Annotated in this window: 54 protein-coding genes (1 of these 54 running past the window's edge); 16 read left to right on the top strand and 38 right to left on the bottom strand. The window is 39.6% G+C overall.

The genetic code is table 11. The features are described from left to right. Together ACO1QW_RS15250 and ACO1QW_RS15245 are read left to right on the top strand one after the other, a co-directional pair. Positions 1-738, top strand: the 3' portion of a protein-coding gene (locus ACO1QW_RS15250) for an oxidoreductase (RefSeq protein WP_486259974.1). Its footprint begins 99 nt before the window's first position; only the last 738 of its 837 coding nucleotides appear in the window; its start codon lies beyond the left edge, outside the window; the stop codon is at positions 736-738. Between the two features lie 273 nt (positions 739-1,011). Next, the gene (locus tag ACO1QW_RS15245; protein ID WP_486259972.1) at positions 1,012-1,779 is read left to right on the top strand and encodes a tetratricopeptide repeat protein; all 768 of its coding nucleotides are present in this window, start codon (positions 1,012-1,014) and stop codon (positions 1,777-1,779) included. 75 nt (positions 1,780-1,854) lie between these two features. Here the strand turns inward: ACO1QW_RS15245 and ACO1QW_RS15240 are convergent, their stop codons facing one another. Next, positions 1,855-2,694 carry a sulfite exporter TauE/SafE family protein gene (locus tag ACO1QW_RS15240; RefSeq protein ID WP_486259970.1) on the bottom strand — a complete coding sequence of 280 codons (840 nt, stop codon included), beginning with the start codon at positions 2,692-2,694 and terminating at the stop codon, positions 1,855-1,857. Positions 2,695-2,912: 218 nt separating this feature from the next. Between ACO1QW_RS15240 and ACO1QW_RS15235 the strand changes: the two genes are divergently transcribed. Both ACO1QW_RS15235 and ACO1QW_RS15230 read left to right on the top strand, forming a co-directional pair. Further along, positions 2,913-4,625: a hypothetical protein gene (locus ACO1QW_RS15235; RefSeq protein ID WP_486259968.1), complete on the top strand. Its 1,713-nt coding sequence runs from the start codon at positions 2,913-2,915 to the stop codon at positions 4,623-4,625. A gap of 118 nt (positions 4,626-4,743) precedes the next feature. Further along, a complete protein-coding gene (locus tag ACO1QW_RS15230; RefSeq protein ID WP_486259966.1) occupies positions 4,744-5,238 on the top strand; it encodes a COG3650 family protein in 495 nt (164 codons plus the stop codon). A gap of 68 nt (positions 5,239-5,306) precedes the next feature. Here ACO1QW_RS15230 and ACO1QW_RS15225 read toward each other — a convergent pair whose 3' ends face one another. From ACO1QW_RS15225 to ACO1QW_RS15215, 3 genes are all read right to left on the bottom strand, one after another. Further along, positions 5,307-5,717, bottom strand: coding sequence for an SWIB/MDM2 domain-containing protein (locus tag ACO1QW_RS15225; RefSeq protein WP_486259964.1), 411 nt, complete (start codon positions 5,715-5,717; stop codon positions 5,307-5,309). A 160-nt stretch (positions 5,718-5,877) separates the two neighbouring features. Further along, positions 5,878-6,726 (bottom strand): fructosamine kinase family protein, encoded by an 849-nt coding sequence (locus ACO1QW_RS15220; RefSeq protein ID WP_486259962.1) that lies wholly within the window; start codon positions 6,724-6,726, stop codon positions 5,878-5,880. 172 nt (positions 6,727-6,898) lie between these two features. Then, entirely contained in the window at positions 6,899-7,357 is a 459-nt protein-coding gene (locus tag ACO1QW_RS15215) for a hypothetical protein (protein ID WP_486259961.1), read from the bottom strand. 261 nt (positions 7,358-7,618) lie between these two features. On the opposite strand from ACO1QW_RS15215, the gene htpG reads away from it, so the two are divergent. Beyond that, positions 7,619-9,508 carry a molecular chaperone HtpG gene (htpG, locus tag ACO1QW_RS15210; RefSeq protein ID WP_486259959.1) on the top strand — a complete coding sequence of 630 codons (1,890 nt, stop codon included), beginning with the start codon at positions 7,619-7,621 and terminating at the stop codon, positions 9,506-9,508. Positions 9,509-9,746: 238 nt separating this feature from the next. Here the strand turns inward: htpG and ACO1QW_RS15205 are convergent, their stop codons facing one another. From ACO1QW_RS15205 to ACO1QW_RS15190, 4 genes are all read right to left on the bottom strand, one after another. After that, on the bottom strand, positions 9,747-12,929 hold the full coding sequence (locus ACO1QW_RS15205) for a M16 family metallopeptidase (RefSeq protein WP_486259957.1): 3,183 nt from the start codon (positions 12,927-12,929) through the stop codon (positions 9,747-9,749). A 126-nt stretch (positions 12,930-13,055) separates the two neighbouring features. Further along, positions 13,056-13,637 carry a porin family protein gene (locus ACO1QW_RS15200; RefSeq protein WP_486259955.1) on the bottom strand — a complete coding sequence of 194 codons (582 nt, stop codon included), beginning with the start codon at positions 13,635-13,637 and terminating at the stop codon, positions 13,056-13,058. A gap of 96 nt (positions 13,638-13,733) precedes the next feature. Further along, positions 13,734-14,738: a hypothetical protein gene (locus ACO1QW_RS15195; RefSeq protein ID WP_486259953.1), complete on the bottom strand. Its 1,005-nt coding sequence runs from the start codon at positions 14,736-14,738 to the stop codon at positions 13,734-13,736. A gap of 70 nt (positions 14,739-14,808) precedes the next feature. Then, positions 14,809-16,065 (bottom strand): metallophosphoesterase, encoded by a 1,257-nt coding sequence (locus ACO1QW_RS15190; protein WP_486259951.1) that lies wholly within the window; start codon positions 16,063-16,065, stop codon positions 14,809-14,811. A 194-nt stretch (positions 16,066-16,259) separates the two neighbouring features. Here ACO1QW_RS15190 and ACO1QW_RS15185 point away from each other — a divergent pair, with 194 nt between their 5' ends. The 3 genes from ACO1QW_RS15185 to fmt all read left to right on the top strand — a co-directional run bounded on the left by ACO1QW_RS15185 (position 16,260) and on the right by fmt (position 18,855). Beyond that, a complete protein-coding gene (locus ACO1QW_RS15185) occupies positions 16,260-16,937 on the top strand; it encodes a metal-dependent hydrolase (protein ID WP_486259949.1) in 678 nt (225 codons plus the stop codon). A gap of 24 nt (positions 16,938-16,961) precedes the next feature. Then, on the top strand, positions 16,962-17,786 hold the full coding sequence (locus tag ACO1QW_RS15180) for a ParA family protein (RefSeq protein ID WP_486259948.1): 825 nt from the start codon (positions 16,962-16,964) through the stop codon (positions 17,784-17,786). A gap of 115 nt (positions 17,787-17,901) precedes the next feature. Then, positions 17,902-18,855: a methionyl-tRNA formyltransferase gene (fmt, locus tag ACO1QW_RS15175; protein WP_486259946.1), complete on the top strand. Its 954-nt coding sequence runs from the start codon at positions 17,902-17,904 to the stop codon at positions 18,853-18,855. 90 nt (positions 18,856-18,945) lie between these two features. On the opposite strand, the gene ACO1QW_RS15170 is transcribed toward fmt, so the two are convergent. After that, positions 18,946-19,935: a LysM peptidoglycan-binding domain-containing protein gene (locus ACO1QW_RS15170; RefSeq protein ID WP_486259944.1), complete on the bottom strand. Its 990-nt coding sequence runs from the start codon at positions 19,933-19,935 to the stop codon at positions 18,946-18,948. Between the two features lie 96 nt (positions 19,936-20,031). Here ACO1QW_RS15170 and ACO1QW_RS15165 point away from each other — a divergent pair, with 96 nt between their 5' ends. The 3 genes from ACO1QW_RS15165 to ACO1QW_RS15155 all read left to right on the top strand — a co-directional run bounded on the left by ACO1QW_RS15165 (position 20,032) and on the right by ACO1QW_RS15155 (position 22,921). Continuing rightward, entirely contained in the window at positions 20,032-20,667 is a 636-nt protein-coding gene (locus ACO1QW_RS15165) for a ribonuclease H1 domain-containing protein (RefSeq protein ID WP_486259942.1), read from the top strand. A 218-nt stretch (positions 20,668-20,885) separates the two neighbouring features. Then, on the top strand, positions 20,886-21,173 hold the full coding sequence (locus ACO1QW_RS15160; protein ID WP_486259940.1) for a YtxH domain-containing protein: 288 nt from the start codon (positions 20,886-20,888) through the stop codon (positions 21,171-21,173). Between the two features lie 104 nt (positions 21,174-21,277). Then, positions 21,278-22,921 (top strand): ABC1 kinase family protein, encoded by a 1,644-nt coding sequence (locus ACO1QW_RS15155; protein ID WP_486259938.1) that lies wholly within the window; start codon positions 21,278-21,280, stop codon positions 22,919-22,921. Positions 22,922-23,023: 102 nt separating this feature from the next. On the opposite strand, the gene ACO1QW_RS15150 is transcribed toward ACO1QW_RS15155, so the two are convergent. From ACO1QW_RS15150 to ACO1QW_RS15090, 13 genes are all read right to left on the bottom strand, one after another. Continuing rightward, positions 23,024-24,406: a methyltransferase RsmF C-terminal domain-like protein gene (locus ACO1QW_RS15150; protein WP_486259937.1), complete on the bottom strand. Its 1,383-nt coding sequence runs from the start codon at positions 24,404-24,406 to the stop codon at positions 23,024-23,026. Beyond that, on the bottom strand, positions 24,387-24,911 hold the full coding sequence (locus ACO1QW_RS15145; RefSeq protein ID WP_486259936.1) for a hypothetical protein: 525 nt from the start codon (positions 24,909-24,911) through the stop codon (positions 24,387-24,389). Before ACO1QW_RS15145 ends, ACO1QW_RS15150 begins: the two co-directional genes overlap by 20 nt. Positions 24,912-24,913: 2 nt before the next feature. After that, positions 24,914-25,714 carry an O-methyltransferase gene (locus tag ACO1QW_RS15140; RefSeq protein WP_486259935.1) on the bottom strand — a complete coding sequence of 267 codons (801 nt, stop codon included), beginning with the start codon at positions 25,712-25,714 and terminating at the stop codon, positions 24,914-24,916. Between the two features lie 76 nt (positions 25,715-25,790). Beyond that, positions 25,791-26,300: a dihydrofolate reductase gene (locus ACO1QW_RS15135; protein ID WP_486259933.1), complete on the bottom strand. Its 510-nt coding sequence runs from the start codon at positions 26,298-26,300 to the stop codon at positions 25,791-25,793. A gap of 153 nt (positions 26,301-26,453) precedes the next feature. Beyond that, positions 26,454-26,687 carry a four helix bundle protein gene (locus ACO1QW_RS15130; RefSeq protein WP_486259931.1) on the bottom strand — a complete coding sequence of 78 codons (234 nt, stop codon included), beginning with the start codon at positions 26,685-26,687 and terminating at the stop codon, positions 26,454-26,456. 75 nt (positions 26,688-26,762) lie between these two features. Further along, positions 26,763-27,581, bottom strand: a complete 819-nt coding sequence (locus ACO1QW_RS15125; protein ID WP_486259929.1) for a thymidylate synthase — start codon at positions 27,579-27,581, stop codon at positions 26,763-26,765. A gap of 60 nt (positions 27,582-27,641) precedes the next feature. Then, positions 27,642-28,874 (bottom strand): proline dehydrogenase family protein, encoded by a 1,233-nt coding sequence (locus ACO1QW_RS15120; RefSeq protein WP_486259927.1) that lies wholly within the window; start codon positions 28,872-28,874, stop codon positions 27,642-27,644. Between the two features lie 49 nt (positions 28,875-28,923). Further along, entirely contained in the window at positions 28,924-29,766 is an 843-nt protein-coding gene (locus tag ACO1QW_RS15115; RefSeq protein WP_486259926.1) for a hypothetical protein, read from the bottom strand. An 82-nt stretch (positions 29,767-29,848) separates the two neighbouring features. Then, complete coding sequence (locus tag ACO1QW_RS15110) at positions 29,849-30,703, bottom strand: hypothetical protein (protein WP_486259924.1); 855 nt, start codon at positions 30,701-30,703, stop codon at positions 29,849-29,851. A 58-nt stretch (positions 30,704-30,761) separates the two neighbouring features. Next, entirely contained in the window at positions 30,762-32,084 is a 1,323-nt protein-coding gene (locus tag ACO1QW_RS15105; protein ID WP_486259923.1) for an aspartate kinase, read from the bottom strand. 257 nt (positions 32,085-32,341) lie between these two features. Then, positions 32,342-33,418, bottom strand: coding sequence for an Ldh family oxidoreductase (locus ACO1QW_RS15100; RefSeq protein ID WP_486259921.1), 1,077 nt, complete (start codon positions 33,416-33,418; stop codon positions 32,342-32,344). A 70-nt stretch (positions 33,419-33,488) separates the two neighbouring features. Next, a complete protein-coding gene (locus ACO1QW_RS15095; RefSeq protein WP_486259919.1) occupies positions 33,489-33,803 on the bottom strand; it encodes a DUF3467 domain-containing protein in 315 nt (104 codons plus the stop codon). A 62-nt stretch (positions 33,804-33,865) separates the two neighbouring features. Beyond that, positions 33,866-34,978 carry a formylglycine-generating enzyme family protein gene (locus ACO1QW_RS15090; RefSeq protein WP_486259917.1) on the bottom strand — a complete coding sequence of 371 codons (1,113 nt, stop codon included), beginning with the start codon at positions 34,976-34,978 and terminating at the stop codon, positions 33,866-33,868. Positions 34,979-35,459: 481 nt separating this feature from the next. Here ACO1QW_RS15090 and ACO1QW_RS15085 point away from each other — a divergent pair, with 481 nt between their 5' ends. Further along, the gene (locus ACO1QW_RS15085) at positions 35,460-36,485 is read left to right on the top strand and encodes a chymotrypsin family serine protease (RefSeq protein ID WP_486259915.1); all 1,026 of its coding nucleotides are present in this window, start codon (positions 35,460-35,462) and stop codon (positions 36,483-36,485) included. Between the two features lie 12 nt (positions 36,486-36,497). After that, the gene (locus tag ACO1QW_RS15080; protein ID WP_486259913.1) at positions 36,498-37,679 is read left to right on the top strand and encodes a lipid A-modifier LpxR family protein; all 1,182 of its coding nucleotides are present in this window, start codon (positions 36,498-36,500) and stop codon (positions 37,677-37,679) included. Between the two features lies 1 nt (position 37,680). Here ACO1QW_RS15080 and ACO1QW_RS15075 read toward each other — a convergent pair whose 3' ends face one another. Further along, positions 37,681-38,676, bottom strand: a complete 996-nt coding sequence (locus tag ACO1QW_RS15075; RefSeq protein WP_486259911.1) for a helix-turn-helix domain-containing protein — start codon at positions 38,674-38,676, stop codon at positions 37,681-37,683. 87 nt (positions 38,677-38,763) lie between these two features. Here ACO1QW_RS15075 and ACO1QW_RS15070 point away from each other — a divergent pair, with 87 nt between their 5' ends. The 3 genes from ACO1QW_RS15070 to ACO1QW_RS15060 are packed head-to-tail and all read left to right on the top strand — an operon-like array spanning position 38,764 to position 41,688. Beyond that, positions 38,764-39,366, top strand: coding sequence for a GNAT family N-acetyltransferase (locus tag ACO1QW_RS15070; protein WP_486259909.1), 603 nt, complete (start codon positions 38,764-38,766; stop codon positions 39,364-39,366). Next, a complete protein-coding gene (locus ACO1QW_RS15065; protein WP_486259907.1) occupies positions 39,363-40,400 on the top strand; it encodes a heparan-alpha-glucosaminide N-acetyltransferase domain-containing protein in 1,038 nt (345 codons plus the stop codon). Before ACO1QW_RS15070 ends, ACO1QW_RS15065 begins: the two co-directional genes overlap by 4 nt. Then, complete coding sequence (locus tag ACO1QW_RS15060; RefSeq protein WP_486259905.1) at positions 40,390-41,688, top strand: lysine N(6)-hydroxylase/L-ornithine N(5)-oxygenase family protein; 1,299 nt, start codon at positions 40,390-40,392, stop codon at positions 41,686-41,688. Before ACO1QW_RS15065 ends, ACO1QW_RS15060 begins: the two co-directional genes overlap by 11 nt. A 293-nt stretch (positions 41,689-41,981) precedes the next feature. Here ACO1QW_RS15060 and ACO1QW_RS15055 read toward each other — a convergent pair whose 3' ends face one another. The 15 genes from ACO1QW_RS15055 to ACO1QW_RS14985 form a co-directional block, all read right to left on the bottom strand. Continuing rightward, positions 41,982-42,536: an RteC domain-containing protein gene (locus tag ACO1QW_RS15055; protein WP_486259903.1), complete on the bottom strand. Its 555-nt coding sequence runs from the start codon at positions 42,534-42,536 to the stop codon at positions 41,982-41,984. Positions 42,537-42,594: 58 nt separating this feature from the next. Continuing rightward, positions 42,595-43,563 carry an NAD-dependent epimerase/dehydratase family protein gene (locus tag ACO1QW_RS15050; RefSeq protein WP_486259901.1) on the bottom strand — a complete coding sequence of 323 codons (969 nt, stop codon included), beginning with the start codon at positions 43,561-43,563 and terminating at the stop codon, positions 42,595-42,597. 427 nt (positions 43,564-43,990) lie between these two features. Further along, positions 43,991-44,164, bottom strand: a complete 174-nt coding sequence (locus tag ACO1QW_RS15045; RefSeq protein ID WP_486259900.1) for a hypothetical protein — start codon at positions 44,162-44,164, stop codon at positions 43,991-43,993. Between the two features lie 567 nt (positions 44,165-44,731). Further along, positions 44,732-45,769 carry a PLP-dependent cysteine synthase family protein gene (locus ACO1QW_RS15040; RefSeq protein ID WP_486259899.1) on the bottom strand — a complete coding sequence of 346 codons (1,038 nt, stop codon included), beginning with the start codon at positions 45,767-45,769 and terminating at the stop codon, positions 44,732-44,734. Positions 45,770-45,777: 8 nt separating this feature from the next. Further along, positions 45,778-46,206: a GNAT family N-acetyltransferase gene (locus ACO1QW_RS15035; RefSeq protein WP_486259897.1), complete on the bottom strand. Its 429-nt coding sequence runs from the start codon at positions 46,204-46,206 to the stop codon at positions 45,778-45,780. A 40-nt stretch (positions 46,207-46,246) separates the two neighbouring features. Next, positions 46,247-48,211 carry a protein-disulfide reductase DsbD family protein gene (locus ACO1QW_RS15030; protein ID WP_486259895.1) on the bottom strand — a complete coding sequence of 655 codons (1,965 nt, stop codon included), beginning with the start codon at positions 48,209-48,211 and terminating at the stop codon, positions 46,247-46,249. Positions 48,212-48,828: 617 nt separating this feature from the next. Further along, positions 48,829-49,893, bottom strand: a complete 1,065-nt coding sequence (locus ACO1QW_RS15025) for a hypothetical protein (RefSeq protein ID WP_486259893.1) — start codon at positions 49,891-49,893, stop codon at positions 48,829-48,831. A gap of 23 nt (positions 49,894-49,916) precedes the next feature. Then, positions 49,917-50,354 (bottom strand): MauE/DoxX family redox-associated membrane protein, encoded by a 438-nt coding sequence (locus tag ACO1QW_RS15020; protein WP_486259892.1) that lies wholly within the window; start codon positions 50,352-50,354, stop codon positions 49,917-49,919. An 87-nt stretch (positions 50,355-50,441) separates the two neighbouring features. Continuing rightward, positions 50,442-50,732 carry a DUF6520 family protein gene (locus tag ACO1QW_RS15015; RefSeq protein ID WP_486259891.1) on the bottom strand — a complete coding sequence of 97 codons (291 nt, stop codon included), beginning with the start codon at positions 50,730-50,732 and terminating at the stop codon, positions 50,442-50,444. Between the two features lie 417 nt (positions 50,733-51,149). Further along, entirely contained in the window at positions 51,150-53,528 is a 2,379-nt protein-coding gene (locus ACO1QW_RS15010; protein ID WP_486260172.1) for a glycoside hydrolase family 2 protein, read from the bottom strand. 504 nt (positions 53,529-54,032) lie between these two features. Then, complete coding sequence (locus ACO1QW_RS15005; RefSeq protein ID WP_486259889.1) at positions 54,033-54,809, bottom strand: hypothetical protein; 777 nt, start codon at positions 54,807-54,809, stop codon at positions 54,033-54,035. A 37-nt stretch (positions 54,810-54,846) separates the two neighbouring features. Next, positions 54,847-55,338: a hypothetical protein gene (locus ACO1QW_RS15000; protein ID WP_486259887.1), complete on the bottom strand. Its 492-nt coding sequence runs from the start codon at positions 55,336-55,338 to the stop codon at positions 54,847-54,849. 28 nt (positions 55,339-55,366) lie between these two features. Next, complete coding sequence (locus ACO1QW_RS14995) at positions 55,367-55,819, bottom strand: protein-disulfide reductase DsbD domain-containing protein (protein WP_486259886.1); 453 nt, start codon at positions 55,817-55,819, stop codon at positions 55,367-55,369. Between the two features lie 126 nt (positions 55,820-55,945). After that, positions 55,946-57,001, bottom strand: coding sequence for a fibrobacter succinogenes major paralogous domain-containing protein (locus ACO1QW_RS14990; protein ID WP_486259884.1), 1,056 nt, complete (start codon positions 56,999-57,001; stop codon positions 55,946-55,948). Between the two features lie 144 nt (positions 57,002-57,145). Further along, a partial coding sequence (locus tag ACO1QW_RS14985) for a fibrobacter succinogenes major paralogous domain-containing protein (protein ID WP_486259883.1) occupies positions 57,146-57,671 on the bottom strand: 526 nt, incomplete at its 5' end.

Raw genomic sequence — 57,671 nt, 5'->3', positions numbered from 1 at the left:
CGTAAAACAGAAGATGTACAGGATATTGTTTCTGCTTATCCCGATACTGCTATTGCAGTGAAGCTGGATGTTACTGATGCAGAACAGATCAGGACAGCAGTTACTGCAACACTGGAAAAGTTTAAGCAAATCGATGTATTGGTAAACAATGCGGGCATTGGTTATTTTGCCGCCATTGAAGAAAGTGAAGAAGCTGAAGTGCGTCGCATGTTCGATATTAATTTCTTTGGTCTTGCACGTATGACGAATGAAGTATTACCACATATGCGCAGGCAAAAAAGTGGCCACATCCTCAACATTTCTTCAATTGGTGGTTTGCGTGCTTTCCCCGGCATCGGCTTTTACAATGCAAGCAAATTTGCAGTGGACGGGTTGAGCGAATCGCTGAGTAAAGAGGTAGCACCGTTGGGTATTAAAGTCACTATCATTGCTCCAAGTGGTTTCAGAACCGATTGGGCAGGCCGTTCTGCAAAAGATACGACGGTGAAAATTAATGACTATGCGGAAACAGCCGGACAAAATCAATCGACTATACGTGCATACAGTGGTAACCAGCCCGGCGATCCTGTGCGTGCTGCAAAAGCAATGATTGAGGTAACAGAAACAGAACATCCTCCTTTACGTTTGTTATTGGGAGCAGCAGCATTAAAAGGCGCACGTGCAAAAGTGGAAGAATTAAAACAGGATTTTGATACCTGGGCAACGGTAAGTGAAGGAGCCGATTTTCCCAAAGAATAATTGACCATATTTTTAGGAAAGAACCCATCCACCAAAGAGGATGGGTTCTTTTTTATCATTAATTCTTACTTGCATTATTCGCAAAACCATTTTCAATAAATTACCTGTAAACTATTTACACATGCAAAAAATATAATCCTGATTACAATCAGTTTTATCGCTTGCAAATAGTTGTACCTTCTGCTACTTTCCCATCAACCATATCTCCGGCTCTTCCAGACTGCTTTTTATTTCATACCCCGTTATTTCATTCCAACACAAAAACATTATTGTATGAAACAAGCATTCCACAAATGGGCAGCCGTCCTGTTCTTTTTACTACTCGCTTCTACCGGTATAGCTCAGAAAAAAACAATGACATGGACAACTTCTTCTAAAGAAGCAAAAGAATTTGCAACGAAAGGCGCCGATTATATGATGAACATTGAATTGGCACAGGCCTACACACAATTTGAAAGAGCACTGGAACTTGATCCTGACTTTACCATCGTGTTAGCCTGTATGGCAAACCTTAGTACCGGCGAAGCAAAGAAAAAATATATCGAACGTGCATTTGCCAGTGCTAAAAACAAAACAGCAGGAGAGCAACTGTTTGTAAAACTTGTAACACCGGAAAATAAACAGGCAGAAGATCAAAAAATATGGGCCGACTTGCATACCATGTTCCCGGATGGAGCTTTCATCGGATTTTATTATGTGCTTACACGGCCCACTCCTGCCGAACAATTAGTGGCTGCAGAAGAATATCTCAAACAATTTCCTGATGCTGCTCCTATTCATAACATACTCGGTTACCTGTACCTGCAGGAGAAGAAAGATAATGTTACAGCTAAAAAGCATTTTGAAAAATATGTAGAACTCTACCCTACCGGTTGCAATCCTTATGATTCATTTGGTGAGTACTATTTCATCACCGGTGATATGGATAATGCGGAAAAATATTATCGCCTGGCGTTGGAAAAATACCCCTTCAATAACAGCTCTATTGAAAAGCTGAACGAAATAAAAATGGCGAAATCAAAAGCAAAAGCAGATAAATGATTTGTAGCATAGCTGGCCTGTAAAATACCTTGTAGCTAATCTCCAAAGGCCCTGATCTCATGCAGGGCTTTTGTTTTAATTATTCCATGATAGAATAACATCTCTTCCCAGGCGAATGATAAGAATGCTGATCACGAAAAGAAAAATATAACGGATAAATACATTTCCTTTTAAGATGGCTGTTTTACTTCCAATATAAGCGCCCAGCATATTAAAGGCCATCATGGGCAATGCAATTTTAAACACAACTGCGCCATTCATTAAAAAGCCGATAAGCGAAGCCACATCGGCAATTGCATTTACAATCTTGGAGGAAGCAGATGCATGTAAGAAGTTTAAACCTGCCACGCTTACAAAGGCGAACACTAAAAGACTTCCTGTGCCCGGACCGATAAAGCCATTATAAAAACCAATTACTGCACCAATAGCCGCACATACAAGTAGAAATTTATTTCCACTGTATTTCACTGCATGTATATGTCCAAAATCTTTTTTGATAAACGTGTAAATGGCTAGCACAATAATGATGCACAATAAAAGCGGTTTAAATACTTCGGGCTTTATCAACTCCATTACAAAAGTTCCGCTGAACGATGCAATAGCTGCAGTGGTGCCGGTTGCAAGCACAACACTTGTATCAACGCCAATTGTTTTAATATATTGAAAAGCTGCAACGCTTGTGCCCGCCAGCGAAGCAAACCTGTTGCTGGCAATAACCTGCACATGCGATAGCTCGGGAAAGAGGATCATTAGCAAGGGAACCTGCACAAGACCACCTCCGCCAACAACAGCGTCGATAAAGCCGGCAAACAATGCACCGGTACAAACAAGAAGATAGATCCACCACTCCATTATGTTTGCAAAGTAAAGAAGAAAGAACTGATCACTTAAGATCAACATGAAGCTACTGCTCATTGGTTTTAAAGGACAGCCTACACTTACTATCACCATTCATCAACATTAAATGAAACAAGAAACTAAGTGAAAACATGTATTATTTTTTGCTAACGGCATCGCATGGTTGCAAACATTCACCCTAAGGGGGTATTGTGGCGCATATGCCACGCCGTTACTTTTGCCCCCGTTCCGGCACATGCCGGATTATTACCCAGTCAATCATCAAACCCGATTCTATGTATTACAAATCATGTATCCGCCTGGTTGCATTACTGCTATTCGCTGTATGTGGCAGTACTTCTTTAAAGGCGCAACGAAAAGAAGTTTCCGTTTCTCAATTTGATCCACGGTTTACTGTTAGTGTTCAACGTTACTGGTCTTCACTGGGTGGCAGTGAAGAATATTTCTTTTATGTACAGAACAACACCAGTGAAGAGTACAACTTTGTTATGAATGTAACTCTCAACCTTGCGTGTGTGGGCACAAAGAATTTCACCATTGGTGTAAACAAAATTGTAGCGCTGAAGCCAAATGGCCGTTTTACTCCGGAAAGTGATTGGTCGCACATTTATACAAGTGGTGCCGACAATTTTAAAAACTGTCGCCTTGCCGATGGTAATTCGTTTACGTTACTGCAGGGCATCAGCTACACTGTTAGCAATGTTGTTAACGTAACTCAACAAAAAGCGGCGGAAGAAAAAAAGAAAGCAGATGCAAAACTTGCAGCAGATAAGAAAGCGGCCGATGAAAAAAAGGAACGTGACGATAAAATAGCTGCCGATAAAAAAGCGGCGGACGATAAGAAACAGAAAGACGCACAGGCGAAAGCTGAAGAAGAGAAAAAACAAAAGGAAAAGGAAACAACAACTGGCGGCACGGTTTCAAAAGAAACTGAAACAGGAAACAGCAATACTGCTGGTTCAACTACAACAGGTGAATCGCCGGCGCAACAGCAATACAATGCGAAAGAAACAGCAAAACAACAGGAAGAAGCAAGGTTAAAAGCTGAGCAGGAAGCAAAAGATAAACGGCAAAGCGATTATGATGCATGGAAACAAAATGCAAATGAACAACGTCGCCAGGCTGAAGCAACTGCGGCTACTGCAAGTGTAAGTATTCTGTTTATCGTTGGTACCTGGATCTACAATGATAAGATGGGGCGTGTTAACCCCGACTTTGTATACAACAAGCCAACAAACAAAGGAAAGCTGAAACTGAACATGTCGGTTGAATGGGGTTACTCCATGAGTTATGCGCCTGTTTTGTTTGCAAGCGACAGAACAACTATGATTGGCGGTAACGATGTGTCTTCAAAATCACTGGAGAACAAACAGATTTATACACTCAACTTTGATGTGAATTTAAAAGTTGGTGCCGAGCACGATAATTTTGGCGGTTATGCATTTCTTGCACCTAAGGCTGGTTTTAGCCCCATATTCGACGGTTATCAATTATCATTACTCAATTACGGCGCAAGATTATATGCCGGCGCAAAAGGCATTAAAGCGTATGGTGAATACATGGCTGGTGAACGGGTGTTTTCTAAATCGGATAACGATGCGGAGGAACATGGTAAAGGAAAACTGGAAATGAATTTTGAAAAGCTCGAATACGGTGTACGTTTTACCACCAAACCAAATGCTGATTATAAACGCAGTCATATTTCGCTGGGCATGATCATGGAAAGATTGATACCGGGTGGTTTGGGAACCTATATTCATCCTGAAAACGGAGCAATGATCAACAATGGTAAATCGCCATGGATACAGGGTTATGCATTTCAATGGAAGAAAGATCACACGTTTAATTTCTATGCAAACTATTATCCTGAATATCTTGTTGCAGGAAATGTATCCTATACAAATGGTGCACCCAGTTCAGAATTAAAAAGCACACCTACGGGCAATTTCTTTGAATTAGGTTTTATCCGTTCAATTGATTTCTGGTAAACAATTTAAATCCCTTATACCTCTTTGTAGCCACATAGCTGCCCTCATGGGGCAGCTTTTTTTCGACATTGCATGGTCATGGTTTTGTTAACTTGCTTTCTCATTCAAAAAGTTAACCATGAAAAGAGTTTACAGTTTTGCGTTGCTTTTATTGTTGGTATCATGTAATTCAACTGACAGTTCAAGTGCTGAGCATCATGAGCATGATTCAACAGCAGATGATACAATGTCGGTAATAGATACCAGCAACACGCTCTCCCCTATTCCCGAAGGCTGGAAACAAAAGGCTGCAGCAGGTATTGATTTTATTGCAACAGGTAATGAGCCCTTTTGGAGCATTGAAATAGATGAAGAACAATTTATACGTTATACCACACCTGAAGGAGTTGAACTTACAACCGCACCCGTGAAAGCAATTAATGTAGACGCTGTTACAAAACTTTACAAAGCTGAAACAGATACGGGTAAACTTGAAATGCGGGTTATGAAGAAGGTTTGTATCAATGATATGTCGGGCGATAGTTTAGCGTATACTGTGCATCTCACAATCAAACTTAAAAAGGATGAAAAACCAAGAGAGCTTCATGGATGCGGTACATCATTGAAACCATAATCTTTGTGATACATAAAATAAAAAGAGGGCGTCAAATGACGCCCTCTTTATTTTCTTTGGCAAGAATATTATTTCAAATGCTTTGATAAATGTTTTGCCATATCAAACATTGATACCTGGCCTTTGCCACCAAATACAGGCTTCAGTTTAGCATCCGCATTGATCATGCGTTTGTTTTTAGCATCCTGTAATTTATTGGCTTTAATGTAAACCCAGATTTTCTTTACAGCTTCGGTGCGTGGCACTGGTTTGTTGCCAATTACTGCAGCGAGTTCTCCACTTGGAGTAAGCGCTTTCATGAACGCAGCATTAGGCTTACGTGCTGATTTCTTTTTAGCAGCTTTTTTAGGAGCGGCTTTCTTTGGTGCAGCTTTCTTAGGAGCAGCTTTCTTAGCAGCTTTTTTAGGAGCAGCTTTCTTAGGAGCGGCTTTCTTAGCAGCTTTTTTAGGAGCAGCTTTTTTTGCTTTTTTTGTTGCCATTTGTTTTAAGTTTTAGAATTTAAAATGGATAATAGTAATTATTAACAGAATGAATTTAGGATAAATTCTAATACCCAGCAAGGTTTATACACAACTCATTTTCAGAATGTGAATAAGAGGGGTTTTCATTGGGGAAATCCTCGTTTTTATGCGTGCATTTTTAAGCGCAAAATCTTGCTAAAATAGATGCTGATTGTGATACATAATGTCCGGCAAATAACACTGCATGCACTAATAACGGATATAGCTGCGTGAGCTGTAACCGTTGCTGCCAGCCACTTTCAAGCGAATAGTGATAATTATAAGCATCATAAAACGCACGATCAAATCCACCAAACAAAGCCGTCATACCAATATCCATTTCCCTGTGCCCATAGTAAACAGCAGGATCAATCAGCACCGGAAGCCCTTTTTCATTGGAGAAATGGTTACCTCCCCACAAATCGCCATGGAGAAAAGCATATTTTTCATTGGGAAAATACTGTGGCAGCATGGTATATAAACGTTCTGCATATTGCTGTTCCTTACTTCCGAACGCACCTGCATCACGCAATAATTTTACCAATGGCGCTATGCGATATTTGGCATAAAAGCTACACCAGTTATTGCTAAATGTGTTTATCTGCGGCAAACTGCCGATGTAATTATCAACTCCCCAACCTGCTTGCCCTGCAGTTTGCTGGTGCATTGCAGCAAGTGATTTTCCCAATGAAGAATAGTAATCAGCAGCAGGTGCGCCTCTTTCGATCCATTGCAATAAAAGATATTGCTGTCCATCGGCGACACCTGTTTTCAACACATTCGGCACAATGCAATCGCTGTTCTTTCTTAACGCAACCAGGCCATCTGCTTCCCGGTCAAACATGTTTTGATAAGCATCTGCATCATTTACTTTGAGAAAAAATACATCATGCTTATGCACTACTTTATAAGCTCGGTTAATATCGCCACCAGTTACTGCATGCAACTGTGCATCTTCAAATCCACATTGCTGTAATATGTTTTGCAAACCAATATTCACCAGTTTATTTATTATTGTTCTTTTCAGTATATGAAAATCGACAGGCATTTATTCCCATGGGCGGAAGAATGATCAGGACAAATTTAATTGCATAAAAATAAAGCCCTTCCGTTTGCACGGGAGGGCTTTTTAAACCACCACTTCTGAAACCACCTGTAAACTATAAATTCTTGTTTTTCCCTTTGCCTTTACCGCTGTTTCCTTTTGCTTTCACTACGCCGGTTTTATTGCCACCTGCGTTTCCGTTATTGTATTTGATTGACTTTTGTTTTCCGTTAGAGCCTTTGTATTTCGCATACTTTACTTTGTACGTAGCATGTTGTAAATAAGGTTTGGGCTCATTTACTACTACCTTATATCCGTTGTATAGATTGTACGTACGGTATTGCGATGGCAGCCCAGCCGAATAAACCCATTTACCATTATTGAGATAAATGAATTGTTTGCTCGGTACGTAATAATAGGTTTCAATATCGGGCATATAGTAATAATCTACATAATTGTAGCCGGATGGGCCCCATGCAGGTTGTAATCCGATATTGACATTCAGCTGGGCATCTGCTTTTTCAGTCATCATAAAGCTGCTGATAAGAAGCATAGCAAATAATATCTTCTTCATGTGCTCTTTTTTATTTTTTTATTTGGCCACATAGTATCCAGGCAAAAATGATTATCGCAGTCAGATAAATTGCTCAATAATTTTTTACCGGGATTTCCTAAAATTCTTTTTTACAGGCATACATTCCCAAAGTCAGTGCCAAAAATCCCTTTGCATATGGTGAGGATCGGTTTTATTGCTGTCAATCTGGCAAACAAACCGCATTTGGAACAGCAATTGAGCAAGGAGTACCGTTGTAAATAATCGAAAAATCAAACCAATATGATACAGGAAAAAGGAACCATTTCAATTAACACGGAGAATATCTTCCCCATTATTAAAAAGTTTTTATACTCCGATCATGAAATCTTCCTGCGTGAATTAGTGAGTAATGCAGTGGATGCTTCCCAGAAAATGAAACGTTTGGCCAGCCTTGGTCATTACAGCAAAGAAACCGGCGATTTAAAAGTAACAGTGGCAGTGGATGCTGCAGCAAAAACCCTCACCATTTCGGATAATGGAATTGGGATGACGGCCGACGAGATCAAAAAATATATTAACCAGGTGGCTTTTTCGGGCGCTACTGAGTTCATGGAGAAATTTAAAGAGGCGAAAGATGCCAATGAAATTATTGGTCGTTTCGGTTTAGGTTTTTACTCCGCATTTATGGTGGCAGAGAAAGTAGAAATTCAAACTCTTTCGTACCAGGATGGGGCAACGCCGGCAAAATGGACTTGTGATGGCAGCACTGAATTTGAAATAAGTGAGGGCAGTCGCACAGAACGTGGTACTGATGTGATCCTTTACATCAACGGCGATTCAGAAGAATTTTTGGAAGAACATCGCATCAGTGCTATTCTAGATAAATATGCTAAATTCTTACCTGTGCCCGTGCAGTTTGGTACCAAGGAAGAAAGTGTTGAAGATGGTGTTGATGAAGAAGGCAAAACAAAATATAAATCTGTTACGGTTGATAATATCATCAACAATACTACTCCTATCTGGACAAAAGCACCCAGTGATCTGAAAGATGAGGATTACCTTGATTTCTATCGTGAGCTTTATCCGTTCAGTGAAGAACCTTTATTCTGGATCCATTTGAATGTTGATTATCCATTCAATCTTACTGGTGTATTATATTTCCCAAAACTGAAAAATGATTTTGAAGTACAAAAGAACAAAATCAAATTGTTCAGTCGCCAGGTATTTATTACCGATGAAGTAAAGGATATTGTTCCTGAATTTTTATTGCTGCTGCATGGCGTGATCGATTCACCGGATATTCCATTGAACGTAAGTCGTTCTTTCCTGCAGGCCGATAGCAATGTAAAAAAGATCAATAGTTATATCAGTCGCAAAGTGGCGGACAAACTCAGCGAACTCTTTAAGAAAGACCGTAAGAGTTATGAAGAAAAATGGAACGACATTGGTTTGTTTGTGAAGTATGGTGCTATTTCTGACGAAAAGTTTTATGAAAAAGCAAAAGACTTTTTGTTGTTCACAAACACCAACAAAGAGCATTATACATTAGACGAGTACAGTGCCAAGGTGAAAGATTTTCAAACCGATAAAGAAGGTAAACTTGTTTATCTCTACACCATCGACGCAGAACATCAACATAGTTTTGTTCAGGCAGCGCAGAAAAAGAATTATGATGTGTTGCTGATGAACTCTCCAATTGACACGCATTTTATTCAGCATCTTGAAATGAAGCTGGAGAAAACAACAATGAAGCGTGTAGATGCAGATGTTCCTGATAAGCTTATTGTGAAAGAAGATGCTCCGCAACACCAGTTGAGTGAAGAAGATCGCAACAAGGTGAAGGCCGTGTTTGAAAAAGCGATCAACAACAACAATATGAAGGTTGAGCTTGAAAGTTTACCAGCAGAAGCAATGCCGGTGACCATTACCATGGAAGAATGGATGCGCCGCATGAAAGATATGAGCAAGCTCGGTGGCGGCGGTATGATGGGTTTTTATGGCAACATGCCTGATACATACAATGTATCGATCAACGCCAATCATAAACTCATCAGCAAATTATTGAGTGCCGATGAAGCGCAGCAAACATCTATTGCCAAGCAAGCATTTGATCTGGCATTATTAGCGCAAGGTTTATTGAAAGGTGCTGATCTTACAGCGTTTGTTGAGAGAAATGTGGAGGTGATATAGTCCTGAGCGAGGTCGAGTCCTGAGCGGAGTCGAAGGACGGACTGGAAGAATCGAGCGGAGTCGAGATTCGACTTTTCAAACTCTACCCGATAAAAAAGAATAAGGCCGATGCATTGCATCGGCCTTATTCTTTACCCCCCCCTTTCATTCACGTTAATAGTGCTATATTTCACTACCCCTCCATGGAGGGGATGAACCTTCCTAAACTTATCACTTATCATTCATCACTTATCACTCATCACTCCTTCCACTTAAACACAATAGTTCCGTTTTTCTTTTTATCACTCTCCACGGTTATGTTATAAACCTTACCACCTGCTGTAATACGCATCAAAGCTGTGTTAGGAGGCGTTTTACCGAGGTTCTCTGCAAACATTACCAACGTGTTTTTTCTGCCCTTTAATGCCTTTACATTAAGCATTGTCACTTTAGCGGTTAATAGTTTTTTGCTCAGAACCGGATAACTGTTGAAATAAACCGTTACGCTGTCGCCATCAATTTCACCATTGTCAAACAATTCAATTTTGATCTCAGGTTTATCGATCTCAATGGTTTGAATAATATTGTTATCACGCTCAGCTGTTTTCTTTTCTTCGCCCGGCACATAATTCTCAGGCATCTGGATAGCGGTAAACACATTTGGCCCGTTCAACAATTTAGCTGCAGCCAATTGCACATCTTTCACGGTAAGTTTATCAATATACTTTTCATAGTTCACAAAATAATCGATGTTGTTTCCGGGAAACTTGCTTTCGGTAATAGCAGCTAACCAATCTTCATTTTCTTTGATATCGATCTTGTGCTGCTCACGCCATTGCTGTTTTACTTTCTCAAGATTCTTTTGTAATGGACCTTTAGTGGCAATCTCTTTTATTTCCCTGTTGATTGCTTTCAGCAATGTATCGGCTTTCTCCGGCCCGCATGGCAATTGAACAGCAAACGTGTAATTATCGTAAGGCTCACTTTCAAGTGATCCAAAAATGCCACCGCCATAAATACCGCCAATCTTTTCACGCAACTCTTCAATAATGCGGATATTCAACACTTCTGTTGCAGCCTCCGCTTTCATTTCCATATCCTGGCTGTAAGGCACTTCACCTGAATGAAGCTGAAGAATAAGACTCCGTTCATCTTTGCCCTTCTTCACCACCATTTCTTTTTTCCCTTTTATGGGGCGAACTTTATTATCAACTGCTGCAAACTTTTTTGATGTTGCCGGTAAGCTACCAATATATTGTTCAATCAGCGGAATGATCTCTGCTTCTTTAAAACTTCCCACAAAAACAAACTCCATGCTGCCTGCATCACTGAAACGTTCTTTATAAATTTCAACAGTACGCTTGAGATCGATCTTACTAAAGTTCTCTGCTTTCGGCAAGGCAACAGGTGTGAGTGGATCATTATTATACAGCACACTGTAAAACGTATCAATAAATGCAAACTGCGGATTAGCACTCATCATTGCATACTGCGAACGGTTACGTTGCACGTAAGATTTAAATAACGACGTATCCAATCGTGGACTTGTAATTGTCAACCATGTAAGCTGGAACAGTGTCTCCAGATCTTTCACTGTAGAACTACCACGCACACCTTCACTTGATGAGTTGATATATGGATTTACCTGCACCGTTTTTCCCGCTAACACTTTACGCAGGTCAACAGGTGAAAACTCCCCTACTCCCATGGCCTGTACGACAGCTACTGCATATTCTGCATTGTATTTATCAGCAGCACTGTAATGATTTTTACCGCCGGGACGAACAGACGACATTAATATTTGATCAGCTTTAAAATCAGTTGGCTTCAAGGTTACTTTAATACCGTTACTCAGCGTTAATTCTGTAGTACCGAGTTTAGCATCTTTTTTAGTTGCTGTTACTTTACCCGCCGCAGGTTTCTTTTCAACCAACGAAGAAGCAACCACTTTATCTTCATAAGGTTTTACATCTGCTTTTTCAGCCGCAGGGAAATACGCCAGAATCTCTTCCTCCGTAGGAAGTTTATCACCTGCCTTTGGCTCAGGTTGAGTGATGTAAGTAAACCGATTCTCAACTCCTTTTACATATTTGTTTACCAATGCATTCACTTCATCAATTGTAATACCCGGCAACAATTCTTTTACTTTATTGAATTCATATTCAATTCCGGGTGATGCTTCCTGTTTCAGGAAATAGTTGATATACTCGTCAACATAATTTGCGCTTTCATTTTTATCACGGTTATTGTATGCACGCTCATAATAACTTTCTGTTGATTTTTTACTGCGTTCCAATTCCGAAGCGGTAAATCCAAAACGTTTTACACGCTCCACTTCTTCCAGTAAAGCCTGCAATGTTTTCTTTACATCACTGGTGCCCGCACCTGCATAAATGGAAAATGCATCATAACCTCGTGCGTAGGAACCAAAACCACCTGATGCAAAATTGAAAGGGGGATTTTCTTTTTGTGTTAACTCCTGTAAACGCTGGTTAAACATGCGCAGGAATAAACTACGGATAATGCTGTTGCGATAATCAGCAACCGTAGTCATTGCTTCGAATTTAAACACGGGATAGTTGATGGAAACTTCACTTGAAGGAGCTTCCTTATCAGATAAGATCATTACCTGGTTCGATGCATAAGGTTTTACTTCAGCATATTTTCGTTCACGCAGCGTCGCAGGATTTTTTAATCCTGAAAAATGTTTACGGATAAGAGATTCAGCTTGTTCAACCGTAATATCGCCAACCACTACAACAGCCATCAGATCGGGACGATACCAGTCTTTATAAAAACGACGGATGGCATCATGTTTAAAATTTTTAATGATGCTGTCTTTACCAATAGGCAAACGATCAGCATACAATGAACCTGCAAACAGAGCAGGAAGAATTTTACGAAACATGCGTTCATCAGCACCTTTTCCTAAACGACTTTCTTCCAATATAACTGCACGCTCTCCATCAATATCATCGGCAAGGTTCGATACGTTGTGTGCCCAGTCTTCAATGATCTGGAAACCTTTCTCAAGATTTCCGGGCTTGTCAATCGGAATGGGAAGAATGTACACTGTTTCATCGAAACTGGTGTAAGCATTGAGATCGTTCCCAAAGCCAACACCAATTTCCTGCAGATAGGAAACGATATCATTCTTTTTAAAATTCTTTGTGCCGTTAAACGCCATATGCTCGGTCATATGAGCAAGGCCCAACTGATCATCGTCTTCATTAATAGCACCTGCATTAACAACTAAACGCAGCTCTACTCTTTTCTCAGGTTTCTGATTGGGACGAATGAAATATGTTAACCCGTTTTCCAGTTTTCCTGTTTTCACTTTCGCATCGAAGGGGATTTTTTCAGTGGTTTGTTGTGCAGTGGTTGCAGTGAACACAAACAATAAGAAGGAAAGAAAGAACAGGTGTGATCCTTTACGTTGCATAGATAAGTTTTAAGAATATAAATATAAAAGTTTGCGTTGAACAAGCCTTTTAAAACATGACAAATGGCAAGCAATAAAAAAGCCCTCCTTGAAGGGAGAGCCTTTTCTTTATAGTGAATGTAAGTATTAGAGCGCTAAACCAACACCAAGCTGAAAGCCGGTTGTTTTCCATTTTTCCTGATCGCCAATATCATTAATATTATTTAAACCTATCGCATAACGGCCATACAATCTTATACGCATGATATTAAGTTGTGCACCAAATAACATTGAAAAATCACCGTTCTTGAATGCTTCCTTCCCGTTGTCGATAAAAGTTTTATCCTTATTCAACAAAATTCCGAATTGAGGACCAGCCTGCAACGATAATACTTTTGCTGGCTTATACGTGAGTAACAAAGGAACACTAAGATAATTAAGCTGAGGATTCTTTACGTTTTCATCGAGGTTTTGATAGATGGCTTTAAACCCGGATGCTGTGTCAGAATTGATCTGGTTCCATAACACTTCAGGCTGTAAAGCAAATTTTTTTCCCAACGGAATTTCGGCAAATACACCAAGATGATAACCGAGCTTATATTGTTCATCAAAACCTTTACCCTCAATTTTACCAATGTTTGCACCAAGTTTTGGACCAATACGGAATTGTGCAAAAGAAGTTGCTGATGCGGTGACTGCGACAAGAAGGATAACAAGTGACTTTTTCATTCTATATGATTTTTGTTGTTGTATTAACGGCGAAATAAGTGCCAATCATTTTTTATACGCTGTAAAAATATGTTAAGAAGAACCGTGCCAAACTTTTTAAAACATAAACCCTGTTTGCACACTATACAATGCACTCCATTTGTTTTCTTTACTTAATAAGTAATAATCGAGATATAACTGGGGATTCAAAAAGAATTTACCAATATACCAACTCGCATCTAATTGCAACCCCACCGACTGAAACTGGAAGGCTGCTTTTTGAGAAGATGTTTCGGAATAATTACGGCTACGATCGAGCAGACGCCGCTGACGAATACTTCCTTTTGAATCAATGGTTGCTTTGCTCCTCGAACCTAATATCATTAACGTTGGCTGAATATTAAAGTAATCGTTTTTGCCAATACCATCGAGTACAAGATTATAGCGCACATAAGGAATGAACGACAGATCCCTTATTACTACATCTGAGGTATCATTCACATAATAATATTGCCATACCAACTGATTGGTTAAAGGCATGCGTATTTGCTGCGAATCGAGGTATTGCATGGTTTCACGGTAACGGCCACCCGAAAACCCCAACATCGCTCCATATTGAAACTTGTCTTTGCCAAACTGCAAATAAGCCAGTACATCATTATCATAAGGTGATGATGCATTTAAAAATTCTTTTTTACCGAAGAATCTTGTATATGAAATACCGTAAGATGCTTTTTCGCCTTTCAGGTAATCATAAGAAAGCGTTACGGCATGTTGCAACAATTGTGTTTTTCCTGTTTCCATAAGCAGGTAATTATTGTAGGTGATGCCGAGTCCGCTTTTATGATAATAGCCAATAGTTGGAGTAATATTGAAATTAGTTGCCGATTGCTGCGCATTCAACGCAACGTTACGCACGCTGAATTGTGTGTTACCCACACCCACCGAGAGAAGTAAATAATTCCTGGGAGCCTTTATGGAATCGTAGAGATCAAGAAATGCATCTATCTCCTTCTCAAGAGAATCAACGTTAATAGCTGTTGAATCAGTTTTCGTTTCCTGTGCGGTTACAGAAAACCAAGTACAGCAGATCGTCAGAAACAGAATAAGCGGTTTCAGCATAAAGGAATAGGGCGGTTGGTTGCAAAGCATAGACCAAACTGCTGCAAGATAGTTTAATGGAGCTAAAAAATCAGGAGAGCTCTATCAATGTGATCTCGGGCAATATACCTACACGGCCCGGGTAACCGATAAAGCCGAAGCCACGATTCACATACAATTTCTGTTGCGCCTCTTCATACAAACCGGCCCATTGCTTGTATACATACTTTACAGGGCTCCAGCGGAAACCGGGAATCTCCACACCAAACTGCATACCGTGGGTATGTCCTGCCAATGTGAGCGCAATGTCCTTGTATTGGGATGTTACTTCCGCATTCCAGTGCGAAGGATCGTGGCTCATGAGTATTTTAAACGGAATGTCTTTTGCCTTTGCATGCGTTTCATCCAGTTTACCAAACGATGGGAAGTTAACTTTTGCACTGGTATTATCAACACCAAGAATAGCGATCTGTTCCCCGTCTTTTTCCAATACCACATGATCATTGCTCAGCGTTTTCCAACCTAACTGTTTGTGTACATCCACCACGCCTTTTGCATTTGCCAGCTGCTTTGCAGTTACTTCTTCTTTTGTAGCACCAGTAGGGAACCCATAATCATGATTACCTAATGTAGCATAAACTCCATGCGTCGCTTTCAATTCGGAAAATACATCCATATAATCTTTCATTTCATCGGCACTGTAGTTTACAAGATCACCGGTAAACAACACCACATCTGCATTCTGTTCATTGATCTTTTCAACGCCCCGACGCACCGCTTCTTTATCGGTGAAACTTCCGCTATGTATATCGCTTACATGAATAATTTTGAATCCTTTGAATGCAGCAGGCAAATGCTGAAAACTCAAAGCCATTTTTTGAAGGTGATATTTGTATTTATTGCCGAAACCATAAACCAGTGAAGTAAACAATCCACCGCCTACTGCCAGGCCTGCCCAACTTAAAAACATGGAACGGGTAATGCCTGTGCCCGTACCTGCTGTTTTGGAATTCCAGCTTGGGAAAATAAAACTGCCTGCCCACTGCAGCACCCTACGCACATCATCAATCAAAAAGAAAGCGCTGGCCAGCAGTTTGGCTAAAAACAAACCAATTACAACCGCAAAAGCATACGTTCGCAAGAGCTTATGCCATGCTTCGTAGTTAGTGAAAGTGAGACTTAGCATTAATGCAAAAGATAGAATGCTGATGCCCCAGTAAATACCAAAAACGATCAGTCGTGTTCGAGGCGCCCAGGTATCGGCCACTGCACGGAGTGCCTGGAATACATAAATGTCGATCAGGAGAAAAATGATAAGGAAGATCCATGAACCAGCTAAACGTCGCATAAGTATCAAAATTGAGAAATAAATCAAACACCCACTTGTTAAATTTCAAACAGTTAGGCAGGTTTAGTATAACATGCGGGGGATAAGTATTGTTCCCGAATATTGGCCTGAACCCTTATTTTTGTCAGGATGGCTTTGCTTGTGTTTTCAGCACAAGTTTTTGTTTATCAAGCTTCATCAAACCCATTTACGAGATGACGTTCACTTATTACGGCCATTCCTGTTTTAGCATAGACGTGAAAGGAAAGAAATTACTTTTCGATCCGTTTATTTCGCCTAATGACCTGGCGAAAGGGGTGCATGTAGACGCTATTGAAGCTGATTTTATTTTGGTAAGCCATGGTCATGAAGATCATGTGGCCGATCTTGTTTCCATTGCCAAACGAACCGGCGCATTGGTGATTTGTAACTGGGAGATTTATGTGTGGCTCCAAAAACAGGGAGTGGAAAATGTTCACCCCATGAACACAGGCGGCAAAAAAGCATTTGATTTTGGAGCGGTGAAATGTGTTACCGCACAACATTCATCATCGCTGCCCGATGGAACTTACGCCGGCAACCCGATGGGCTTTGTGGTGAGTTGTGAAAAGAATTTTTATTACAGCGGCGATACTGCTCTTACCCTCGATATGCAATTGGTACCACAAGGTTCACCACTTGCTTTTTGCATTTTGCCCATTGGTGATAATTTTACGATGGGATATGAAGATGCAGCAAGAGCAGCACATATGATGAGCTGTCATACCGTAATTGGCGTGCATTATAATACCTTTCCGTACATTGTTATTGATGAAGAAAAGGTGAAAGATCATTTTCAACATAACGGACTTGATCTGAAGCTGCCGGGTATTGGAGAAACCATCACAATTTGAAATTGAAAACTGAGTGTTGATATTATGGGTCGAATAATTGGAATAGCGAATCAGAAAGGCGGTGTGGGAAAAACCACTACCGCTATAAATCTTGCCGCAAGTTTTGCTGTGCTCGAATACAAAACATTATTGGTGGATGCAGATCCGCAGGCGAACAGCACTACCGGTGTTGGGTTCGATCTGCACAATGTGCAGCAAAGCCTATACGATTGTTTTGTAAATGGTGCCAATGCAAAAGATGTGGTGCTGAAAAGCGAAATTCCTAATCTCGATCTTATTCCTTCGCATATTGACCTTGTAGGTGCTGAAATTGAAATGATCAACCAGCCCAACCGTGAATCAGTGATGAAGCAATTGCTGCAACCATTGAAAGAAGAATATGATTTCATCATCATAGACTGTTCTCCGTCGCTTGGGTTAATAACAGTAAATGCATTAACTGCAGCCGACGCAGTGGTAGTTCCTGTGCAGACCGAATTTTTTGCGTTGGAAGGTTTGGGTAAATTACTCAACACCATTAAGATCGTACAAAGCCGTTTGAATCCTCAACTTGTTATTGAAGGTATTTTGATGACGATGTATGACGGACGTTTGCGTTTATGTAACCAGGTGGTAAGCGAAGTACGCAGGCACTTTGAAGGAATTGTTTTTGATTCAATTATTCATCGTAATACCCGTTTAAGTGAAGCCCCCAGCTTTGGTAAACCAGTTATTTTATACGACAGTGAAAGTAAAGGTGCTGTCAACTATCTCAACCTTGCTAAAGAAATTCTGCAACGTAATAATCTCACCAAAATTAACCAGGAAGATAAGGTGATTGAGATGGACGAAGAAGAAACAGCTAATTGAGGAATTTCAAACTGCTCGCAAATACATTATCGTTTTTTATTTTTTCCCGGCACACTTCATTCGCTGGCTTGAAGCTTGCAACTAATAGCTAAAAGCTTTCCTATATTTTTGCTTTATGGTTACAAAAGAATCTCCACGAATTGTTTTTATGGGCACACCTGAATTTGCAGTTGCATCGCTTGATGCATTAGTGAAAGCAGGATACAATGTGGTGGGTGTTATTACAGCACCTGATAAACCTGCTGGTCGGGGAATGAAATTGACAGAAAGTGCAGTAAAAAAATATGCATCAGAACATGGCTTGTTTGTATTGCAACCGGAAAAACTGAAGAATCCTGTTTTTTTAAAAGAACTGATTGCATTGCGTGCCGATCTGCAAATTGTTGTTGCATTCCGTATGTTGCCGGAAGCCGTATGGAAGATGCCTGTAATGGGCACCGTGAATGTTCACGGAAGTTTATTACCTCAATATCGTGGTGCCGCTCCTATTAACTGGGCAGTGATCAATGGCGAAGATGAAACAGGTGTTACCACTTTTAAACTGAAGCATGAAATTGATACAGGTGATATTTTATTGCAGGAATCATTTTCTATTGGCGAAGATGAAACAGCTGGCGAAGTACATGATCGCATGAAAGAGATCGGCGCACAGTTGCTGGTAAAAACAGTGGATGGATTGGTAAATGGAACGCTCGAAGAAAAGCCGCAATTGTCAATGGTGAATGGTGAATTGTCAATTAAACATGCACCAAAAATTTTCACAGAAACATGCCGCATAGATTTTAATAAGACGGCGGAAGAAGTGCATAATCTTATTCGTGGCCTCTCTCCTTTTCCCGGTGCGTTTACCACGTTTAATGAAAAGACGATGAAGATCTATCTGTCGAAGAAAGAAGTAACAGCAAGTCGGCCCGCTGAAAGCGACCTGACAGACAACAGCTTTGCTACAGATGGAAAAACCTTTTTAAAGTTCGCCTGCAGCAATGGTTTCATCCATGTAATAGAATTGCAACTGGAAGGAAAGAAAAGAATGTTGGTAGAAGATTTTTTGAGAGGGTATAGAAGCTAAGAGTTTGAAAGACGAAAAGAAGTTATAAAAAGAGAAAGGCAACATAATTACATGTTGCCTTTCTCTTTATCTCTTTCACTTTTTTATCTCTTAGCTCTTCCCCCACACCAATTCTGCATTAAACTTCTCTGCACTAATACCCAACTGTGCTGCAGCTGAATTACTCAGGCGGAATAACAAACCACTACCGGGGCTAGTTTCTTCCACGCTGCCCAGCACTTTTGCATACACCGATTTTCCATTAGCAGGATTGCGTACCATGATGATGGTACCTTTTTCAACATTATCCATCAATACATAATATTTTCCATCGCTCCAGCCACTGGTGCTTTTAAATACTGAACCTGCACCATTATTACGATCCGTACGACGACCATTATTCGACTGGCGGTTAAACTCATCTTTAAAAAATCCATTACCACCATAGCTGGCAGTACTTACTTCCATCTTTGGTTCTTCCTTTTTTGGTTCAGGTTTTGGTTCTTCCTTCTTCACCACCACTTCCTGCTTTGGCTCCTCTTTTTTCACAACCACATCCTGCTTTTTGGGCTCTTCAACTTTCGGCTGTTGTTTTACCACGTTTGGTTCGCTTCGCACATTCATACCTTTTGCTGCAAGTGGCGATAATGTTTTATCAACTTTTAAGAATCCAACGATCACTTTATTACCGGCACTTACTGCTTCAACATTATTCCATGATTTGATGGAAGCATTATCTGTTCCAAACAACTGGCTCAGCTTGGTAAGATTTTCACCTCCCTTTACAGTATGATAAACAGGGACCACTGTTTCATTTTCTTTACGGGTACCTGTTTGCCAGAAATTCACTTCATTCAACGGTATTTTGATCTGTTGACCAATGCTTAAAGCCGAAGTCAATTCAAGTCCGTTATAAGGCGCAAACACTCTTGGACTGATATTGTAAATACGACCAATGCTGTAAAAGTTTTCTTTGGGCCCAATGCTATGCACAAGGTAGGGTTTGCCCTGGTTATCTAACTGCACCTGCAACGGCGTAGTTTGTGCAATTGCCATTACAACCGTTAACAACATTGAAATAAATAAAGAGGCTCTCTTCATGGGATCATAATTAGTTTCACTGCAAAGATGCAGAATTCCGTGAAAGTATTGTGTCAAACTAAAGCTTAACGTTTCTTTTGCTAACATTGCATTCACATGAGCAACAGCAAGCAGAAATATTACGTGGTGTGGAAAGGGAAAGAACCCGGCATTTATACCAACTGGAACGATTGCAAGTTACAAGTGGAAGGTTTTACCGGTGCTGCTTATAAATCATTCACTTCAAAAGACCAAGCGGAACAGGCATACAAAGAACATTTCGCAAAACATATATACAAAAAAGAAAAAACAGAAAGCACCAAAGATATTTCAACTGTTGGCACGCCAATACATGAAAGTATTGTGGTGGATGCTGCATGGAACAGTGTACAGAAGGATATGGAATACCAGGGCATTCTCTATAAAACAAACACACGCATTTTCCATATGGGCCCGCTTGCAAACGGCACAAACAATATTGGTGAATTTTTAGCCATTGTACATGCGTTGGGTTATTGCAAAAAACATGAATTGCATAAAATGCCCATCTACAGCGACAGCCGCAATGCCATTGGCTGGGTAAAAGCAAAAAAATGCAAAACCAACCTCGAACAATCTGCAAAAACGCAGCACATCTTTGATTTGATCAACCGTGCAGAAAACTGGTTGCAGCAAAATAAATACAGCAATAATATCCTGAAATGGGAAACAACAGCCTGGGGCGAAAACCCTGCTGATTTTGGAAGAAAATAATAGGTTTATAGTTTTTTGTTTATGGTTTAGGGATTGGCGGGTTTAAGGTGAGCACTGAATTAACTGTACAAGAGTGCGACGCCAATGCTGCCCCGCATTATTCCACAGTTGGTAACGAAAAACTATAAACCACAAACAATAACCTTACTCCCTGTCCTTTTTTTGGCAAGGTTCTTGAAAATTCATGTTTATTATTCACCTCTTAAAAACACAGCAAAATGAGTATGAAATTAATTTTTGCCTGCGTAGCGGCAGGGGCGGCTGTTGGTATGCTGATGGCACCTGAAAGTGGAAGTTCAATTCGTAATATGATCACTGATAAATACAATGATCTCAGGGAACGCTTGTATAAAGTAAAGAGCAGTAGTGCAGATGTTGCAGAACTAAAAGAAGTTTTTAAACACGAAATTGCAGGTTTGAAAGAAGATACGAGGAAGCGTGTGCTTGAAATATTACAAGCCACGAGAAACACCGGTAATCATATAAAAGAACAACTGGTTTCTTAAATTATTAATGGATGTAAATAAAGGGAGTCGGTTACCGACTCCTTTTGTATTTTACCATGTATTACTAATGCTCAGCCCATTCATCAACGGTTAAAAATCATTCTATGTGGATTTTCAGGGTCAATCGTTTATTCAGGAACAGCTTCAGGCTTATCAGTATTTTATTTATCATCAGTAAGCATGCTATCCGTAACTGGATTAACAATAACCGTTTCCTCAGGAGAATATTCGATCCACGTGGCAATAATCTAACCACACGTGCAGAGCGTTTGCGTTTAATGATCGAAGACCTGGGGCCCACCTTTGTAAAGTTTGGACAGATCGTTGCCGACCGTCCTGATCTTGTGAGTGAACAATTAAGAAATGAGCTGAAGAAACTGCAAACATCAGCAAAGCCCTTCGACAATGAACATGCCTTTCGTATTATGGAAGAAGAGCTCGGCGATCCCGTTCACGAAGTCTTTGAATCGATCGATCAAACCCCTATTGCTTCTGCATCCATTGCCCAGGTGTACAGAGGAAAACTTCGTAATGGTGATATGGTTGCGGTGAAAGTGCAACGTCCGCATATCAAACAAAAAATTACAATTGATCTTGTGTTAATGAAAGTGCTGGCTGAACAGGTGGTAAAATCATACCCTGAGTTAGCCAGTTTTAATGTGATTGAATTTGTGGAAGACTTTGGCACCATCATGAAAAAAGAACTTGACTTCGCCAATGAAGCATCGAACATGATGCGTTTTTCCGAAATGTTTAAATACGATGATTACTGTTACATTCCAAAAGTGTATACACGATACACAACGCAGAAAATGCTGGTGATGGAATTTGTAATGGGCACGGAGCCCGATGCGAAAGAAGAACTTCTTGCCAAAGGTTATGATACCAAACAAATTGCAATGAACGGTACACAGATCATTTTAAAAATGATTTTGAAGCATGGATTTTTTCATGCCGATCCGCATGCAGGCAATTTGCTCATTCGTGATAACAACCAGGTGGTATTGCTTGATCATGGCATGACAGCAAGTTTAAAACCTGCGCAGATACAGGCGCTCATTAATTTCATGCTTGGTTTTGCACGACAGGATACGCATCGTATCAGCAAAGCATTGCTTGCACTGCTGAATATTAATTTCTATAAAGACCAGGCAGATCTTGAATTTGAAGTAGGCGAGCTGATTCAGAAATACAGTTATATCCCTTATGACAAAGTTGATATTTCTAACTTGCTTGCCGATACGTTTAATGTTATTCTGCGTCATGGTTTAAGTGTGCCAACGAACCTTTACATGCTTCTCAAAACGCTGGGCACCATTCAGAAATTTGCAGAAGCATTGGAAGCTGATGTTTCACTCATTAACATGATTGAACCATTTGCAAAGGAAAAGATCAAAGAGAAATTTAGTTTTGATACCATTGTAAACAAAGTCATCAATTCTGCTGAAGATTATCTTTACATCGTCGATCGTTTGCCAACAGATATCAAGGAGATCGTTAACAATCTCCGCACCGGTGTATTAAAACACGAGATCAATTTCAGGGAAGATAGTTTTACCAATAAAGCGTTGCGACAGAATTTCAATCGTCTTGCATTTGTATTTATTCTTGGCTTGCTGATGATCTGCGCAACTTTGATGATGATCTACCAACCAAGCAGCGGTGGCATTAAAGTACTATTTTATAGTACGGCCGCCATTCTAATATGGACAGGATTCAAGTTGCTGTTTAATACGAAATTTAAATAGTGACAATGGTGAATTGTCAATGTTGAATTGTGAATGAGAAGTTAGCATCCATGATCAACCAGCTAATGGTGGTCTGTCGTCCATCGGCTGTGGTCTCTTCACTCATCTCATCAAAATCCGCCATTCTTTAGGATAATAGTTGTTGATGCGGTTGCCAAGTAATTTCATCCAGCCAAGAGGATGATTATTATAGGTAGCCAATGTCCACCCTTTTGTTGACTGATCAATTACAATTTCATTTTTTCGTAAATAGTCTAGTGCTTGTTCCTTCGTTAGTTCAACTTTTGTAACAGATTCACTGATGATGGTGCTTAATGCCAATGCATGTTCAGGCAAAAGATCATTTTTGGCAATAGTGCCTAACTCCACTCCTGCATAACGCACTTTTAGTTCCTGCATGAGATACTGTATGGTTTCATTCCATTGTGTTGGAACAGCAGCAATGTTTTGTCCTTGCTTGATAAACGTTAATCCTGCTGATGAATTGATCCAGTTCGCTGCAATTGTTGCTTCCTGTTTTGACGCAAGCTGCGTGATTTTTATTTTGATACGAAGCGGGTCTGGCTCCTCCTTTTTCTTAAATGCTGCAATAAAAAAACCTTCGCCCTTTACTTTATATGGCCAGAAACGATAACCAAAAGCACAGGTTTTTGTTTCCACTTCATCGATATTCCAATCTGCTTCTACTCTCAACTTTACACTTTCCACTTTGAACTTTTCATTCATCCAATCAAGAATTTCTTCATCTTCCTCTGCCGAATAAGAACAGGTAGAATAGATGAGCACGCCATTTTCTTTCAAACAATTCCATGCGTCAGCTAAAATTCGTTGTTGCCGCTGACTGCAGAGATTTACATTATCGACACTCCACTCTTTTATAGCTTCTGCATCACGTCGAAACAAACCACTGCCGCTGCAAGGAGCATCAATGACCAGCACATCAAACAAACCATGCAATTTTGAAAAAGCATTGGGATCATTATTGGTGACAACCACATTACCTGCACCCCACTTGATCATATTTTCCTTTAGAATGTTTACTCTTGCCTGTATCACTTCATTACTCACCAATAAACTTTCTTTGCTGATGATCGATTGCAACAGCGTTGATTTGCCACCTGGTGCTGCGCAAAGATCAAGTACAAGCAACGGTTGCGAAAGATCCACCGTTTGTTTCATCGCCTCTTCCAAAAACATACTGCTTGCTTCCTGCACATAATAAGTTCCAGCATGTAGCAAAGGATCAAGGGTAAACAAAGGACGTTCGCTGAGGTAATAACCGGAGGGTGACCAGGGAACAGTAGAGTGAATGGTGAATGGTGAATGGTGAGTGAAGCGCTGCGGATGAACATTTGTTGATGAAGTATTATCTATTGAGCATTTCAACGGATTGAATCGTAAAGACACAACCTGCTCTCCACCTGCATGCACCCGCACAAAAGCATCCCGATCAAAACTATTGATCTTACTTAGCAAAGTGATCAAGGAAGCCGGTAGATTCATTTTCTTCTAATGGTTCTTTTTCTTTAAGCGAAGTAACAGATTTTACCATTGCAACGAGAAAAAAGAGACGAGCAATTAAAAACAGAAACCATCCTATGATTAAACTCCATTTGTGAAAGCCCCGAAAAATATGTTGGTTGTCACGAGGGGTATACATCATAACTAGAATGGCAGGTCCAGCTAACTGAAAGATTGGGAACAGAAATGAAGAAACAAACGACATTTGCAAATGATACTGAACATGTCTTCTTTCAAAATATCTATTGCGTAATACAAGATAACAGATTGCTTCTCCAAATAAAATCACAATAGGTAAAATAGTATCCCATTGAAACACGATAAGAGGAGATGGCCGGGCATCATCTTCGTATCTCTCATATAACATTTTAAGTGACCAATAGGAAAGCATTAGTAATGCTCCTTTAAAAAGAGCAAACGATATCATTGTCCAAAAAGCCCGTATATATCTAATGCGTTGATGTTTCATAATTAGAACCGTATTACAAAATGCTCTCTCTCCTTCTGCTCCTTCCTCAAGAACACCAGCCCAATAAAAAACAGATCAACTGTCAACGTAACTGACGGATGTTGTTTAACGATCTCCCATGCTTCTTCCATTTCTTTGCTCCAATGAATATCATCAAATACAAAAACCGTATCATGATCAGCCTTTGCAATCAACTGTTCAAAATAACGCAACGTGGGTTCTTTCCGATGATTGCCATCAATAAAAATAAAATTAAACGGCTGCATGGCTTTATCAATAACCGCTGGCAACGTTTCATCAAAGTTGCCTGTAATGATTTTGATATTGCTTAGTTGCAATGCTTCAAATTGTTGTTTGGCAACTTCTGCAATAGCCGGCGACCCTTCCATCGTTATAACTACAGAATCGGGCTTTGCCGTGGAAAGATAAGAAGTAGTAATACCAAGCGATGTGCCCAGTTCAAGTATCTGCATTGGTTGAAAGTAATTTACCAATCGATACAGCAACTGTGCATATTTTTTTGGCTTCAATGATGTGGCTGCTACTTGCTTTACTGCCCTTTGTTTTGTTAACCCCTTTGCGGAACCGGCACCAAAATCTTCAACTGTAAGAATAGTTTCATTCTTTAGCAATACGGTTCGGTGTTCTTCTATTTCTGTATAGGCTTTATATTTCGTTTTATCGTTCAATACTTTTATCACCAGGTCATATACAAATGGTGAATGGATACCGTGCCCCTTTCCGTTGGCGGCAGTGATATAATAGTGTAAATATTTTATAGCAAGTTGAAAAGCTGAATACATGGAGGAAATGAAAAATTAAAAATTAGACATGAAAAATGAAGAAGTAAAAGGCCGCATACTTTTCACTTTGCAGCTTCTACTTTTCACTTTCCCTATCCCACTGTTGAATGGAAAAAGAATAAGCATGTTTTTCATCTGCTTCAAAATCGGTACTTCGTGTAAGATTCCATTCTTCAGCAGAAAATGCAGGGAAGAAAGCATCGGCTTCTAAATTCACATGCACTCTTGTTAAATAAATACGATTCGCAATTGGCATCGCCTGCTCATAGATTTGTGCACCACCTGCGATCATGATTTCTTTTGTTTCAAGTTTCTTCGCCAGTTCCAGTGCATCATCAAGCGATTTTGCAAACCAAACATTATCGTATGCCGATGTTAAATCAACTTGTCTTGAAATAATAATATTTGTACGCCCTGTCAATGGTTTGCTTCCCACTGATTCAAAGGTTTTTCTCCCCATGATCACGGGCAACGCCCAGGTTGTGTTTTTAAAAAACTTTAGATCAATTGGTAAATGCCATAATAATTCATTGTTACGACCGATGGCGTTGTTGGATGCTGCAGCGACAATTAAAGAAATCAACATGAATGAAGAATAAAAAATTAATAATTAGAAATGAGAAGCTGTCGGTTTTAATGCTTCTTTCGTCGTTCGTCATTACTTAGAGCCGTCTCAACACTTTTCAGAAAAATAGCCATCAACTCGTTACTTTCATTAAAAGCTTGTTCAACTTTTTCATCAACTACAACAGGCTTCCTTTAAGCACATTCGCATTTTATGTATAAAATCAGCTCTTGATTCAGCTGCTTGCGCTTCTCCGTAAATCAAAGCTGGGGCAGTTCCACTTTTCGATAATTGGTATTCTGAGTTTTGACCGGCTTTTGAAGATGGGAGTAGTTCGCAAACATCGAGACACATACATGCAAAATCAACCAGTCTGTCTTCCAAATCAAACTTGTTATTGTTTTCCATATGCAGTGTTTTTGGTTTAGCATTATTCTGTAGCCTGCATCACTTCTTCATTCTTAATTCCCCATTTTTCATTCTTCACACTGCAACCGGTGCTTTAATAGCTGGATGACTTTGATAGTTCTCCAGTGTAAAATCTTCAAATTTAAATTCGAAAATATCTTTTACTGCAGGATTTAATTTCATCGTTGGCAAGGCAAATGGCGTGCGGCTTAATTGCAAATTCACCTGCTCCATATGATTGCTGTAAATATGTACATCACCAAACGTATGTACAAAATCTCCTGGCTCGAGATCACAAACCTGCGCAATCATCATTGTTAACAAAGCATATGATGCAATATTGAACGGCACACCAAGAAACACATCGGCACTGCGTTGGTATAACTGGCAACTTAATTTTCCTTCAGCCACATAAAATTGAAAAATAGTATGACAAGGCATCAACGCCATCTTTGGCAAATCAGCTACATTCCATGCACTGATAATTAACCTGCGGCTGTCCGGATTTTTTTTGATCTGTGCGATGAGATCTTTCACTTGGTCGATCATAACTCCATCAGCTCCTTCCCAACTACGCCACTGCTTACCATAAACGGGACCAAGCTCTCCGCTTTCATCGGCCCACTCGTCCCAAATGCTCACATTATTTTCTTTGAGGTATGCAATATTCGTTTCGCCTTTCAGGAACCAAAGCAGTTCATGAATAATGCTGCGCATGTGCACTTTCTTGGTAGTAACCAACGGAAATCCTTCGCTTAAATTAAAACGCATCTGGTAACCAAACACACTCTTGGTGCCGGTTCCGGTACGGTCGGTTTTCTCCACGCCATTATCCAGAATATGCTGTAGTAAAGAGAGGTATTGCTGCATGGCTGCAAGGTAAAGAAAAGGCATTAGCCGATAGCATTCAGCCGGTGGTTGTGGATTGATTGTGTACAGACAAAATCTCCCAAATCACTTCACTCCCCTTCTCGCCAATTCCTTTTTGATCAACAGCAGTTCTCTTCCGGTTTGGCCGCTTACAGAACTGTTTTCCTGTGCACGGCGCATAAGATATGGCACCACATCGTGAATGGGGCCGAAGGGTAAATACTTGCTCACAGAATAACCTTCTTTAGCAAGATTGAATGTGATATGATCGCTCATGCCATACAGCTGGCTGAAATGCACATGCGGATGATCATGCGGCAATCCTTTGCTGTGTAATAATTCAGCTGCCAGTTGGTTGCTGTGCTCGTTGTGCGTAGCTACAATAGTTGCAATACGATCAACATGTTGAATACAAAACTCTACAGCACGATTATAATCACTATCGCATGCTTCTTTATCGGGCTGAATGGGAGAAGGATAATTCATATCCACAGCACGTTTGCGCTCCTTTTCCATGTATGCACCACGCACGAGCTTTATACCAAGAATGAAATTTCTTTTTTCTGCTGCTTCGTAACAATCATGCACAAACTGGTAACGATCATGACGATAAAGTTGTGCTGTATTATAAACAACTGCTGTTGTTTTGTTGTACTGATCCATCATGAGCATCGTTAAGGCATCAACAGGATCCTGGATCCATGTCTCCTCTGCATCAATTAAAACACCCACTTTTTTTGCTGAGGCTGCAGAACAAATACGTTCCATACGATTGCAAATGCGTTGCCACTCGCCACGCTCTTCAGTTGAAAGACGTTCAAGTGCATGTTCATAACGGCGGATGAGTGTACCGGTATCTTTGCTCATCAGGTCATCCATTTTCTCCAGCAATGCAAAACGGGAAACGCCTGTTACTTTCACACTCATAAAAGGAATGTTTGCCTGCGTAGCGGCGTAGTCAATCACTTTAATAAACTCATCGCAGGCATGATCTTTTTCCTCTTCGCCATAGTCACCGCCTTCCACACCATAATCAAGAATTACCTGCACATGAAATTCTTCCAGCTTGTCGGCAACCTTTGCTGTTTCCTGAAGTGTTTCGCCTCCAATAAACTGTTCGAACAACGTACTGCGGATAAGACCTTTTACTGGAAGCCCTGCTTTAATAACCCAGGGAGTGATTCTTGTGCCAATATCAACCAGCCATTGATAACCCATTGAGGAAAAAAGAAAATGTGCTTTTTTCAGTTGCTGGTCGTTCTTGTATTCAAATGCGGTGGCTGTATTCTCGAATGAAACTTTTGAATTGTTAGGCATGCTATCTACGATTAGAGGCAGCAAATATAGTAGAAAAACAAGCGCTAGTTTAGTTCTCTTTCCTTTTGAATATCAGTAGCGAATTCCGTATATGCCCCGGTTCCAATATGTAAACATGCGACTGTTGCTGGTGATTAACAGTGAGGCGAATATTCAACTTGTTTTGCGCAACCGATTGACTAATGACGATAATATCGCTCGAACCTGTCGGCAATTCTTTTAATCTTATTTTCAATGGTCTCTTTGAAAGATCATGTTGCTCAGCAATAAGATCACCATTAAAAAAAACACTGATAGTATCTTGTTGGTTATTACCGGCTGAATTAAACTCAAGAAGAATGTCTGAGCTGTCTACTTCAAGTTCAGCAACTTTTTGGTAAAGCCTGTTTTCGGGTTGCAGCACCACCTGGTTTTTTTCAAAACCTTCGTATAACTCCTGCACGTAGTTGTCAATCTCATCTTTGGAAAGCTCTGAAATAATTGTATCTGTTTGGGAGGCGGTAAAATCGTCACATTCCTGGGTTCGCCAGCACCAGCTTCCGGCTAATTTTTTAACTGAATTTCCCTTGGGAATACTTAGACAAAGTTCTTTAAAATACGCACAATCTGTTTTCGACATCGCTACACCCCTTTTCACTTCTTTTACATTCAGACAAATCCTTCCGTTGGCTACACGCCCAGCAACTATATAATCACAACCGAAAGATGTATTACGGTCGTAGCCACGGGAATAAAGAACACCAATATATTCACCGTCGCTTTCAATTAGCTCCAGCCGCACATTCATCTTTTGTTTCTTATTCTCATGAAGAAGAAAACTTCCTTCCCACACGCCGGTAATATTTTGTGCAAACAAAGTTGAACAAAATACAATGGCATTGAAAAGTAACATGGCTCTTGTGTACATACTCGCTCAAGATACAATTACGAAATAAATGAAAAATATAAATGGATGAAAAAAGAAAAATCTATCCTCACAATTGATCCGACACAAATTCCGGGAACCTGTCTGAATACAAATCTTCCTTTTTGTACCTCAATTCCAGTAACACATCACCCCTTGCATCAATGGTAGTAATCCATTCCTTCTTTTTCCTTCCTTGCCGGAACGTGATCTTCACATCCAACTGTTCACCTGCAACAGAATTATTCAACAATACAAGCCGGTTCAATTGACCAATCTCCTCCAGCTTTATCACTAAACGATTATTCACTAAACTGAAATTTGTTGCGATTGCTTTACCATTTAACCGTGCACCAAGAGTTGCTTTCGGTTCTTTTGCTACGGAGCTTACTGTAATTACTATTCGTCGGTAATCCACTTTGAGCTGATCTATTTTCTTTGTCTCAGGCACCGTAATTCGTTTGATCAGGTCATTAATTTCTTCCCGGGCTAATTCCGAGATCTCTGTTGACGTTTTTTTAAGAACAAATACTTCTTTGCTATCTTCTATCCAAAACCAATACGCCTTTGCAGTAGTGCTGTCTTTGACATTGAGTGCTATTTCAACTTGTTTAAATGACGCACAGTCGTTTTTCGAGATCACAACTGAACGTTGCACATTTTCCGATCCAATAACCAATCTTTTATTTTCGAACCATCCATGAACAATATAATCGCAGCCATAAGTCGTGTTTTTTTCAAACCCGCGTGTTGATATCATGCCATGAACCCGGTTGCCATTTTGTATTATTTCGATACGCACATTCATTTTCTGATGATTGCCATGCATATAAAAATAACCTTCCCATACCCCGGAATAATTCTGCGCAACAGAAGAGGAAACAACACTCAACAAGCAAAAAAATAACAATGCCCGTAATTGCATATTAACTCAAAATACAATTACGGGCATTAACCAGAACAAAGGAACCACTAATGTTGTGTTAATCCAATCCAAAAATTCCTTTGTTCAATACCTGCAAGGTTTGCGTTTTATAAGATGCAGGCACTAGAAGTGAAACGTTATGCGGACTTCCGCCATAACTTACCATGCGAACAGGAATATCGGCAATGCTTTCGAAAAGTTTTGCAAGGATATGTTCTGTTTTACCAATTTCATTGCCCACAATACTTACAATTGCCTGGTCTTTATCCAGCTCAACTGCACCAAACGGTTCCAGTTCACGAATGATCTCATCAAGATGTGCATTGCTGTCGATGGTTAATGAAACAGCTACTTCTGAAGTAGTGATCATATCAATTGAGGTGCGGTATTTCTCAAACACTTCAAACACTTTGCGTAAGAAACCATACGCTAATAACATGCGGCTACTCTTGATCTTAATGGCAGTAATACCATCTTTTGCAGCAACAGCTTTTACTCCAACGCTTCCTGCCTGCTCAGTAATAAGAGTGCCTTTTGCATCGGGCTGCATTGTATTCAAGAGCTTAACGGGAACTTTGTAATGTTGCGCCGGCCATATGGAGGCCGGGTGCAAAATTTTTGCACCGAAGTAGGCTAACTCAGCAGCTTCATCAAAGCTCAATTGCTCAATAGCCACCGTTTTTTTAACAATACGTGGATCGTTATTATGCATACCATCAATATCGGTCCATATTTCACAAACCGATGCGTTGATAGCAGCGCCAATCAATGAAGCACTGTAGTCGCTTCCGCCACGTTTTAAATTATCAACTTCGCCTCTTGCATTACGACTGATATATCCCTGCGTGATAAAAATCTTTTTGTCTTTGTTTTGATTTAACAGCTGACTAAGCTTTACTTTAATACTGCCGATCTGTGGTTCTTCGTACGCATCGATGGTCATGAAATCCAACGCTGGTAACAGCATGTGATTGATTCCTTTTTCTTCGAGGTAACAGCTGAACATTTTTGTGCTCATCAATTCACCTTGTGCAAGAATATCTTTATTCAATGCCTCGTTAAAAGAAATCTTCAGAATAATATTCAGGAATTCAAAATGCTCAGCAATAATTGCACGGCATTTTGTTTTTGCTTCTTCCGTTGAAAGTAAATTGTTGATGAATGTTTGATAGTGTGCGTCGAGTTTATCGATCACCTGTTTGGCTGCCTCACGATCGCCATTGGCCATAGCAGTTCCAATTTCAACCAATGAATTTGTTGTACCACTTAAAGCACTTAATACAACGATCTTTTCTTCTGAATCACGGGTGATCAGGGTTGCTACATCGTGCATTCTTTCAGGTTTCCCAACTGAGGTACCGCCAAACTTCATCACTTTCATTACCGTAGGTTTATTTGTTTTATTTTAGTCCACTGTCGATAGACGACTAACGACCAATTTGTTCATTATTTATAAATCCTGACTGATAGTCGACCACTCATCATTCATTACTCATCACTTTACATCTCCTCCCCGACGAATTGCTTCATCATTCCCCCCACCGTCTTATTAAAGTTGAAATATTCTTTAACAGCCGAAGTGCCAAAACCTCTTATTTGTGCAAGCAACGGAAACACCCGTTCTTATGGGCTGCGAAATTAAAGAGAGAGATTGAATTTCTGTCCAACTTTTACCAAATCTTCTGCAACTGTTTCCAATAGAGGAATACCATCTTTCATACGCTGCGCTTCAAACAAACGTTCGGGATCACCGGGAATCAACACCTGGTCGTATCCCTCAATTGTTTTTGCAGAGCGAAAACGTTGAATCCAATTGTCCATATCCTTTTTAAACTCATCGGCCTTTCGGAATGCATCAATTCGCATTGCACCGAGAAAATGACCTAATCCTTTGCCCGGTTGATTCTCCGGCATCGGTACATAAGCTGGAAATGGCGGCACCCACGGACCATAATTTGCACCGCTCAATACTGCTGAAAAAATATCAACAATACTTCCCAATGCATACCCCTTATGACTGCCATGTTCTTTATCGCTTCCCAATGGCAATAATGCACCTTTATTTTTTAATGCGTGTGCATCAGTTGTCGCTTCACCCTTTTCATCCTGTATCCAACCAATGGGCGCTTCAAGATTTTTGCGTTGAAGGATTTCGAGTTTGCCATTGGCCGCAGTTGTGGTTGCCATATCGGCAACAAAGGGCGGCTCATTTCCACTTGGCACTGCCACTGCAATTGGATTTGTACCCAACATACGTTCAGTTGAAAACGTTGGAGCTACCAATGCTGATGCGTTGGTCATTGCCATGCCGATCATATCGTGTTGCAACGCCATCATTGCATGATAACCGGCAATACCAAAATGATTACTGTTTTGTACACTTACCCAACCACTGCCGACATTGGTTGCTTTGTCAATAGCTACCTTCATTGCGAAAGGAGCAACGACTAAACCTAAACCACTATCGCCATCAACTACCGCAGTAGATGGTGTTTCATGAATCACTTTAATGTTTGGTGTTGCGTTGATGCGCTTTGCTTCCCACAAACGCACATAGCCACTGAGGCGTGCTACGCCATGTGAATCAATACCACGCAAATCGGCCGACAGCAATACAATTGTTGCTATGGTTGCATCATCTTCACTGCAACCAATGGAGAGAAAGACATTTTTTGTAAATGAAAATAAATGCGGATAAGAAAACACCTGCTCCATAAACTCAAATCAAAAAGTTAATGACTGACTAATAACTTAAAACTTTAAAACTCAGAACTCACTAACTTTTTTACGCTTGCGCCGTTGGTCCGCCAAAGTTCATGGGTATCTGCACTTCCTCCAAATCACGGATGGCGCCATTAGCGGCTTCAAAGCGTTGAATATTTTCAGTTAACGCTTTCATGAAACGCTTGGCATGTTGCGGTGTAAAAATGATCCTTGATTTTACTTTGCTTTTAGGTGTGCCGGGCATTACGTTTACAAAGTCAATAACAAATTCTGCATGACTATGTGTAATGATAGCAAGGTTGGCGTAAGAACCTTCTGCCACTTCTTCGGTGATCTCGATGTTGAGCTGATTAGGATTTGCTTGTTGTTCGTCCATAAAAATAATTGAGCGCCAAATATACAACAGATACGGCCTGTGGGTTAAAACAAAAAGAAGCCCTATTTTTTTGTTGCATCCCTCACACAACGAAAGCCTGTGTGTTCCAATCCTGTATCCGGACTGCTCTTCATTCTTCTTGCCACACGGTAACCGCTGCAATAACTATCGTTGCAAAGAAAACTACCGCCTCTTAAACTTCTTTTTGCAGTATAGGGATCATCGGGATCAAAACTTTTCTGCGGTCCTTTCGGATTTACAGATGTGGTTGCATCAACAGTTTGATAATAATTATAATCATACCAATCGCTGCACCATTCCCACACATTTCCCGCCATATCATATAAGCCGTAACCATTCGGCATAAAACTTTTCACCGGCGCACTTTTTATATAACCATCTTTCCTTTCATTGTAATAAGGAAACTTTCCTTCCCAACTATTTGTTTTTGGTTTACCTGCATTCACATGTTCATTGCCCCAGAAATAAATACTGTTCACCAATCCACCTCTTGCTGCAAACTCCCATTCCGCTTCGGTGGGCAAACGCTTACCCGACCATTTGCAATACGCCATCGCATCGTCCCAACTCACATGCACCACCGGATAATTTTCTTTTCCTTTCAAATCGCTGGCAGGTCCTTCGGGATGTTTCCAATTGGCACCTGCTACCCAGCTCCACCATTGTGAATAATCATTGAGATCAACGGGCCCCTTACTGGTCCGAAATACCAATGAAGCTGCTACCAATAAACTATCATGAGGTTTTGCAGTACCAGGAGGTAACGATTTTTTCAACTCTTCCCAATCAGGTTTTCGCTCAGCTGTAGTCACATAACCTGTTGCATCAACAAAATTTTTAAACTGGGCATTGGTTACTTCTGTTGCATCCATGTAAAATGCATCAACCGTTACTTTATGTTTTGGGTATTCATCTTTCGATGCCTGTTCATTATCGCCACCCATTTCAAATGTTCCACCCGGAATAAAAACCATTCCTGCAGTTGATGTATCACCTGATGAAACAACATTGCTACTATCGTGCGCTGGAAAACGTTGCGGCACATTCATACAGCTTTGTAATGAATCTGCATGGGCCTTGTCTTGATCATGATTGCTGCCGCAGGCTGCCACAATCAACAGCAAAAATAAAAAAGGAGAATGCTTTCGTTTCATATGATCAATGTCTTCGGATTTTATGCAAATCGGCTAGCAATGTAGGCATTTTGAAAAACAGATAGCATTTATTCATCCTATTCTTCCTCAAAAAGTATAAGCATAAAAAGCCACTCAAATCTGAGTGGCTTTTTGCGGACCGGACGGCCCCAACCTCTTCAAACTATTCGCTTATAATACAATATCTTATCAATCGAATTTCAACCTGCTAACCGATTTGCTAACCGATTAAAATCATTTGTACTTCTTTGTTTTTAAAAGAACTATATGCCAATGTAAATATAACAAAAGTCAGGTAAAATATAGAACAAACTAGATCATTTAAACCAAGGGTTATAAGATCAAAAAGGGGTGTTTTTCCCCTTTCAAATTCCAATGCTTCTTCCTTTCTTAGCTAGTACATTTAACCTAATAAAGCGCTTCACCCCTCCCACATATGAAACTTAATGGCATTTCATTTTTCACATTGTAACTATTCATTATGGCAAGTTTAAAAGACGCAACTGCAGCTCTTGAACATTACCAGGAGCAAATGCTCGAAAACGAAAATCTTTCCTATTTAGCTATCATTCAACTTCAAGACAAAAATGGTGAACCAATCGATTCTTACACCATTGAGGCAGGGGTAAAAAGTATGGCTTTAGAAATAGATAAAAGAAAAGACTTTAAATTTTCAGAATCCACCAACTTCAAAAAATCAGTGCCCCTCAGTTTGGAAATTCCACGTTCCGAAGAAGAAAAATTGGCCTTTGACAGCACGCCTGAAGTAATTAGGCTGGTCATTTTAGCCTGCAAAGAATTTTCATCTCATAATATGAGAACTCGTAGAAGACCAATTGCTGGAGGTCTAAGTATTGGAAATTTTAGGTATAATGATGCAGGAACGCTTGGTGAAATAATCAAGCTTAATGAAGATCCAGGCGTTTTCATAATTTCCTGCTGGCATGTGCTATGCGGCAATCAGGGGCGAATAAATGATGATATTCTTCAACCGGGAAGGTTAGACAATGGCGACATTAATGACTGCCGAATAGCTAAACTTCACTCGTTTCGGTTAACCGATCAGGTTGACGTTGCATTTGCTCAATTAAATCATGGTATTGACAGCGATCCGGGCGTAATAAATTTGGGAAGAACAAATAATATTGTAAGGGCCCGTATTGGAATGCCCGTAATTAAATGTGGTCGTACCACAGAGGTCACAAGAAGCAGAATTCATTCTGTTAATGCCACAGTACGCCTTGGTGGTTATCCAAATGGAACAGCCATTTTTTATAACCAGATTCTTACAGATAATATGTCTGCTGGTGGTGATTCCGGGGCAGTGCTTTTAGAAGATGGTACCAACAACGTTGTAGGTCTTTTAATTGGTGGAAATGAAGAAGACAGGAGTATTTTCAATCACATGTCTAAAATATTTTCGAGCCTGGCTGAACATACATTCAAAAGAAACGAAAGCATTTCCGATGATCAATCATTATTTATAAATTCTATCCCACACTACTAAAACCAAACTGAAATGACCAAACTTATTGCTATTCTCTTTACAATGTTCATCACTATATCCAATGGATATACTCAAAACGATACAACACGAAATGACGATCCTCCAAGGCGGAACACGGTTCCTGCCGAAAGCGAATACAATCCACAATACGCCTCTATCAAAAGAAAAGTCATAAGAGGATTTTCTTTTCAAGCCGAAAATGATGTCTTTGCAAAGATCTTAATGTTGAAGAATGAAGACAAAGATTACACCGGGGGATTCAAATTCGAATTTTATACAGATTACCTGGCTAAAGGTATTTTCCCTTTTTTCATGAACCGGGACGATCCATATGACATGAGCAAAAATGTAAACTCAATTTACATTCAGGGCATGGGCTATACACCTAATAGGGATGCATTTTCTGCAACAAATCCTGTAATTGATCAAAGGCCTTATTCTTCCGTAATAGGTATTGGCCGTAAACGAATTGCAATTTTGAATAGCCCATTAAATCGCAAATTAGGTCTCATTATTATTTCAGATCTTTTTTTAGGCAAAATAGGAACAAAAGGTCCGGGCAAAGTCCAGAATTTTTTGCATGAATATCTTACTAATAGTGCAGAGGTAAAAGGTTGGCCCAACCAAATCGGAAATGGTGGCCGCTTTGTATATAACTACAATCTTACTGCATCCGCAGAGCTTTTTGCCGTAGGTCGTAACCACTATGTTATTACTACACTCCACTCATCGATCGGAAACCTATTCATAAATCAGGGAGCTAAACTGGCATTTTCAAATCTCTCAGTTCGTAAACAGCCTTTTACATTAACTATGAATAGTAACCAGGTAGCTAAAGAAGGCGATAAAATTCAAAAGGCAAGAAGCTACGACTCTATTTCACAGAAGAAAGAAAAGAAATTTCATTATGAATTGTATGGTAAATTTTACCACATAAATCACAATACCCTTTTAATGGGTTTGCCATTTAGAGATAACAGTGTATATACGATACCCAAATCAAGAATAAATCAGATTGTAGTTGATGCCGGATTCAAATTATATTTCTCTTACTCCCCCGATAAGAAAGGCAACAATAAAATGAATCGTAAAAATTTAGTCTACTTGGAAATACTTTACAGGTCCAAAGAATTTGACATTGCACCAACTCATTTTTATGGTGGTATAGGTGTTCAGATACTTAGCCTGGATTAATTTAATCCTTCACCCTTCCATACTTCCTCAACTCAGCTGCAGTAAATCCATGATACTTCTTAAATGCTTTGTGGAAATTGGAAGGGTGTTCAAAACCCGTCATGAAAGCGATATCAGAGAAATCGAGTTTTGTTTCCAGGATGATCTGTTTTGCTTTTTCCATTCTTACAGTATGACGGTAACCAAATACAGTATCACCAAACAGTTGTTTAAAACCTTTCTTCAATTTAAACTCATTGATCCCAACCTTCCTGCTTAGTTGTTGCAGAGATATTTTGCTTTCAAAATCAGAAAGCAGAATACGTTTAGCTTCTTGCAGCATTTCTATATCGTAAGCATTCATTTTAATCGGTGAGCCGGCCGGTTGTAACTGCACATGATCCAGCATCAACACCAAAAGCTCTAGCAATTTGCTTTCAACATAGATGCTGAGAAGTTTATCATCAAATCCATATTTCAGAATCTGGTTAACAACAGAGATCATCTTTGGTGTCAGGAACCTGTCACTGTTCATGAGTTTGGCCACTTTACCAGAATACACCACATCAAGAAACCGTTGCAACGCTGTACTACTTATCGCCATTCTTTCCAGGAAGCTCTTGGTAAAATGAACGTCAAACGTTTTACAATGCAATCCCTTTTCAAATGAAACACGACTGTTTACAAAGGGTGAATACGTTAAATTGTATTGATAAGGCAATTGATCCGATCGTTCAAACCCATCCCAGATAAGTTGAAAATGATTCTTGAATTGAATATGCAATTCAAGTACAGGTTGATCAGCCCTCCCAACCAGGTCAACCTTTCGATCAAAAGAATACTGGCTATACCACACAGTAAAGCCGTCGCCCTTGATCTGTTGAAAGAGCATGTTTCCAAAATCACAAATAGCACTCGTATTTTCAGCGTTCGTCATAACGCTTCCACTAAATACGTCAGGCACACCTTGCGTCAGTTGAATTTCTTCTCTTCCTGGTTCAACAATAAAAAATTCCATTTTTTCTCCTTTTAGAACATACAAGTATCCTTATCGAACGCAGCTAAGCCTACCCCCACAGATAGTTTTGTTTATAAATAATCAATTATGCTCACCACGCAGTTGCCTCCGCTTTTTTGTAAAGCTTCTCCACGGCAAACAAATTTTATATCGTCTCGTTTTTTCAACAAGCTTCAGGGAACCATTCAATTCCGGGCTTTAAATCTTAAAACAGATTTAGTCACCATTCACAATTGGGTTAATCAGCAATACGCTTTAGAATACTGGCAAATGAATGGACCGTTTAGCCAATTCTATGCAATGTATCAGTGCATGGAGTTCAACCCCTACGCACAATCTTACGTTGGCTATTTCAACGGACAAATGATCTGCCAGTTCGATGTGTACTCCGTTGCAGTAGATGAATTAAATGATCATGTTTCCTTTCAGCAACACGATTGTGGTTTTCATCTCATCATGGCGCCTTTAAAAACAAAAGTCCCCGGCTTAACAGCATCTGTCATTAAAGCTTTCCTCGACTATTACTTTTCCTTTCCTGAAGCCAATTGCATGTATGCAGAGCCCGATGTATACAATCTAAAATCAATACAGTTACTTGAAAAAGCAGGTTTCACACGATTGAAAACAATAAACATGAGTTATAAAACAGCACACGTTTATTGCTTAAAAAAGCCTTCGGATAACCTATGATCAACAACTCTGTTAACAAACCACAACGGATTGTCTTCCTCGATCTCGCAAGAGGCTTTACTGGTCTGTTCATTCCCTTTATTCATTCCTTAGTAATGTTTGGGAACAATGAAACACCGGAACATCCATTCTTATGGCCATTTATTTTTATTGCAGAATGGCCCGGTGCACAACTATTCTTACTGTTACTTGGAGTGAATTGCATGCTCAAACCAAAGGTTCGTGCAATAGCAGTATTACTAAGATGCTTAATATTGTTTGCTATAGGTTACACCCTTAATTTTTTCAAATTCTTTTTACCAGTTGAGCTAGGAATAATGCCTGAAGAGTTTGTCAATGACATATCTCCAGCAAACTATTCAGTTATTCTCATTGGCGATATTCTTCATCTTGCAGCACTTTCATCCTTCATCGCATTTTTGATCAGGCACTCAAAACAACAGGTGGCTATAGCTTCACTATCAATCGTTGCTACACTTATAATTGCGCAACATATACCGGTTTATGGCCCCACAGTATTTGATCAACACATCAGTAAATTGCTTTTTAGCATACCACCATATACATATTTTCCATTCTTTCCTTGGTTTACTTATGTACTGGTTGGAATAATCATTGGCCATTTATTTAATAAAATTGGCCAGTCTTGGATGTGGATGCTTATACCTATTGGCGCAATCATGCTATCGTTTATAGAATTAATTGCGCCGGAAACATCGATTGCATCGTTTTACCAACCTACACCAATTCAGGTTCTTAAACATGCAGGCTTTCTCTTAATATGGCTGGCAACATGGTTCTTAATAGAACCTCATTTGCATCAAACCAGGTTTGCGCAACTACTCACCTTTTGCAGCAAGAATCTCACAATCTTATACTGCATCCAGTGGCCATTGATTTGCTTTCTGATTCCATTATTTGGCTACAAGTCTATGAGCATTGCTTCAGCTTTATTTGCTGCCACACTCTGCACAATCGCAACACTTTTATTATCCAATCACATTAAACTAAGATCAAACCGCCATGGTCTATGATATAATCGGCATCGGCATCGGCCCTTTCAATCTTGGGCTTGCTGCATTGTCCTATCCATTAAAAGAATTGAATACACTGTTCTTTGATCAGAAAAAAGAATTCAACTGGCATCCGGGGATGATGCTTGATAACGCAAAACTACAAGTGCCGTTTTACGCCGACCTGGTAACACTGGCAGATCCTTGTAATAGGTTTTCTTATTTGGCATTTTTAAAAGCCAAAAGGCGATTATTCCGCTTTGCTATTAAAGAAGACAATTTCATTTACAGGAAAGAATACAATGAATACTGTCGTTGGGTAATCGAACAGTTACCTAATTGCATATTTGGACATGCGTGTGAAGCCATTCACTACGATGAAAAAAAGAACATCTACAATCTTGTTATTCGGCACACCGAAACTAATATGGTCACCATTTACAGTACGAGGCACATTATAATCGGTGTCGGTTCAATTCCATACTTCCCTTCACATTACGATCATGGAAGAGCAGCATACAACTATCCGGCTATTTCTCATAGCTCAGATTACCTTAACACAAAGCCATTCTTGCAAACTTGTAAATCGGTAACAATAATCGGTTCAGGACAAAGTGCGGCAGAAATATTCTATGATCTCTTGCAGCAATCCCATTTATTTAGTGAAGGCCTAAATTGGTTCACGAGCTCAAACAGGTTTTACCCTATGGAATACACAAAGCTTAGCCTTGAAATGACTTCACCTGAATACATCAATCATTTTTATGGATTAAATCAGGACACAAAAGAAAAAGTGCTTCATTCCCAAAGTGCACTTTACAAGGGAATAAATTATCAACTCATCAACAACATTTACGATGAGTTGTATCTGCAATCTTTGAGCGATAGAAATACAAATATTAAGCTGCACACAAATACAGAAACAGTAGGTGTTTTACAAGTGGTTAGTGGCGACAAATGCGAAATACAACTCCGACATTTGGAGCTTCAGCAAAGCTTCACCCATGTTACAAACGCTGTCATATTTGCAACCGGCTATCGCAATGCTATTCCGTCATTTATCGATCCTGTCAAAGAACTCATTCAATGGTCAACAAAGAGTATGTATCACGTAAATCACAATTATTCAATTGATAAAAACAACTCCATCTTTGTTCAAAATGCTGAATTGCATACACATGGTTTCAATGCTCCGGATCTTGGCATGGGGCCTTACAGAAATGCTGTTATCCTTAACACCATCCTGGGCAAAGAGCAATTCAGCATCGAAAAAAACACGTCCTTTCAAACCTTTGGTCTTCCTGCATAGGAATCCAGGCTCTACTTTCCCTCTAACTTTTGCACCTTTAAAACACCAGGTAATAAATGTAATAGGTTACTGATATTCTCCATTCGTAATTTTTCCATCAAACAGTTTGCTATGATCATTGCCGTTCCGTCCTGGTAACGGTGTAGATTAAAATCATTTAGCACTACCTCGTTATCTTGAAAAAACAAAGCCAATCTTCTTAGTGTTTCCGTTGGGTTTTCGATCTGTAAAACAAAAACACAATTCATCCTTATAATTTCAACTCTTAAAAAAGACATTTCCGATTTATTATGTTAGCGTTGCTTTATCAACAACCCTTTTATATAATCCTCAAATTTTTCAATAGCCATCAACCTTCCGGCCAACCCATCAAACAAACTCGCATCCTTACTTTGACCTTTCCGTGTGAACCATGCCTTATCATATTTCGTTTCTTCTTCTTGCATATACATACAAAAATCAGGATGTTCTTTCATAAATTTTTGTCTGCGGAGCAACTGGCGCTTGTAGTAAGCAATCAACTCATCACTCTTATTTTCAATCTCCTTTGTCTTAAACAACACCATGTGATACTGGTAAGTATAAAGTTCCAGTTCCGCAGTAAACAAAGGTTTAAGCTTTTTGAAAAAGAAAATTTCTTCATCGGCATTTTCAAAAACATGTTTGCGAACATTACTTTTTAACTGTTCTTTGTAGTTCGAAACTGTATCAAAACAATTCTGGATCATTTCTTCCTCATCATTGAACTCGGTTTTACACACAGCTATCTTGCCAAGCATTTCTTCATAAAGCTCTATACACCTCATGAGAAAAGCAGTTGTTCCGGTTTGTGTGTTTATAGTTATCATAAAGGCTGGTTTATTAATTTAAGATTGTTTTCAATCGTTCTTCCCGCCTCTTACTTTCCTATGATTGTTGCTGCAGTTCGTTCAAATACTTAGCATTGATATGTAAAAGCATTTCCTTAGTCATAGCATTTAAATTATATTCAGGCTTCCAGTTCCAATCCCTTCGGGCGTGATAATCATCCATGCTGGCAGGCCAGCTATCTGCAATTCGCTGGCGGTAATCTGGCTCGTAGCTTACGGAGAACTGATGCACTCTTTCCTTTATTGACTGCGCTATTTCAGCAGGAGTAAAATCCATCCCACTAAGGTTATACGATGTTCTCACCCTTAAACTTTCAGCTTTAGTTTCCATTAACTCAATGCTTGCTCGAATAGCATCACGCATATGCATCATTGGCAGCCTCGTATTCTCTTTCAAATAACAAGTATATTGTTTTTCCTTAATCGCTTTGTGAAACATATCAATCACAAAGTCAGTTATTCCACCACGGGCCGATGATCGAATGCTGATCAATGCAGGGTAACGCAAACTCCTCACATCCACACTATACTTTTCGTAATAATAGTTACACCAAAGCTCACCGGCACTCTTACTTATACCATACACAGTTGATGGTTGCTGCAATTCAAACTGACCGCATTTGATTTTCCTGGCCCCTTTTCCAAACACGGCTATGGATGAAGGCCAAAACACACGCTCAAGCCCTTCATCCTTTGCGATTTCCAAAAGGCTCAAGAGTGATTGCATGTTTAGATCCCATCCTTTCATCGGATCATTTTCTCCTGCAGTACTTAGCATTGCACTCAAGTGGTACACCTGGGTAATATCATTCGCACGAATAACTTTAAGCATTTCATTCCCATTCAACGCATCCAGCAATTCAAAAGGCCCGTTCATTACAGGTGACCCCAGTGGTTCAATAATATCAGTCGCTAAAATATTAGAATCACCATACGTCTTTCGTAAAGCAACTGTCAACTCTTTGCCTACTCGTCCAGCCGCTCCAGTTATTAATATTCTCGGCATGTACTATTTGGATTGCGTACGTTTATTTTGTTTATATATCATGTAACAAGTCGATCTTTCACCTTCACGACGTCCATTTAATCATTAAAAATGGCCAGCTGCCACTTACACAACAGCCAGCCCGATTTACCGATTATTATGAGAGAAAATTTATTCTAAACATAATTTGGAGCCCTGTAGAAACAGCACTCCGTTGATTGAGATTTCCACATCCACAATCAACATGAGAAAAGTCGATCTCTGCATGTTGTTTTTAAAAGGGCGGTCGCAAAAACATCCTCCGGAATAAAAACTAAGTATGTAGTTTATTACGTTTGCTAAAGAGCAACTGTAATTATTTAAAAAAACAGTAAAAACAAAGGCAGCTTCACGATTCTTGTCAGACATCTTGCTCCACTGCCTCGTCTCTGCATCATCATCGAACTAGTTATGCTTTCACTTTCAACGTCCACGTTGTTCCATGGGTTTTACCACTTTCTTTACAAGGTGGAAATGTATCTCCTTTAGATAAAGCGATGGTACTGCTTGCATGACTGTCGCAAACATAAATACCGCTATGCAAACACTTTTCGCCTGTCCTGCCTGTTGTCAAAGTTGCCATCTATTATAGTTTAATTAAATGATTGTTATTTGATTGTTGTTATGCATGTATTCCCTCACCGCAGTTACGGTTATAACTATCACGAACAGTCATTCGTTTTAACTATTGAAATAAAACAGTATTTAAAAATATTGGCCAAAGTAGAAACAATGGCCGCATGTCATATACTGATATGAAAGAAAACGAGGCTAATAAAACTTCGCTGCTAATGTATATTTCAGCTCAGTTTTATACTTATGAATAGTTTAAAATTAGAGTGCTGTAGAAACAGCACTCGCAGTTCCTAAATCAACAGAACATGAGAAAAAATTGTTGTCTTTTTTTACAAAAATCAGAAGGCAGTTTTTACACGAGGATTAGTGATCCCGTTTATTACACTGCCTTACTGGGTTTACTGTACTTAATTCAGGTATAGAAATACCGGTTTTGGATATTGGATAAACCTTTATATTGCTACTATAGAATACTTGTTAAGCACTTACCGATTCTTCCTGGCAACTTCAAAACTCAGAACTAAAGAACTTTCATCTACTTTTCCATTAACAATTAACCATTAACCACTAACAATTAACTCCTCACCGCCACGTAATCTATTAGTGAAACCATTGGAGCTATATAATCATCCTTCACTGGCTCTGCTTTCATCAAATCAGTACTCAAATACTTTTTATTACTATCAGGCAATACGGTAACTACCACCGCACGGTCTCCTAAATATTCTTTTGCCATCATTGCACCAATGATATTGGCACCGGATGAAATACCCACAGCCAATCCCAGGTCTCTTCCCATTTTCTGCGCCATCAAAATCGCATCCCCATCACTCACCTGCAGCACTTCACCAAGCTCGTTCAGTTTCACAATCGATGGAATAAATTCATCAGAGATTCCTTGAATACGATGTGTACCCGTTTTAAAACCTGTCGACAATGTGGGCGATTCCTTTGGCTCAATCGGATGCACTTTTATATAGGGATTTTTCTTTTTCAAATATGCGTTCACACCCATCACTGTTCCACCAGTTCCCACACCAGCAACAAATGCAGTCGGTTTCAAATCAATACTGCTTAACTGCTCCCATATCTCTTTTGCTGTTGTTTTCTCATGCGCCTCTGCATTGAAATTATTTTCAAATTGCTGAGGTAAAAAAACAGTCGCATCATTCTTAGCCATTTCTTCCGACAAAGCAATACTTCCTGAAAAGCCACCTAGTTCTTTCGAAACAGTAATAATTTTCGCACCAAGACTTTCAATAATATCTTTTCGTTCTTTACTAAGCCAGTCCGGCATAATGATCGTTACAGGATGCCCCATTTGTTTGCCAATGGCACTAAATGAAATACCTGTATTGCCACTCGTCGCTTCAACAATTCTGTCACCTCGCTTAATATCATTCAGAGCATACGCTTTTTGCAGAATGTACAAAGCCATGCGGTCTTTAATACTGCCTGTCAAATTATAATGCTCACACTTTGCATAAATCGTATTCACCTTCCCTTCATAGAAATAAGTGATTTGTATCATAGGCGTATTACCCACCAGCTCCCACAAATGATCAAACTTCCTGTCGATCTTAGAAATGCATTTCTTTTCGATATAATCCATAAGTGTTTTTAGTTTCCCGTCTTTTTTATAAAATATTTAGGAGCTTCTCTATAACCTTGCCGATAATAAAAACGATGCGCATCAATGCGGTTCTCGTTACAATGAAGTTCAATTCGATCACACTTCCTTTCTTTTGCCAGCGCAACACAGTACTCCTCCATCTCTTTACCTATTCCCTTGCTTCTGACATTCTGGTCCACAGCGAAATAGCTGATTCTTGCAAAGTCTCCTTTTAAGCCCAACTGTGTAACAAAATCTATAGCCATAAATGCAACTACATTTTGATTATCCTCATAAACCAAAATTTCTGTATTCGGATTCTTTTCAATTGCTTTCATTTTTTCTTTTAAAAAATGAATTGTGTCTGTATATCCAAGCTGATGAAGCAGATTCATAATGTCTGTAACATCATCTTCACTTGCTTTTCTAATTTCCATGTCATATACCATTTGCACTAAGGATTTATTACTCACTAACTCAGAACTTGTCTTCCCGCATACTAGCTACCGACTCCCGGCTACCGGCTGCCTTCACCCCACACTCCAACCACTCCTTATACTCCTTCACATCCGCCGTATATCCAATCGGGTGATTAAGCAATAGTTCATCCTTACTTAATATCACATACAATGGCTGTGTAACCTGTTTAAAATTTTTCGATTGAAAATTTGCCCATCTATCTCCAACAGTTTTTAATTCACGTTCAGTGCCGTTTGCTTCCTGCACCAACACCTGTTCTGCAGCAGGCAAAGGCTTTCGATCATCAACGTATAACGAAACAAGTATAAAATTATCTCTGATATAATTTGCAACACCTGGTTCCACCCACACTTGCTCTTCCATCTTCCTGCAGTTCACGCATGCCCATCCTGTAAAATCAATCAAGATCGGTTTACCTGTTTGTTGCGAAAGCACTAATGCTTTTTGATAATCATTAATAACATTCGGTTCCAATCCCGTTTGTAATGCTTTATGTTCCTTCCCATAAATACTATACGTCATCGGTGGAGGAAAACCACTCAGCAAAGCCAACCTCGCAGCATTGCTATTACTTAAACCCGGCAATAAGTAAAACACAAACAACAAACACAAACCTCCAAGTCCTATCCACATACTTGAAGCAAAGAACTTCTTCTTTCGTAATTGCCATCCTGTGTACAGTAAGTAACCGGATAATGCAATCGCAACAAGCACCCATAAACCAATAAACACTTCACGTTTTAAAATTCCCCAGTGTTCTACTAAATCCGCATTCGATAAAAATTTGATAGCTAACCCGAGTTCAACGAAAGCCAATATCTTTTTTACCGTATCCATCCACCCACCGCTTTTAGGCAGCTGTTTCATCCAATGAGGGAACATCGCAAATAAAGCAAAGGGAAGAGCCAAAGCCGCACCAAAGCCTCCCATCCCGGAGCTGAGCTGCCAGGCCCCACCCTGTGAAGTCAGTGAGCCAACTAACAACGTTCCTAATATCGGACCGGTGCACGAAAACGAAACCGTTGCTAAGGTCAATGCCATAAAGAAAATTCCACTCACACTACCGAGGCCGCTTTTCGTTCCAACAACGTTTGTAATGGCCGATGGCATTTTCAGTTCAAACAATCCAAAAAACGATAATGCAAAAAAGATGAATACAGCAAAGAAGAAAACATTCACCCATGCATTCGTCGATATATTATTAAAAATCTCGGGATTGATATTTCCCAGCAAATGAAACGGCACACTCGCAAGAATGTAAATCAGGAAAATAAACAAACCATAAAGCAATCCATTCTTAACACCTTCCTGCTTTGTCGTCGATCGGTTCGTAAAAAACGAAACTGTCACGGGTATCATTGGAAACACACAGGGCGTCAACAATGCAATCAACCCGCCAATAAATCCCAGGAAAAATAATTGCAACAATCCTTTCGATCCATTACCACCGACACTACCACATGCATTTACCGGGTTCAACAGATCCACTGTAGTCAATACATCACTGTTTATAGTAACTACTTCGTCACTAAGTTTTATTCGTTTCGTTTCTTCAATTGGCAAAAACTCACTGCCATTACTTGCATAGCATTTGATCGTAACAGTTAAAAAAGAAATATCCGGCTCACTCAACACAATCGATTGCCGCAAAACAACACGTTGTTTGTAAACACTGGTATTCACAGTCAATGCAGAATCATAAATAGCAGCCACTTCACCAGCAATGGCAAGGGAACCATTCTTTCTATTATGCTGCACATCGAATATTGCATCAATAGCTTCCAACCCTTCCGCTTCTATCTCTTTTGCGTACACATACCATCCATTAGCAATCTCACCGGTAATCGTCACATCATAATGCAGCTCACTTGTTTTTTCAATCTGCGTTTTCCACACAACCGCTTCCTGGCCATATCCACCAGCACAAAAACAAAAACACACAATTGCAAAAAGTAAACGCATAGAACTCTTATAAAAAATCAAGTTGATATATTAAACACCTATGAACAATTTGAAAAAAATTTGAAGCCAGCTAAGATTGCTAATTGCATACTGCCAATTCAAAAAACCTACTTGCCACTCCCTACTCACCACTAGCCTCTTACCTTAAAGTGCAGCGGAAAATGTAGAAACATCCTCCCTTTACACTTAATCGATCACTAGATAGATACCGTTAACCATTATCACGTTTATAATGAGGTTTTAACTATCACATATTGCTATAACTTTAAAGTGAAAAGGAAAATGTCGATGACAGGACAGTAATCGACAACTCAGACTTTTACATTTAAGATCCCAGATAGAAATCCCTCAGCTCTTCATTACAGTAGCACCGTTGTTTAATCAGGGCGTGTCCACGAATTTGATGTATTATCATTCGTGGCCACCTTTTCTTTGCTTCTTTCTTTTTGTGGTAAAAAGAAAGAAGACGATGTATGTATGTAGTGAATGACTGCAAACAATCTACATCATCAACTATCGATTATTTGTAAACCATTTATAAATTGCCTATTGCTCATTCCCCATTACAACCTCTTCGCAATTCATCAACCAGATTAGGTAACGTTCTTGTTATCACTTCATTCATTCCGAAAATATTTGGGATTAAGTTGATGGGTCTCTATTCGCTGAGCATATCGCACAATAAGTTTATCGCCATACACGTTGAATTCCTCGAAACTTTTGCCATTAAATTTTGGCACGTAAAAACTGAATTTATAGGTGCCCTCTTTCAGATCATATACATCTACTACAGATACCTTCCGGAATGTTGCTTCTGTTTCGTTCTTTGAGAGAAGAGGAGATTTTACAAACAATAATCCATTGGAGACGCAACTCGCACTGTTAACTAATAAAGGCGGTGCCTTCATCGTATAGCTTTTATCGGAGGAAAGGGTCGTTGTTTTTATCTGGGCATGCGTCACGGTATCAATGGTAGTGCTTCTATACAGCAGATGCAGGTTGCTGTCAGTTACAATATACTGGTTGCGATAACTGTACAGGTATACGATCCTGGCGAGCTCCCTGTCGTACAGCAGCATTCCATCGGTGCAGAATTTTCCGTCAATTTGCTTTTGAAGTAGCGTGGTATCCAATTTTACATAAGGTTTATCCGGTATTATTTTACCGAGAACAAGTTCTTGTGTTGAACTGCTTGTTGTTCGTATGGCAAAGGTTGAAGCGCCAACCGGGATAGCCTCCATGAAATAGGCGGCTTTGTCAAACATAAAACTATCTGCCACCCCTACCCGCAGATCGCCTCGATACAAGCTGGGCATTGATCCATCCATGATATAAAAATTGGGAGGCACTACACTCAGCCGTGGTAATTTGAATTTGCGCTTTTCAATGTTCTTCATGTTCAATACAACACTTTGCGTATCGGTAAGCTGGAAGTTGGAAGTAAGCAAATGAAGCGGAGCGGTGAAATTAGCCAGGTAGATTTGATCAGCGGAGGCACCTGCCAGGTAGTAAGAATTGAATTTCAAATTTATCCCACCCGTATGGTTAAAGGGATTTTTAAGAATTATTCTTATAAAACTATTGTGCTTACGGATTTGATTGTCAGAAAGCGTATATAAAACAATTACTAGCGAAACACTAAGGATCAGGCAGCAAGTGAGTATGAGAATTGGCTTTTTCATCGTTTTCATTTTATGGATCGATCTTATGCAAAAGCAACTTTATTTGTGTCTTGTTTCTGGCTGTAGCTAAGTAAAACACCGATGATTGCAAGCAGCACGAATCCGATGTTGAAGAAAAGATGTTCTGTCCAACCGAGTTTTTCGAGAGCACCCCCACAGGAACATGGCACAAATACACTCAGTGCAAGGATACAGACAATATAGGTTGTGAACATGACCATTAAACTGAAGGAGGCGTAAAGTGCGATAAGCCGCAACCGTGGAACAGCCAGCATTACAGACAATATGATTTCTGTAAGGGGAATCATCCATGCAATCCATCCTGCAAAAACAGTGAGCAATGGAGATTGAGATATCTGAACAACGAACTTTTCATAGTCCGTGAACTTTGTTATAGCAGCGTAAGTAAAAAGGAGTATAAACAGACAGGAAATGATTTCAATGATGAGCGTTTTCTTCATTGCACAGCATATTATAAGATGACTCTATACAAGAAAGGGGGAAAATCCCCCTTTGTGTTGGCCTGATTATGTATTCCGTTATAAGACTTAGTTTATTCGTCCGCCATTTAGAGAGTGCTTTAAAAGTGTTGCGCAAAAGGTGCTGGCGAATCTATCGTCATAAACATCAGTATATCCACTACCAGGATTAAACTGACAGATTTGTCCGAATGGATCGTTATTACAAGAGCCAATAGGCACGTCAGTACATATCCCTGAACTAGTATAATAGTATTGGCCAATAATAAGCGGGGCCGCTTGTGCCTTACGTGATGCAAATGCTCCTGCAAATGCAAATACAAATGCCATTAATGGCAGAATAATTCTTGTTTTTTTCATAATTGAGATTGTATGGTTAATGAATAGAGAATTGTTAAACTGCACTTACTTATTGTAGACGAATGAAAATTAGAAATGTGCCTGGCTAAGTGCTTTTCTCCCTTCGTAATAAGTTTGCCCTTTGCCAATTTAGTATTCCTCCCCACTTGCCACTCTCAACTCACCACTAGCCCTTCATAAAAGAGCATCGGAGAATGTGGAAAAATCCTCCCTTTACACTTAATCGATCACTAGATAGATGCCGTTAACTAATATCACGTTTGTAATGAGGTTTTAACTATCAGTCAAAGAAAAAAATGTCAATACGCAGTAGAAAATGTCGACACTGTCACCTTTACACTTCGATTGTTATGTAGATACCGTTCTAAATAGATAACATTTTATAACTTGCCAAGACATCAAGCCCTGCGATTTTCATTACTTACTTTTTGCTATTCCTTCTTCAAACATTTTTTTCTCTTCGCCTTTTAAATTCGTTCCAAACCTCTCCAGGTATTCTTTGGCCACAGGCGCAAACTGCTTCCAATCTTGTTGATTCATCGTATGAATTGTCTTAGCTCTTAAATAAATTTCTTCGCCAACTTCTCCATACGTTTTCACTTTCTCATAAACTTCCTCCCAGTTTGGCTTAGATTCTTTCTTAGGCACATAGGGAAAAATAATATCAGTAAAAACAATATTCATAAGTTTTAATTGCAAGGCACGTTTCTCGGTACCACTCAAAATGTCCGATCTTTGCATCAGCTTGTTAAATCCTGCATCCGTTACATTTTTTGTAACACGTTCCATGAACAGTAGATCATCTGTATCATAAGGTGCAGTTAATTTGCTCACATACTCATTTGTAAACCTATGCACGCCAGCTGCATCATTCATTTGCAAAGCCATTTCTGCCAAACTCTTCACAGTAAGTTTGTCAGTCTTTCCATTAATATATTCATTTAATAAAGCAGCATAAACAGCTGTCGGCTCCGTAACATCTGCATTGTCAGCTTCAACCACTGAAAAATTTCTAACTGTGGGCACTAACATTGAGTGGATAGTCCTCAACTCTTTAAATGGTATCTTAATTATTTTTCTGTCATAAGTCATCAACCCATTTTGTTCTCCTTCAACATCAAATGGCTGAGTATAGATGGAAGCAGCAAGTCCTTCTGCTTCCAGTAATTTAAGATGTTGATTCATCACACGATATTTTCCTTTAAAAGCATTAGGTGTAACTTGTATATAACCCCAGGCACCTTCTTTGTTCCATTGGTGTTCTGGCACAAAAACACCCATCCCTCCAAATTCTCCTAAGACTTTTATTTTACCATTCTGTTTTACTGAATTAATTGGATCAGGATAAGAGTGAACATCTGTGATGTCGCTTGCAACCCATGGATTTGTTGAAGAAACATCTAGTTTCCCATTCGAATAAATGAATTCACCTGAATGTCCGTTCAATAATCTCGTTGGGTCAAGCAGCTTCAAATATCTGCTTAGTCGCTCTTGGTCATAAGAACCCCATTGCTCATTAAACAATGTCCAAGTTATAATAGAAGGATGATTGTACAGTTCAGTAATGTGTTCTTTGCATTCTCTCTCAAAAACTTCTTTGGCTTCTTTGTTAGGATTAGAAGGCGGGTTTATCATGTCCTGCCACACCAGTATTCCTAATCGATCACAATGATAGTACCAACGATCAGGCTCTCTTTTGATATGTTTTCGAATGGTATTGAAGCCCATCGACTTGATAGCTTTAATATCAAATGCAAGAGCTTCATCAGTAGGTGCAGTATAAATTCCATCCGGCCAGAACCCTTGGTCAAGAACACCAAGATTAAAAACATATTTATTATTCAGGAAAAACCGTTCGTGCCCATTCTTATCCTTTTTAATTTCGATCTTTCGCATGCCGAAATAGGATTTCACTTCATCGCTTGTGGTTTTAACAAACAACGTATACAGGTAAGGTTCATCTGGCGACCACAACTTTGCGTTTGGGATCTTTAACCGGATATCTTTATTTGTTTCCCCAATCATCTTGTGCATCCCGGCAATCAATGTTACAGGTTCATTTGCATTACTTTTTACAACTACTGTAACATAACCTTCGTCAACATTCGGAGTCATTTGAAGTCCTGAAATATAGTTTGCCGGCACATTTTCCATCCACACAGTCTGCCATATTCCGGTTGTGGGAGTGTACCAAATACCTCTGGGGTTCAAAACCTGTTTACCATGAGGATTTGGTCCCCGGTCAGTTGGGTCATATACTTTTACAAGCAATTCATTATCTCCATCCTTCAGTGCTTCAGTAATATCAAAACTAAAACCATCGTAGCCACCCTCATGTGTTCCAATCTCTATTCGGTTAACAAACACAGTAGTTTTCCAATCTACGGCCCCAAAGTGTAAAATTTTTCTTTTCCTCCTTTCTGGGGAACTATGTGTCAACGATGAAACAACAACTTTATCTACCACCTGTTCACTATTTATTACTTTCCTATACCACAATACTTCATTGGGTTGCACCGCTTTTTTTACACCGGATAATGCCGATTCAATTGAGTAAGGAACTAATATTTGCCCATCAAATTTTGATGGAGCCGATGCATCTTTAGTTGTAATTGCATATTCCCAAAGGCCATTAAGATTTATCCAATTATCTCTCACCAATTGGGGCCGGGGATATTCAGGTAATGCATTCGAAGCACTTACTTGACTACTCCATCTTGTTGCTAGCTTCAATTCGCTTTGCTTCCAAACATTTCCATTATTTTTTTGTGCATAAACAATTACACATAAAAACATTACAACTATAACTGATCCAACTTTCATCATGTTTTTTTTATTCATATCCATTATTCTAATATCAGTTTACTTTAACAACTAGTCAATCATTGGTAATTACCCTTGCCAATAACACGCTTGTAATGAAGTTTTAACTATCAGGCAAAGAAAAAAGTCTCAAAGCACAGTGGGAAATATCGACACATTCTCTTCTACACTCCGATTGCTATGTAGATACCTTTCTAAATAGAAACATTTTAACAACGAACAGGACAGCAACTGCTTGATCAAACTATTACACCCAAGATCCCACACAGAAATTCCTCAGTTCTTTATTACAGTAGTACTTATGCTAAATCAGGGCCCGTCCACGAATGTGATGTCTTATCATTCGTGGCCACCTTTTCTTTGCTTCTTTCTTTTTGTGGTAAAAACAAAGAAGAAGATATATGTTTATAGTGAATGGCAGCAAACGAATCACATCATCAACTATCGATTAATTATGAATCATTTGCACTTTGCCTATTACTCATCCCCCATTAACACCTCTTCGATCTTCGAAACCTCCATACAATCCTTCAGCAAAACCTTCTTCTCTTTATTCAATAAATAAACCGTAGGTATTGCTCTCAAATCATAAATTTTATTCTTCCACAAATATTCATCCTCATCTTTTCCATGTACCCAGTTAGTTGGCATATAAGGCAAATGCTTGCGCCAAATGGCTTCATCCTTGTCAGTATAGATAGCGATAACTTTCGCTTTTCGATTTATTATTTCGGATTTGCGAAGTGTCTCTTTCATTCCCTTACACGCATCACATTCAGGGTTATAAAAAAGCATTATCAAATACTCCGCCTCAACGTCATACATTCGTTTCTCTTTTCCTTCAGGCGTATAATAACTAAAATCATTTGCGAAATCACCAACTCTGTTTTGCTGTAGCAGTTTACGCTTTCTTAAAAGTTGTTCTTTTTCTGCTACGTTATACCATTTCGACAATAGCTGTTCATTCAAAAGAGTCAAATAAAGTTTTTCATTCCGGTAGATGGAATTGGGATTCGACAAGCCCGCCGTTAAATAAGAAACTGCGTCCCGGTAAACAGCACTATCTTTTTTTGTTGAATTTAGCAACTGTAAAAGGCCCACTACTCGCATTGAATCTGTCGAGCCATTGGTATTCATGATAAATTGCTCAAGAGTAAATTGATTACCGGTTTTAACTGATTCAGGCATCTTCTCCCTTGTCTCACAAGCTACTATTGTGATTATTATGAAAATCAGGAATAGATTACTGTTCATTTTCATTTTTTATCTACATTTTATAGAAGCTAACCTGTTAGTCTTTACGATCGAAAACCCACTTTACTTTCCCTTTTTTTTCAGCTGTGCTTATGTCCGAAACAATAACACATTCTTTTCCCTTTTCGGCTAAAGTCCAGGATTCAACACTCGCCATCGCTGCCGCATTTTCATCATCAGGTAAAAAGTAATTTGAAGTAATTGTAAACTGCTCTTTACTTTCCCATTTTAATAACGACTTTTTAATAATACCATCATAATCACGTACAGTTCTTACCCATACGTTGGCGATAAGCGTTTCGCTATACTTTTTATATTCGCCACTTCCATCCACCTCCGGTGAAAATCGTTCAATTGTCACTGTATCCACATTCTGCATAATATTAAAGTAAATAGGCGTTTTATCTTTCGGAATAATTCCGTACTCACTTTTATCTTCAGCCAATTGCCAGCTTCCCGAAAAATCTCTTCCATTGTTTTGATATAAAAAAGAAAAAAGAGTGATGATAAAAGTTATTAAAAGTTTCATGTTTCGTTTTTTTAAATAATAAATGATGTTAATACAATGCAATGGAGAACGTTTGTTCATCAGGAGGCAAACATTGCTCATCCGTACAAGCCATCCACACAACCTTACCAGTCAATTTGGTTTTCACTTGCGATTTTACAGTCACAACCAAAATAAAATCCACCTTGCCTTTAAAATATTTCGTTGTCACTTCAAATACATCTTCATACTTACTTACGATCTGTCCTATCTCCTTCACCTTGCCTTCCATTTTTATCAATGGGTTTTTTTGAAAGTGAAAACTCGTTGGTAGCCCGGCCCCCTTCGCACTGTTCTGGCTGTATATGTGCCACGGCGACTTTATTTTGGGCGAAAAGCGAATTTCATATTTCTTATCATCTATATTCTTTACACTAAAGTTCCACTCTACTGGATTTTGCTTTTGAGCATACACGACAGTAAACTCCAGGCAATAAATCATTACAATCACTAGAAGTCTCATTGTAAATAATTTTTACTTTTTTTCGCATTACCTAAATATAAATACATCCTTAATCCCTCTTTCCAGTTCCGGCAAACAAAAACACAACCCATTAAAAAAACTCTTCTTTTGATAGGGAACAATAACCTAATTCTTAATACATCTCACTGCATAGGCTCCTGCACGATTTCCTAACCCCGCACTATAACTTGAAGTATTAAATCTTATGCGAATGGATTTTGTGTCTTGTACAGTAGATGTCTGGTAATACCCCCCTGCAGTACTCGAACTCATCGATGTTGCCGGAACAGCAGCTAGTGAAGGATCTGCAACTCTAAAACCCGTATACGTTAATTTTAGTTTTGTAAATCCATCACTCAGGTCTGCAATAGTTTCAGCAGCCCACTCATCACTAGTGGGAATGCGCCAACCTGTTGGGCAAGGATTATTGACGCCGTTTACACCCTGCCATAAACCAGTATTTTGAGGCGCTCTCCAGTCTAAGGGGTCGTCTTTAGAAACAATAAACTTATTGTGCCCGGGAACATCAGTTGATGAAAGCTCATAAGGGGGTGTAACAGATGACAGGGCCGAACCCGTTGCATCTGCGTCATTGGGGCCTGTACGATTAACTACCTGATGACCATCTGCAGGGCGGCCCCACTGGAACAAGTGGCCATAATTTTGAAAATTGCTTACAGAAGTTGGAACACCCGGAGCTCCGAGGTTCCTGTCAAGCCATTTTTTTCCAGTGACAGTACTTATGATAATTCCATATGATACACTGGCTCCGTTGTACATAAAGGTAACTGCTTCTGCACCTGTTGTAAAAGTTAACGCTTCGCCGTAAGCCGTTCCTACGCTATTAGTGGCAAAAGCTCTAATATAATATTGAGTGGTCGGTTCAAGTCTACTGAGTATTACAGTAAAACTGCCGCCTGAAGCGTTAGTAATAACTTTTGTATCTGCTAAAGTTGGTACCGTGTTCGTTTTACTCAACAGAATACCTGCTTCGATGATCGTTGCATTGCCGTTGCTGGTTATATTACCACCCGCATGTGCAGTATCCCAGCCAATGTTAGTAGCTGCTGAGGTGGTAAGTGCAGGCAGAACTGGCGGTGGTGCGTCCTTTTTTTTGCAACTGCTGATGGCGAGTGCAATTAAACCCAGCACTAACAAAGAATTTTTTTTTACTGTTATCATTTTATTTTGATTTAATTTGAAAACTTGACGTTTACTGGTCGGAAAAATTATCAACTCTAGTTAATAGCTTTCTCGGGATAGATTTTACAATTATGTATCACTTGTTTCTTGAAATTGTTTTGTATCATCCACTTAAATTTTCTCTCAGTCCTTTATACACCTCACTGCCAACCCAAAAGCACGTTGGTAGAGGGTAATTGGAGCTAACGAAGCACTCATATCTAAACGATAAGATCCATTTCCAGGCCCACTTGGAAAACCGCCCGTGCTTGAGGTCCAGTATGTTCCTTTAGGTCCTCCACTCCACGATTGGCCGCCCTGTGCATCTGTATAATCATAGCGTCTCTCCTGAATATAGACTAATTTCAGCTTCGCATAGCCCGTCGAAGCATTGGTGATTCCTTCAGCTTCAAATTCCTCCTTCGTCGGAACATGCCACCCCGAGGGGCAGGGATTATTGATCCTGTCCGGTGCCTTCCATAAGTTATCATTCTGAGGCTTGCGCCAGTCGAATGGAGCATTATCGAAAGATTCCATAATAATAAACAAGGCATGGCCAGGGGCATCTGTTGAAGAAAACGCAGGGTTGCTCAGCGTGCCTATGGGTTCGGCGCCACGTACCTGGGATTCAAGAAGTCCCGTACGTGTTACCAGCTGGTGTCCATCGGCT

It is taken from the genome of Lacibacter sp. (assembly GCF_057361365.1).
This window is presented reverse-complemented; position numbering and strand designations above follow the sequence as displayed.

Bases quoted from the DNA above. Each gene is read 5' to 3' on its own strand.
- ACO1QW_RS15055 (WP_486259903.1), bottom strand. From the start codon at position 42,536: ATGATAACTATAAACACACAAACCGGAACAACTGCTTTTCTCATGAGG.
- ACO1QW_RS15215 (WP_486259961.1), bottom strand. From the start codon at position 7,357: ATGAAGAAGATATTATTTGCTATGCTTCTTATCAGCAGCTTTATGATG.
- ACO1QW_RS15060 (WP_486259905.1), top strand. From the start codon at position 40,390: ATGGTCTATGATATAATCGGCATCGGCATCGGCCCTTTCAATCTTGGG.
- ACO1QW_RS15180 (WP_486259948.1), top strand. From the start codon at position 16,962: ATGGGTCGAATAATTGGAATAGCGAATCAGAAAGGCGGTGTGGGAAAA.
- ACO1QW_RS15185 (WP_486259949.1), top strand. From the start codon at position 16,260: ATGACGTTCACTTATTACGGCCATTCCTGTTTTAGCATAGACGTGAAA.
- ACO1QW_RS15110 (WP_486259924.1), bottom strand. From the start codon at position 30,703: ATGCAATTACGGGCATTGTTATTTTTTTGCTTGTTGAGTGTTGTTTCC.
- ACO1QW_RS15035 (WP_486259897.1), bottom strand. From the start codon at position 46,206: ATGGAAATTAGAAAAGCAAGTGAAGATGATGTTACAGACATTATGAAT.
- ACO1QW_RS15045 (WP_486259900.1), bottom strand. From the start codon at position 44,164: ATGGCAACTTTGACAACAGGCAGGACAGGCGAAAAGTGTTTGCATAGC.
- ACO1QW_RS15085 (WP_486259915.1), top strand. From the start codon at position 35,460: ATGGCAAGTTTAAAAGACGCAACTGCAGCTCTTGAACATTACCAGGAG.
- ACO1QW_RS15065 (WP_486259907.1), top strand. From the start codon at position 39,363: ATGATCAACAACTCTGTTAACAAACCACAACGGATTGTCTTCCTCGAT.
- ACO1QW_RS15145 (WP_486259936.1), bottom strand. From the start codon at position 24,911: ATGAAACATCAACGCATTAGATATATACGGGCTTTTTGGACAATGATA.
- ACO1QW_RS15050 (WP_486259901.1), bottom strand. From the start codon at position 43,563: ATGCCGAGAATATTAATAACTGGAGCGGCTGGACGAGTAGGCAAAGAG.
- ACO1QW_RS15080 (WP_486259913.1), top strand. From the start codon at position 36,498: ATGACCAAACTTATTGCTATTCTCTTTACAATGTTCATCACTATATCC.
- ACO1QW_RS15160 (WP_486259940.1), top strand. From the start codon at position 20,886: ATGAGTATGAAATTAATTTTTGCCTGCGTAGCGGCAGGGGCGGCTGTT.
- ACO1QW_RS15115 (WP_486259926.1), bottom strand. From the start codon at position 29,766: ATGTTACTTTTCAATGCCATTGTATTTTGTTCAACTTTGTTTGCACAA.
- ACO1QW_RS15070 (WP_486259909.1), top strand. From the start codon at position 38,764: ATGCTCACCACGCAGTTGCCTCCGCTTTTTTGTAAAGCTTCTCCACGG.
- ACO1QW_RS15230 (WP_486259966.1), top strand. From the start codon at position 4,744: ATGAAAAGAGTTTACAGTTTTGCGTTGCTTTTATTGTTGGTATCATGT.
- ACO1QW_RS15225 (WP_486259964.1), bottom strand. From the start codon at position 5,717: ATGGCAACAAAAAAAGCAAAAAAAGCTGCTCCTAAAAAAGCTGCTAAG.
- ACO1QW_RS15090 (WP_486259917.1), bottom strand. From the start codon at position 34,978: ATGAAACGAAAGCATTCTCCTTTTTTATTTTTGCTGTTGATTGTGGCA.
- ACO1QW_RS15130 (WP_486259931.1), bottom strand. From the start codon at position 26,687: ATGGAAAACAATAACAAGTTTGATTTGGAAGACAGACTGGTTGATTTT.
- ACO1QW_RS15195 (WP_486259953.1), bottom strand. From the start codon at position 14,738: ATGCTGAAACCGCTTATTCTGTTTCTGACGATCTGCTGTACTTGGTTT.
- ACO1QW_RS15245 (WP_486259972.1), top strand. From the start codon at position 1,012: ATGAAACAAGCATTCCACAAATGGGCAGCCGTCCTGTTCTTTTTACTA.
- ACO1QW_RS15135 (WP_486259933.1), bottom strand. From the start codon at position 26,300: ATGTTGATTTCTTTAATTGTCGCTGCAGCATCCAACAACGCCATCGGT.
- ACO1QW_RS15100 (WP_486259921.1), bottom strand. From the start codon at position 33,418: ATGGAGCAGGTGTTTTCTTATCCGCATTTATTTTCATTTACAAAAAAT.
- ACO1QW_RS15125 (WP_486259929.1), bottom strand. From the start codon at position 27,581: ATGCCTTTTCTTTACCTTGCAGCCATGCAGCAATACCTCTCTTTACTA.
- ACO1QW_RS15000 (WP_486259887.1), bottom strand. From the start codon at position 55,338: ATGAAACTTTTAATAACTTTTATCATCACTCTTTTTTCTTTTTTATAT.
- ACO1QW_RS15200 (WP_486259955.1), bottom strand. From the start codon at position 13,637: ATGAAAAAGTCACTTGTTATCCTTCTTGTCGCAGTCACCGCATCAGCA.
- ACO1QW_RS15140 (WP_486259935.1), bottom strand. From the start codon at position 25,714: ATGTATTCAGCTTTTCAACTTGCTATAAAATATTTACACTATTATATC.
- ACO1QW_RS15015 (WP_486259891.1), bottom strand. From the start codon at position 50,732: ATGAAAAAAACAAGAATTATTCTGCCATTAATGGCATTTGTATTTGCA.
- ACO1QW_RS15170 (WP_486259944.1), bottom strand. From the start codon at position 19,935: ATGAAGAGAGCCTCTTTATTTATTTCAATGTTGTTAACGGTTGTAATG.
- ACO1QW_RS15005 (WP_486259889.1), bottom strand. From the start codon at position 54,809: ATGAACAGTAATCTATTCCTGATTTTCATAATAATCACAATAGTAGCT.
- ACO1QW_RS15235 (WP_486259968.1), top strand. From the start codon at position 2,913: ATGTATTACAAATCATGTATCCGCCTGGTTGCATTACTGCTATTCGCT.
- ACO1QW_RS15205 (WP_486259957.1), bottom strand. From the start codon at position 12,929: ATGCAACGTAAAGGATCACACCTGTTCTTTCTTTCCTTCTTATTGTTT.
- ACO1QW_RS15155 (WP_486259938.1), top strand. From the start codon at position 21,278: ATGTGGATTTTCAGGGTCAATCGTTTATTCAGGAACAGCTTCAGGCTT.
- ACO1QW_RS15020 (WP_486259892.1), bottom strand. From the start codon at position 50,354: ATGAAGAAAACGCTCATCATTGAAATCATTTCCTGTCTGTTTATACTC.
- fmt (WP_486259946.1), top strand. From the start codon at position 17,902: ATGGTTACAAAAGAATCTCCACGAATTGTTTTTATGGGCACACCTGAA.
- ACO1QW_RS15105 (WP_486259923.1), bottom strand. From the start codon at position 32,084: ATGAAAGTGATGAAGTTTGGCGGTACCTCAGTTGGGAAACCTGAAAGA.
- ACO1QW_RS15190 (WP_486259951.1), bottom strand. From the start codon at position 16,065: ATGCGACGTTTAGCTGGTTCATGGATCTTCCTTATCATTTTTCTCCTG.
- ACO1QW_RS14995 (WP_486259886.1), bottom strand. From the start codon at position 55,819: ATGAGACTTCTAGTGATTGTAATGATTTATTGCCTGGAGTTTACTGTC.
- ACO1QW_RS15165 (WP_486259942.1), top strand. From the start codon at position 20,032: ATGAGCAACAGCAAGCAGAAATATTACGTGGTGTGGAAAGGGAAAGAA.
- ACO1QW_RS15120 (WP_486259927.1), bottom strand. From the start codon at position 28,874: ATGCCTAACAATTCAAAAGTTTCATTCGAGAATACAGCCACCGCATTT.
- ACO1QW_RS15010 (WP_486260172.1), bottom strand. From the start codon at position 53,528: ATGTTTTTATGTGTAATTGTTTATGCACAAAAAAATAATGGAAATGTT.
- ACO1QW_RS14990 (WP_486259884.1), bottom strand. From the start codon at position 57,001: ATGATAACAGTAAAAAAAAATTCTTTGTTAGTGCTGGGTTTAATTGCA.
- ACO1QW_RS15040 (WP_486259899.1), bottom strand. From the start codon at position 45,769: ATGGATTATATCGAAAAGAAATGCATTTCTAAGATCGACAGGAAGTTT.
- ACO1QW_RS15240 (WP_486259970.1), bottom strand. From the start codon at position 2,694: ATGAGCAGTAGCTTCATGTTGATCTTAAGTGATCAGTTCTTTCTTCTT.
- htpG (WP_486259959.1), top strand. From the start codon at position 7,619: ATGATACAGGAAAAAGGAACCATTTCAATTAACACGGAGAATATCTTC.
- ACO1QW_RS15030 (WP_486259895.1), bottom strand. From the start codon at position 48,211: ATGCGTTTACTTTTTGCAATTGTGTGTTTTTGTTTTTGTGCTGGTGGA.
- ACO1QW_RS15025 (WP_486259893.1), bottom strand. From the start codon at position 49,893: ATGAAAAAGCCAATTCTCATACTCACTTGCTGCCTGATCCTTAGTGTT.
- ACO1QW_RS15095 (WP_486259919.1), bottom strand. From the start codon at position 33,803: ATGGACGAACAACAAGCAAATCCTAATCAGCTCAACATCGAGATCACC.
- ACO1QW_RS15075 (WP_486259911.1), bottom strand. From the start codon at position 38,676: ATGGAATTTTTTATTGTTGAACCAGGAAGAGAAGAAATTCAACTGACG.